The sequence below is a fragment of the Caballeronia sordidicola genome, from assembly GCF_001544455.2.
In the GTDB taxonomy this organism is placed as follows: Bacteria; Pseudomonadota; Gammaproteobacteria; order Burkholderiales; family Burkholderiaceae; genus Caballeronia; species Caballeronia sordidicola.
Genome location: NZ_FCOC02000018.1, coordinates 56022 through 113692, shown reverse-complemented (window position 1 = coordinate 113692; position 57671 = coordinate 56022). Strand labels below are relative to the sequence as shown.

The 57671-nt window shown below is 65.8% G+C and carries 18 protein-coding genes and 1 pseudogene (1 of these 19 only partly in view); 5 read left to right on the top strand and 14 right to left on the bottom strand.

Annotated elements, in window-relative coordinates:
• From fhuB to AWB64_RS23585, 4 genes are all read right to left on the bottom strand, one after another.
• Window positions 1-1741: the 5' portion of a Fe(3+)-hydroxamate ABC transporter permease FhuB gene (fhuB, locus tag AWB64_RS23600; protein ID WP_082850608.1), read on the bottom strand. 287 nt of this gene lie to the left of the window's left edge; the window shows 1741 of its 2028 coding nt (coding positions 1-1741); it begins with the start codon at window positions 1739-1741; its stop codon lies beyond the left edge, outside the window.
• Window positions 1734-2663 (bottom strand): ABC transporter substrate-binding protein, encoded by a 930-nt coding sequence (locus tag AWB64_RS23595; RefSeq protein WP_060857864.1) that lies wholly within the window; start codon window positions 2661-2663, stop codon window positions 1734-1736. Before AWB64_RS23595 ends, fhuB begins: the two co-directional genes overlap by 8 nt.
• Window positions 2664-2674: 11 nt before the next feature.
• On the bottom strand, window positions 2675-3484 hold the full coding sequence (locus AWB64_RS23590; RefSeq protein ID WP_060857878.1) for an ATP-binding cassette domain-containing protein: 810 nt from the start codon (window positions 3482-3484) through the stop codon (window positions 2675-2677).
• A gap of 82 nt (window positions 3485-3566) precedes the next feature.
• Window positions 3567-5786, bottom strand: a complete 2220-nt coding sequence (locus AWB64_RS23585) for a TonB-dependent siderophore receptor (RefSeq protein WP_244164176.1) — start codon at window positions 5784-5786, stop codon at window positions 3567-3569.
• A 319-nt stretch (window positions 5787-6105) separates the two neighbouring features.
• On the opposite strand from AWB64_RS23585, the gene AWB64_RS23580 reads away from it, so the two are divergent.
• On the top strand, window positions 6106-6909 hold the full coding sequence (locus tag AWB64_RS23580; protein ID WP_060857862.1) for an AraC family transcriptional regulator: 804 nt from the start codon (window positions 6106-6108) through the stop codon (window positions 6907-6909).
• 21 nt (window positions 6910-6930) lie between these two features.
• Here AWB64_RS23580 and AWB64_RS23575 read toward each other — a convergent pair whose 3' ends face one another.
• From AWB64_RS23575 to AWB64_RS23540, 8 genes are all read right to left on the bottom strand, one after another.
• Window positions 6931-23613 carry a non-ribosomal peptide synthetase gene (locus tag AWB64_RS23575; RefSeq protein ID WP_167353941.1) on the bottom strand — a complete coding sequence of 5561 codons (16683 nt, stop codon included), beginning with the start codon at window positions 23611-23613 and terminating at the stop codon, window positions 6931-6933.
• 38 nt (window positions 23614-23651) lie between these two features.
• On the bottom strand, window positions 23652-31700 hold the full coding sequence (locus AWB64_RS23570) for a non-ribosomal peptide synthetase (RefSeq protein WP_060857860.1): 8049 nt from the start codon (window positions 31698-31700) through the stop codon (window positions 23652-23654).
• A gap of 36 nt (window positions 31701-31736) precedes the next feature.
• The gene (locus tag AWB64_RS23565; protein ID WP_208603305.1) at window positions 31737-43838 is read right to left on the bottom strand and encodes a non-ribosomal peptide synthetase; all 12102 of its coding nucleotides are present in this window, start codon (window positions 43836-43838) and stop codon (window positions 31737-31739) included.
• Between the two features lie 208 nt (window positions 43839-44046).
• Window positions 44047-45504 (bottom strand): cupin domain-containing protein, encoded by a 1458-nt coding sequence (locus AWB64_RS23560; protein WP_244164175.1) that lies wholly within the window; start codon window positions 45502-45504, stop codon window positions 44047-44049.
• Between the two features lie 91 nt (window positions 45505-45595).
• Window positions 45596-46591 carry a TauD/TfdA family dioxygenase gene (locus AWB64_RS23555; RefSeq protein ID WP_060857858.1) on the bottom strand — a complete coding sequence of 332 codons (996 nt, stop codon included), beginning with the start codon at window positions 46589-46591 and terminating at the stop codon, window positions 45596-45598.
• A complete protein-coding gene (locus AWB64_RS23550) occupies window positions 46588-47379 on the bottom strand; it encodes a thioesterase II family protein (RefSeq protein WP_060857857.1) in 792 nt (263 codons plus the stop codon). Before AWB64_RS23550 ends, AWB64_RS23555 begins: the two co-directional genes overlap by 4 nt.
• 4 nt (window positions 47380-47383) lie before the next feature.
• Window positions 47384-47617: an MbtH family protein gene (locus tag AWB64_RS23545; RefSeq protein ID WP_060857856.1), complete on the bottom strand. Its 234-nt coding sequence runs from the start codon at window positions 47615-47617 to the stop codon at window positions 47384-47386.
• Between the two features lie 579 nt (window positions 47618-48196).
• On the bottom strand, window positions 48197-50584 hold the full coding sequence (locus AWB64_RS23540) for a penicillin acylase family protein (RefSeq protein WP_244164174.1): 2388 nt from the start codon (window positions 50582-50584) through the stop codon (window positions 48197-48199).
• A gap of 530 nt (window positions 50585-51114) precedes the next feature.
• Between AWB64_RS23540 and AWB64_RS32355 the strand changes: the two genes are divergently transcribed.
• The 4 genes and pseudogenes from AWB64_RS32355 (at window position 51115) to AWB64_RS23525 (ending at window position 55790) form a co-directional block, all read left to right on the top strand.
• Window positions 51115-51507, top strand: coding sequence for an Asp23/Gls24 family envelope stress response protein (locus AWB64_RS32355; protein ID WP_244164182.1), 393 nt, complete (start codon window positions 51115-51117; stop codon window positions 51505-51507).
• Complete coding sequence (locus AWB64_RS23535) at window positions 51411-52391, top strand: efflux RND transporter periplasmic adaptor subunit (protein ID WP_244164181.1); 981 nt, start codon at window positions 51411-51413, stop codon at window positions 52389-52391. The genes AWB64_RS32355 and AWB64_RS23535 overlap by 97 nt, the downstream gene beginning before the upstream one ends.
• Window positions 52385-54397, top strand: coding sequence for a MacB family efflux pump subunit (locus AWB64_RS23530; protein WP_099050593.1), 2013 nt, complete (start codon window positions 52385-52387; stop codon window positions 54395-54397). Before AWB64_RS23535 ends, AWB64_RS23530 begins: the two co-directional genes overlap by 7 nt.
• A gap of 4 nt (window positions 54398-54401) precedes the next feature.
• Window positions 54402-55790: pseudogene (locus AWB64_RS23525) on the top strand (efflux transporter outer membrane subunit).
• Between the two features lie 19 nt (window positions 55791-55809).
• Here the strand turns inward: AWB64_RS23525 and AWB64_RS23520 are convergent.
• The gene (locus AWB64_RS23520; RefSeq protein ID WP_060857854.1) at window positions 55810-56259 is read right to left on the bottom strand and encodes a Fur family transcriptional regulator; all 450 of its coding nucleotides are present in this window, start codon (window positions 56257-56259) and stop codon (window positions 55810-55812) included.
• A 299-nt stretch (window positions 56260-56558) separates the two neighbouring features.
• Window positions 56559-57422 carry an MOSC domain-containing protein gene (locus tag AWB64_RS23515; RefSeq protein ID WP_060857853.1) on the bottom strand — a complete coding sequence of 288 codons (864 nt, stop codon included), beginning with the start codon at window positions 57420-57422 and terminating at the stop codon, window positions 56559-56561.
• Between the last annotated feature and the right edge of the window lie 249 nt (window positions 57423-57671).

The window sequence follows — 57671 nt, the reverse complement described above, 5'->3', positions numbered from 1 at the left end:
GCACCGGCACGCCCAGCATTGCCGCAACCGGCGCGCCGAGCGGAAAGATGTCGAGCCAGCGCATGCACAGCAGCGCCAGCACCAGCAGCATGACGGTTACGGCCAGCGCGAGCGTGGCAAGCGGCGCGTCGATCATGTAGGTCGATCCCATCAGCAGATTGCGCAGCATCGGCGCATACGGCCCGCTGCCCGCGATCACCAGACCGAACACTGCCTGCGACAACGCACCGACCGCGATACCCGCGAGCAGCAGTTGTTCCGTCGCGAAGCCACTGCGGCGCGCGAGCGCGAGCATCGCCAGGAGAGTCGCGAACGCTCCCGCGCCGCAGGCCACGAACATCAGCGGTGCACTGGGCGTCTGCACCGCGAACAGCAGCACGATCATGCCGAGCATGCCGCCGCCACTGATACCAAGCACTTCGGGGCTCGCCATCGGATTGCCGGAAAGCCGCTGCAGCAGCGTGCCCGCCAGCGCGAGCAACGCACCGACCGCGAGCGCGCTTTCGATGCGCGGCGCACGCCAGTGCCACAGACCGCGCCACTCATCGGTGCTCGCCCAGTGCCAGCCCGCGATGCCGCGCCCGAAACCCGCAGCCACAACCACCGCCACCAGTAACGCGAGCGCGCCGCCAATCAACACGCGCCGCACGGCCAGCGGCGAACGCGGCGTCTGTGCACGGCCCAGATCGGCATGTGGCGGTGCGGCGCGCGCCTTCAGACGCGGCACGAGCCATAGCAGCAACGGCCCGCCGAACAGCGCCGTGGCCGCTCCCGTCGGTAGCAATTCGCCCGCGAGACCACCGAGTTGCTGAATCGCCTGATCGGTGACCCAGAGCAGTAGCGCGCCAATCACCGGAGCCCACACCAGCTGATCGCGCAAACGCCGGGTGCCACACGCACGCGCAATCGCAGGCGCAGCGAGGCCGATGAAGCCTATCACGCCGACCGCTGCGACCACGAACGCCGTCAGCGCGACTGCCGCAGCCAGTGCCAGGAAACGCGTGCGCGTGAGGGACAAGCCGAGACTGCGCGCACCGGCATCGTCGAGACCGGCGAGCGTAAGCGGACGCACCAGCGCGCCGCACACGAGCGCGCACACGAACACTCGCGGCAGTAGCCAGAGCGTCGTGTGCCAATCCTGCTGCGCTAGCGCGCCGCCGCCCCAGATAAACATCGCCGTGAGAGAGCGCTCGTAGATGATCGACAGCGCAAGGCTAATCGCGCCGCAATACAGGTTGACGATCATGCCGCCCAGCACTAGCGTCACTGGCGCGAATGCGCGCCGCCACGCCAGCGCGAACACGAATAGCATCGCCAGCGCGCCGCCCGCGAGCGCGACACCCTCGCGCCAGGCCGCAAGCCACGCGGGCGCCCACAGCGTCGCAAGCAGCAGCGCGAGATACGAGCCTGCCGAGACGCCCACCGTCATCGGTTCGGCAAGTGGATTGCGCAACACCTGCTGGAACACCACACCCGCCAGCGCGAGCGCTGCGCCGCACAGCAACGAAATTGCCAGACGCGGTAGCCAGCTGTAATGCACCAACATTTCGCGGATATTGTCAACATCGGGCGCAAACAACGCGCGCGTCCAATTGGCGGCTGGAAGATGCGCAGCGAGCCCTCGCAGCGTAAACGCCAGTGCGACGATCAGCAAAGCGAACAGCCCGAGCAGCGGACCGCGCGACTGCCAATCGTGGCCTCTGTCTTTTCCGTTACCCCGCGTCATCGAAAGATCACGCATGACGGGCCTCCTGCGACAGCACCACATTGGCGAGTTGTTGCGCGAAACGCGCACCGCTGTAGAGCGCGCCGCCTTGCGAAACTTTCGGCATGCTCGCCACGCGGCCCGCGCGCACGAACGGCAAGCTGTGCCAGAGCACCCCGTCGGCGAACGTGTCGCGCGCGGCGTCGGGCAGCGGATCGATGTACACGAGACAGGCGTTGGCGGCGTCGCTTGCCTCGGCGAGCCGGGTGAAATCGGTCACGGCGTAGCCACGCGCGTTGCTCGCTCCGCTCCACGCGTTGCGCAGTCCGAGCCGCATCATGACATCGCCGAAAAGGCTACCCGCGCCGTACGCGAGCAGATGGCGGTCATCGACGAATTCCACCACGAACAGCGGACCGGCGTTCGCACCCGCAAGACGTGCGCGCGCGGCCGCCAGTTTCGCATCGGCGTCGGCGATGGCGGCTTCGGCCTGCGGCGCGCGATCGAGCACGCGCGCGAGACGGCGCGTTTCCTGCGCAATCTGCTGCCACGGTTCGACACCGGGCGCGGACAGCGCGAGCGTGATGGTCGGCGCGATGCGTTCGAGTTGCGCGCGCATCGGCGCGTGTGCAGGCGTGAGCGCAAGCAGATCGGGCCGCAACTGTTCAAGCAGCTCGAAATTCGGCTGATAAAGCAGGCCGATATCTATCACGCCCTCGGGCAGCGGCGGCGCGACATTGGTGCGGCGATACCAGTCGGGCACTGACGTTGCAAGCGGCGTCACGCCCAGCGTGAGCAGAACTTCGGTCAACCCGAAGTCCATTACGACGATGCGTCGCGGCACCACGGACGCCGAAGGTGCCGCGGCGTGTGCCAACGACGCAAGCGGTGCCAGCGACAAAAACGGCGTGCATGCGACTCCCGCGGCGGCGAGCCGGAGCAAATGGCGACGTTGCATGGCTCGCTCCTTCAGCGCGGATAGCAGACCGGCACGCCGCCCTGCGGATGAGCGAGCGTATCCATCGGCACGCCGTAGATTGATTCGAGCACGTCCGGACGGCAGATTTCAGTGGGCGTACCTCGCACCAGCAGACGGCCGCTGTGCAGCGCCACCAGTTCATCGCAAAAGCGCGCCGCCATGTTGATGTCGTGCAGCACGACAATCACGCCGAGTCCGCGCTTCGCGCTCAGATGCTGCACGAGGCCGAGTACATCGAGCTGATGTGAGACGTCGAGCGCCGAAATCGGCTCATCGAGCAGCAGACAATGGCTGTCCTGCGCGACCAGCATCGCGAGCCAAACGCGCTGACGCTCGCCGCCCGAAAGCTGATCGACGTAACGATCGGCGAAACGCTCGACGTCGGTGAGCGCCATCGCATCGGCGACTTTCTGCGCGTCGTTCGCGGTAAAGCGGCCGAGCGCACCGTGCCACGGATAGCGGCCGAGCGCGACGAGTTCGCGCACCGTCATTCCATCAGCGGGCGGCGGCGTCTGCGGCAGATACGCGACTTGGCGAGCAAATGCGCGGGCGTCCCAGTTTTCGAGTGCCTCGCCCTCGAAGCGCACCGTGCCGTGCGTGGCAGCGTGCTGGCGCGCGAGCACGCGCAGCAGCGTGGTCTTGCCCGAACCGTTGTGACCGATCAGCCCGCAGACGCGTCCGGGCGCGAGACTCAGACTGACATGGGTGAGCAAGGCGCGCGCGCCGACCTGCACGCACAGATCATCGACCGCGTAGAGCGGCACCTCATCGCGCGGTGCAGTCGCCCGCGCGGCTTTCATCACTGACGTTGCCAAATAGGTGTACTCCTGACCGTAAAACGCCGCGCGTGGCTCAATGACCGTCCGTGCGCTCATCCTTCGACTACCACTGATACTTCGCCGTCCCCAGCACACCGATCTTCGAGCCGTAGTAGCATGCACCGCCCGAGCAGTACGCGACGTAAGTACGGTTCGTCAGGTTGGTCGCGTTGACCTGGAACCGCCAGTTGCGGATGTCGTAATGCACAGCCGCGTCGAGCAGCACCACACTGCCGACATCGAAAGTATTCGCCGTATCACCCGCCGACATGCCGATGTAACGCACGCCAGCGCCGAAGCCCAGACCGCGCGCCGGACCGCCGTGCAACGTGTAATCGGCCCAGAGGTTCGCCATATTGCGCGGCGCCATCGTCGGACGCTTGCCGACCTGCGACGCCGTGTTCGACTCCAGCACAACCTGATTCAGGTAAGTGTACGAAGCAAGCACCGAAAGATCGTCGGTGAGTTGCACGTGGCCTTCGAGTTCGAGACCGCGCGAGCGCACTTCGCCTGTCTGCACGGAAAAGCCCGGATGGTTCAGGTCGGTCGTCGCCACGTTGTGCTGCGTAAGATCGAAGATCGCTGCGGAATAGAACGCGTTATAGCTCTTCGGCTGATACTTCACGCCTACCTCGTACTCCTGCCCCGTGGTCGGCGCCAGCGCCTGGCCCGCGAAATTCACGCCCGTGGTCGGCTGGAACGACTTCGCATACGAGAAGTACGGCGCGATGCCACTATCGAACAGATACGAGAGACCGCCGCGCCACGTGAATGCGTGCGGCGTCTGGTTTTGCAGGCCAGTGCTCGAACCGCTCGTCTGGATGTTGGTCGAGGTCCAGTCGTTACGGATGCCGAGTGTGAGCAGCCAGCGGCGGTATTCGATCTGATCCTGCAAATACGCGCCGAGCTGATCGGTGGCGGTATCCACGCGCTTGGTGGTCGTATCGATCTGGCCGACCGTCGAAAAGTCGGGATCGAACGGATTGAGTGTGCCGACCGCGCCCGAGCCCGAATTCGTGCCACTCAAGAGACGCTGGTAATCAACGCCGAACAGCACCGTCTGCTTGACATCGCCCGTCGAGAATTTCGCCTGGAGCTGATTGTCCATCGCGAACTGGCTCAGGTGCTCGCGATCGAGAAACGCACTCATGGTGAGCACCGACTGATTCGTGCCCGCCTGCCAGGTGCCGAAGTACGACTGGCGATAATCCACATCGTCATGCATGTAGCGCGCGTTCGAGCGGAACGTGAAAACGTCGTTGATCTTCTGCTCGAACTTGTAGCCGAACGCGTACTGCGTACGATGAAAATAGTCGGTGTCGGTATTACCGATGTAGGTGCCGGGGCTGATCCGGCCGTTCGGGTTGTAGGAGGCCGTTCCCTGCACCGGCAGCGAGTCGAACAGGCCGCCCGCCGGATCGCGCTGATATTGCGCGTAGAGCGTGAGCCGCGTGTCGGCGTTCGGCTTGATCGTCACGCTCGGTGCCAAGGCGATGCGCTGATCCTTGACGCCGTCCACCTGGGTGTCGGCGTCGCGCCCGAGTCCGACGATCCGCCACAGCACCGTGCCATCTTTGTCGACCTTGCCGCCGACGTCGAAGGCAGCCTCGTAACGATTGTCATTGCCGAACTGCAGTTGGACCTCGTTCACCTGGTCCTCGGTCGCGAACTTCGAAACCATGTTGACGATACCGGCAGGACTGCCCGCGCCGTAGAGCACCGACGCCGGGCCGCGCAGCACATCGATACGCTCCAGCAGATACGGATCAATACGCGGATTGGCGTAGTACTGGCTCAGCTGTAGCGCGAGGCCATCCAGATACTCCGAGTAGTCGAAACCGCGTCCGCGCAGCTGGTCGAAGCGGAAATCGGTGGAATCCTGCGAATAGACGCCCGGCGTATAGCGCAGCGCCTGATCGACGGTAGTGACGCCCTGCCGGTCCATCTGATCACGTGTCACGACCGATACCGACTGCGGCACGCGCAGCAGCGGCGTGTCGGTCTTGGTGCCCGTCACGGTGCGCTTGGCGACGATGCCTGCGGTCGGCCCAGTCGGCGACTCGCGTTGCGACTCCACGTTCACGGCGGGCAGCGTGCTGTTGGCCGGCGTGGCTTGCGTCGAACGCGTGGTCTGCCCGTTGTGCGCGCCGGTAGTGCTGTCCGTGCTACTCGACTGCGCATGCGCGACCGCCGAAACGGCCAGTGGCATGCCCAGCAAGGCCAGCCGCACAGGAGAAAGCTTAAGTATGAGTCCGCGCCGCCCCGTCATATTGGTTTTTTTCATACGTTCCTTCATCGTTCTCTACCAGTTGAATGTTAATAATAATGAGTCTCATTAATTGTACAAAAGCTAAAAATGCCCTGCGCCGATGAATGGTGCAAGCATGCTGCGATTGTGCAGATAAGGGGGAACGCGGTGTTATGGTGCGCAAGCGGCCTGGGGCAAGAACAGAGTTCGAGCACGTGCTTGGCGACTTCAAATGATATAAGCTATTCCATCGTAGGAGCTGCCGATCTTATTTGCAAAACGGACATTTTTTGTCATATTCAAACGTTAAATATAAATTTAAATCCGAAACTGCCATCGGTGAAATATTGCCATAGTGAAGCTCTCTGCCGCCGTCCCCACTCCACCGAAAAGCAAACTGCCGCCCGTCTTTGGTCAGGCAATCGAATATGAATCGGGCGCGCGCGAAGTTGCGCATACGCATCCGCGCGCACAACTGCTCTACGCCACCAGCGGCCTGATCCGCGTACGCACGCCCGCCGCCAGTTGGGTCGTCACACCCAATTGCGCGATGCTCGTGCCGCCGCGCGTCGAACATGAGCTGGAGATGGTCGGCAAAGTCGGCTTTCGCACGCTCTACGTCGATCCTTGCCCGATGTGCGGCAACGAAGGCCGCCTGCTGCCCGTGAACGGCCTGCTGCGCGAAGCCATTCTGGCGATGGTTCGCGAACCCGCGCGCACGCGCGAACCGGGCAGCCTCGCCGAAGTCCTCACACATCTCATCATCAACCTGCTGACCGCGGCCGCGCCCGCCGACGAAATGCCGGGCCGCCTGCCGATACCTCAGCATCCGCGTCTGCAGCGCATCTGCCAGGAGCTGATTGACGCGCCCGCCAACAGCGATTCGCTCGACCATTGGGCCAATCGCTTCGGCGCCAGTTCGCGCACGCTCGCGCGGCACTTCCAGCGCGAAACCGGCATGCCGTTCGCGAAATGGCGCGAGCAGATGCGCGTGTCCGAAGCCATGTGCCTGCTCTCGACCAATACGCCGATCGACAAAGTCGCCGCTTACCTCGGGTACGCCGATACCAACTCCTTCGCCGTGATGTTCAAGCGCGTGCTGCATATGACTCCGCTGAAATACCAGTCGATGATGTGCGCCGCCATGCTCGTGGCATAGTGGCGCGGCTTTAAAGCGACTTCAGGGCGAGGCGCTATCGGCCAGCAGTTGCGCGCGCACCTCGGCAAGCACCTGCGGATGCCACGCGATCGCATCGTGCACCACCGGCACCTCGCGTGACTCGCGCAGCTGCGCCCCTACATCACGCCAGCGTGCCGCATCGTCGGCCGCCGGACGCGCCGTGTCGTGTGCAGCCCACCAACACGACAGTGGCACGCGGGGAGCACGCGGCCAGTGCGCGCGCAACGCCAGCGCCGCATTGGCCTGCGCAAGCGCCGCCGTTTCGAGCAGCGCGGTCGAATGCGCCGTCGCGGCTTCTGTACCCTGTCCGCGCTCCACCTCGTCGCCGGTTTGCGCGAGCCAGTCGGGCACGCGCGCGGCCAGCGTGGCGAGCTCTTCCGGATCGGCCGCGTCGCGCCAGCGCGTCGGCGCGTCCAACGACAAAGCAGATGCCTCGGCGTGAATCGAACTGTCGAGCAGCCCGACGAACGCGACCGTCTCGCCGTCTTCTTCCAGCAGGCACGCCGTTTCCACCGCAAGCATGCCGCCAAACGACCAGCCCAGCAGCGCATACGGCCCGGCGGGCTGCACAGCGCGGATCGCATCGTGATAATCGCGAGCAAGCGCGCCCAGACCGCCGAAATGCCATGCGGCATCGACATAAGCGGGATACTCGATGCCGATCACCTCGGCTTCGCCGTCCAGAGTCTTTGCGAGTGCTCGATAGCCCGCCACCAGCCCGTAACCCGGATGGATCGCGAACAGCGTGTGCGACGCGCCGCCCGAATTCAGGCGCACGAAGTTTCGCGGGAGCATCAGTTCTGCGGATTGTGTCGATCGCGTTGCATGCGGCTGCGCATCGAGCGCCGCCGCCAGATCCTCCAACACCGGATGCGCGAACAGCGCACCGATCGCCACGCCCTCGAAGCCCGCCGTGCGTGCCAGCTCTGCCACACGAAGCGTCGACAGCGAATCGCCGCCGAGTTCGAAAAAGTGCGAGCGCAAGCCAATCGACTCGACGCCCAGCACGCGTTGCCAGATCGCCACGAGTCGCTGCTGCGTCGACGTGTGTGGCGCGATAGGCGTCTGCTCGCTGGCCACGCCTTCCTGCTGCACATCGGCGGCGCACAACAGCGCCGCGCGGTCGAGCTTGCCGTTCGACGTCAGAGGCAAAGCCGCGACGCGCGTGAAACTAGCGGGCACCATGTACGCAGGCAACGCCGCGCCCAAATGGGTGCGCAACGTCGCGCGCCAGTCGCCTTGAACTTCAGCCTGAACTGCAGCAGGAGCGTCAAACACGACCCACGCCACCAGCCGTTGCGAGCCATCCGGGCCTTCTACCGCGAGCACCGCAGCATCGCGCACATCAACATGATCGAGCAAACATGTGCGAATCTCGCCAGTCTCGATCCGATGGCCGCGAATCTTCACCTGGAAGTCGTTGCGGCCGACATAGTCAATCTCGCCGTCCGCGTCATGAATCGCCAGGTCGCCCGAGCGATACAGACGTCCGCCCGGCGCGCCGAACGGATCCGGCACGAAGCACTCTGCGGTGAGTGCGGGACGACCCAGATAGCCGCGCGCAAGACCCGCGCCGCTCACGCACAATTCGCCCGCCGCGCCTTCCGGCACTGCATACAGATCCGAATCCAGCACGTGCAACTCCAGGTCGTCGAGCGGCACGCCGATCACGCTGCGCGACGTATTGCCGTGAACCGCAGCCAGATCCGCATCCTCGAGCACACGCAACGTTACGTGGACGGTCGTTTCGGTGATGCCATACATGTTGACGAGCGCAGGCCGCTCGCCGTGCACCGAACGCGCCCGCCGCGCTGCCGCCCAGCCCGCCAGCGCGCGCGGCTCCAGTTTTTCGCCGCCGAAAATCACCACTCGCAGGCGAGCAAAACCGTCTGCGCGCGCCTCATCGACGCGCATCAGCGGCGCGAATGCCGACGGCGTCTGGTTCAGCACGCTCACGCCCTGCGCGTCAAGCCAGCCGTGCAGCGCCTCGATATCGCGCGTGAGCGCCGCCGGCGCGACTGCCAAGCGCGCACCGTGCGTCAGCGCGCCGAAGATTTCCCACACCGAAAAATCGAACGCGTAGGAATGGCACATCGACCAGACGTCGTCGGGGCTGAACGCGAAGGTGTCGCCGCACGCATCGAACAGGCGCGCCGCGCTGCGCTGCGAGATGCCGACGCCCTTCGGCTGTCCCGTCGATCCCGAGGTGTAAATCACGTACGCGAGCTGATCGGGCAAGACGCGCGACATGCGCGAGCGCCACGACGCGCCGGCGGGTGGCAACGAGTCCATCGCGCCAGCGTCGTGCAGCACAAAAGCCCTCGCCGTCTGCAGAGGCGCGAGCGCCGCAGCGCCCGCCGCATCGACGAGCACACAGGCAATGCCCGCATCGTCGAGCAGATACGCGAGGCGCTCGCGCGGATACGCCGGATCGAGCGGCACGTAGGCTGCACCGGCCTTCAACACGCCGACAAGCGCCGCGATCAGCGCTGCCGAACGCTCGAACGCCACGCCGATGCGCACCTCTCGCGTCACGCCCCGCGCGAGCAGATGCGCGGCCACACGATCCGACCAGACGTCGAGCTGCGCATAGGTGAGCGCAGCATCGTCGGCTACCACGGCGAGCGCGTCGGGGCGCTGCGCCGCTTGCGCCGAGAAACGCTCGACCAGCGAGCGGAACCCGTGCTCGCGCGGTGTGGCCTGAAGATGTGCATCGTCATCACGCACGGTGCGCTCGACACGCAGATCGCCGACACGCTGCGTGGCCGGATCAGCCAGTTGCGCGAGCAATCTCGCATACTGCGAGGCTAGCCGCTCGAGCGTCGCAGTATCGAGTTGCGCCGCGTCAGCGCTCCAGTTGATCGACAGCACATCACCCGGCGACACTGCGAGTGTCAGCGCGTAATGCGTGCGCTCCAGCGTCTCGGACGCGCTCACTTCGAGGCCTGTGTCGCCTTCGCGCAGACCCGCATCGATCGGATAGTTTTCGAACACCACGAGCGTATCGAACAGCGCGGCTGCCTCCTGGCCGCGCTCCGCCGCCGCCCAGCGCTGCAAGTCGCGCAGAGGTGTGTGCTCGTGCTGGCGCAACTCGGCATTGTGCTGTTGCAGGCGCACGAGCCACGCGTCGAGCGATTCGCCCGCGCGTAATTCGACCCACACCGGCAAACTGTTGATGAACAGCCCGAGCATGCCGGCGATGCCCGCCAGTTCTGGCGGCCGTCCCGAAACCGTCACGCCGAACGCCACGCGCGAACGGTTCGCGTGACGCGAGATCAGTGCGGCCCATGCAGCCTGCATCAAGGTGTTGAGCGTCACGCGATGCCGCGCCGCCGCTGCGCGCAACGCCTCGCTCAAACTTGCGCTTAAGGGCTGCTCAAGCCGATGCACGCCCATCGCTACGCACGTACCCGTGCGCAGCGACGGCATCAGTAGCGCGACCTCGTCGAGACCGTCGAGCTGTGGACGCCACCACGCATCGGCGACGGGCTGGCTCGCGCGCCAGCGCACGTAATCGCGATACGGCGTCGCGGCAGGCAGCGCCGCCACCGTCTCGCCGATCTCGCGGCGATAACCGTGAATCACCTCGCCCATCAGCTGTGCGGCGCTCCAACCGTCGAGCAGTGCGTGATGGTCGGTCCAGACCAGGTCGTGCGTGCCATCGGCTCGCGCGAACAGGTTCAGGCGCATCAGCGGCGCGCGGCGAAGATCAAACGGCGTCGCCAGATCGTTGGCGCGCCATTGCACGAGCGCCTGCTCATACGCGTCGTGATCGAGCGCGCGCCAGTCATGCAGCGCGATGGGCATGTCCGCACGCTGATGCACGACCTGTAGCGCCTCGCCGCCATGACGCCATTCGAAGTGCGTACGCAGAATCGCGTGACGCTCGAGCACGGCGCGCCACGCAGCGGCCAGCGCGTCGCGGTTGAGATCGCCGCGCAACGAAAGACGCTTCTGGTTCATGTAGACGCCGCCCGCCTGCAACAGGCTGTGGAAAAGCAAACCCTGTTGCAGCGGCGTGGCCGGATAAATGTCCTCGATCTCGCCAAGCGCCAGCGCCAGCGCGTCGAGCTGTGCCGCATCGAGGCCAGCGAGCGGGAAATCCTCAGCGGTCGCGCTGGACGGCGCGCGCTCGCAATGCGCGACGAGCGTGCGCAAGGCGTCTTCGAAGGCTTGCGCGAGCGTCGCGACGGTCTCGGCACCAATCAGATCGGGGCTGTAACGCCAGCCGATTTCGAGCGCGCCGTCTTCCACCGCGCCGTTCAGATCGAGCACATACTTGAGACGCGAAGTCGCGGCCATCGGTGCACCGGTCGATTCGCCCGCAAAGCCGAAGCGGCTTGCGCGTTCCAACACCTGATCGGTCTGACCGAGATAGTTGAAGCCGATACGCGGCACCGGCAACGCAGCCAGCACCTCGCGCACGCTTGCATCGTCACTGCCGTGCGCGAGCATGCCCCAGTGCAGTCCTTTGTGCTCAATGGCGCGCAGACGCGATTTCGCGGCGCGCAGCGCGCGTTCACTCAGTGCCTCGTCATCCATATCATCTATGTGCGGCGCGTCGATCCACACCGGGAAGCGCGTCGTGAACCAGCCGATCGTGCGGCTCAGATCGAGTTGCGCATCGATTTCCTCGCGGCCGTGACCTTCGAGCGCGATCAGCGCGCCTGCCGCGCCGCTCCACTGTGCAATCGTCCGTGCCAGCGCCGCGAGCAGCACGTCGTCCACGCCTAGGCGATACGCGCGCGCCGGTTCGCGCAGCAACGACTGCGTAAGCGCGCGGTCAAGGCGCAGCGTGTGCAAGCGGCTCGCGGCCAGCGTGGTGTCCCCATGCGCGGCGTCGCGCGCGACCGGCAGCGACGCGCTCGCACCTGCCAGCGCCGCCTGCCATTTCGCGGCTTCGGCCTGCACGGGCAAATCGCGCGCATACCGCGCCGCGCGCTCGACCCACACGCTCCACGGCAGCGGCGCCGCCAGCGCCGCGTCGGCCACCTTGCCGTCGCCATGTGTGGCGGAGGCGTACAGCGACTCGAATTCGTCGAGCAGCACGCGCCACGACACGCCGTCCACCACTGCGTGGTGAATCACCACGAAGAAACGGCCCTCACGCTCGCCAGTGCGCAACCACGCCGCACGCATCAGTGGCCCGGCTCGCAGATCAAGGCTGCGATGCAGGCGCTCGCCCTCGCGTTCGAGCGCCGCGCGCCAGTCGGCTTCGCCGCGCAGATCGAGGCATTCGACGAAGGCGGTATCGGCAGAAGCGAAAACCTCGCCAACAGGCAACACGCGCTGACGCCACGCGCCGTCGGCATCGACGAAAAAGCGCACACGCAACGCGTCGTGACGCGCGATCAGGACGCGAACGGCGGCGTCGAGCGCGGCGGCGTCGAGCGTGCCTTCGACACTCAGCAGCGCGCCCTGATTCCAGTGCGATTCGCCATGCGGATAGCGCGCGAAGAAGTCAGCCTGGATCGGCGTGAGCGGCAGCGGCCCATGACGCTCGGCGAGATGCTGCACGCCTTCCGCACCTTCGCTGACCGCCACGGCCAGCGCCGCGAGACGCGCGACCGTCGGCTGCTCGAACAATTGGCGCGGCGTGATGCGCCAGCCCGCCTGCGCGGCGCGCGCGACGATCTGCAGACTCAGGATCGAATCGCCGCCAATTTCGAAGAAATTGTCGTGCACCCCGATCGCCTCGCGGCCCAGCACGCGTTGCCAGATCGCCAGCAGGGCGGACTCGCGCTCGTTGGTGGGCGCCGCAATCGCGTGATCGCCGGGCGCGGCATGAGCGGCGGCGTCGGGATCGGGTAGTGCGCGGCGGTCGACCTTACCATTCTGCATGAGCGGCAGCGCGTCGAGCATGACGAACGCGCCCGGCACCATATGCTCAGGAAGGCGCGCGGCCAGTGCGGCGCGCAGTGCGGGCACCGTGACGATGGCCGCATCGCCGCTGAAATAGCAGACGAGCCGCTTGTGCGCGCCCTCGCCCCGCAGTTCGACCACGGCATCGCGCACACCCACCTGCTCGCGCGCGGCGGCTTCAATTTCGCCCGGTTCGATGCGGAAGCCGCGCAGCTTGACCTGCTGGTCGAGTCGGCCGAGGAAGTCGATGCGGCCGTCGGCGCGCGCTCGGCACAGATCACCAGAGCGGTACATACGCGCGCCCGGCGCGCCTTGAGGATCAGGCACAAAGCGCTCGGCGGTCAGGCCCGGACGGCCCAGATAACCGCGCGCCATCGTCAGGCCGCCGATGCACAGCTCGCCCAGACCAAGCGCCGGCACGTCGTTGCCCGCATCGTCGATCACGCGTGCGGTGCGCGACGGATACGGCTCGCCGATCGACACCACGGCGGCATGCACATCGGCGTCGGTCGTGCGGCGATGCAGGCAGGCGACCGTCGTTTCGGTCGGCCCGTAGAGATTGTCGAGTGCGACATCGGCGAGCGGCCCGTCGCGCCATTGCGCAAGCGCATCGCCCGGTAGCGCCTCGCCGCCGACCGTGATCTGCCGCAGACGCGCGAGGTCCGCGCGCGCGGGCGGCGTGCGCAGCCATTGCTGCCAGTACGCGGTGGGAATGCGCGCGAAGCTGACCTGCTCACCGACCAGCGCGCGGCTCATGCCCGCGAGATCCCACATGTCCGGGCCTCGCATCACCACGCGGCCGCCTTGCATCAGCGACGGCAGCAGTTCGTGCAGAGCGACATCGAAATTGATGGTCGACGATTGCAGTTGCGTGTCGCTCGATGCAATACCGTATGCCTCGATGAAATCGGCCAGATGCTCGGCGAGCGCCGCGTGAGAAATGGCGACACCCTTGGGCTTGCCCGTCGAACCCGAGGTGTAGATCGCGTAGGCCAGTTGCTCGGGCAGCAGTTGCGCGGGCACTTCGAACCGCGTTTCGCTTGTATCGGCAGCATCCACGTCAGCGATGGCTGCGCCCATTGCATCGAGCAGAACCTGTTCGCAATCGTGCAGTACGTCGCGCAGTTGCGCGGCGCTGGCCGGATCGGCGACCACGCGGCGCACGCCGGCATCGCCAAGCATGTAAGCGAGGCGGTCCGCGGGATAGGTGGGATCGAGCGGCACGAAAGCCGCGCCCGACTTCATGATGCCGATCAGACCGACGGCCAGCGCCGGTGAGCGCGCAACGCACAGGCCCACGCGCTCCTCGCGCAGATCGCCATGCGTAGCCGTGGCGCACAGCAGCGCCGCCACGCGATCCGAGCGCGTGCGCAAATCGCCATAACGCAAATTCGCACCTTCGCAGGTAATCGCGACGGTGTCGGGCTGCGTCAGCGCCTGTTCGTCGATAGCGACAAACGGCGGCGTGAAATGGCGCGCGCGCGGCTCGACCCGCGCGAGCGTGGCGCGCGCAAGCGCAATATCGCCGATCCGCAGGCGTTCGTCGGCGAGCACCTGGTCGAGCAGCTCGACGTAATGCGCCGCGAGCCGCGCGACGGTCGCCTCGTCGAACACGTCGGTCGCGTAGTTGAACGAGAGCGCGAGCGCGTCGGGCGCATCGCTGGCGTTGAGCGTGAGGTCGAAACGCGCCGTCGATTCGGCGGCGTCCACATTGGCGAGCGCGAGGCCCGGCAAGGTCGGTGCGCCGCGCTCGCGCTTCGCGTAGTTGAACATCGCCTGGAACAGCGGCGTGTGGCGCAGACTGCGTTGCGGATGCAGCGCATCGACCACCTGCGCGAACGGCACGTCTTGGTGCGCCTGCGCGTCGATCACGCTGGCGCGCACGGCATCGATCACTTCGGCGAAACGCTCGCAGCCGCGCAATTGCGCGCGGATCACCAGCGTGTTGACGAAACAACCGACCAGCGCATGCGTGTCGCCGTGTTCGCGCCCGGCCACCGGCACGCCCACACGGATGTCGTGCTGGCCGCTATAGCGTTGCAGCAACACGTGCCACGCGGCGAGCAGCACCATGAACGGCGTCGCGCCGTGACGTCCGGCGAGCGCCGCAACACGCGCGTTGAGCGCAGCATCGGCTTCAATGCGCCAGACCGCTCCCGCTCCGCCGCGCGCCTCGTTGCGCGGACGATCGAACGGCAGTTCGAGCACCGGATGATCGTCGCCGAGTGCGGCGCGCCAGTAATCAAGCTGATGCGCGAGCACGGCGGTATCGGTGTGCTGAGCGTGCCAGTGGGCGTAATCGCCGAAAGCGAGCGCGAGCGGTGCGAGGGTCTGACCTTGCGCACCTGGCTTCTGCGCATGAGTCTCCGCATAAAGCACCGAAAAATCCGCAAGTACGATGTCCTGCGACCAGCGATCCGACACGATGTGATGCATCGAGAAATGCAGCACATGGCGCTGCACGCCGAGGCGCAGCACAGTCACGCGCAGCACCGGGCCGCGCAACAAATCGAACGGCTGCGAGCCCAATACCGCAAGAGTTTCGAAGCAAGCGGCATCGCTCGCGCCTTCGAGGTCGACGACTTGCCATGTGTGCGCCGCGTCGAAGCTTTGCAGCGCGACCCCATCCACTTCCTCGATATGCATGCGCAGGCTTTCGTGGCGCGCCACCAGTGAGTCAAGCGCGCGGCGCGCCGCGTCGAGATCGAACACCCCCTCCAGCTTCACTGCACCGTTGATGGTGTACGCGGCACTAGCCGGATCGAGCTTCCACAGGAACCACAGGCGCTGCTGCGCGGGCGTCAGCGGCACGCGTGCAAGACCGGCGGGACGGCGCGCGATAGCCGTGGTTTCGCGGCGGTCATGCGCTTCGGCCAGCGCCGGTGCCGCGGACGTGACGGCACTGTTCGCCATAATCGCTGCCACGAAATCCTTCAGCACTGGCTGCGTGAACAGCGTCGGCAACGCCACCGCACGGCCGAGCACTTCGCGCGCACGAGCCACCACGCGCATCGCCAGCAGCGAATGGCCACCAAGCAGGAAGAAGTGATCGTCGCGGCCCACACGCGGGACGTCGAGCACGTCCTGCCAGATCTGCGCGATGGCGCGCTCGTCGCCGCCGAGCGGTTCGACATGCGCCGCCGATACACCTTGCCATTGCGGCTGCGGCAGCGCACGGCGGTCGAGTTTGCCATTCGAGGTTAGCGGCAGCGCGTCGAGTGCGATAAAGGTCGACGGCACCATATGTGGCGGCAGACGCGTGTCGAGCCAGCGCTTGAGTTCCCCGGCGAGCACGGTGTCGTGATCGGCTTGATCAGCGGGATCGGCGTCATTGGCGCCGTCGGCGGCCGCGCGCGCCACCACATACGCGACCAGACTCATCGTGCCGCTGGCGTCGGGTCGCGCCAGCACGGCGGCCTCGCGCACGCCCGGTGCGCCCAGCAGCGCCGCCTCGATTTCGCCCAGCTCGATGCGGTAGCCGCGCACCTTGACCTGAAAGTCGTTGCGGCCGATGTATTCCGGCTCGCCGCCTGGCAGACGCCGCGCGAGATCGCCCGATTTGTACATGCGGCGGCCCGGCAGCCCGAACGGATCGGGCACGAAGCGTGCCGCCGTTAAACCCGGCGCGTGCAGATAGCCGCGCGCGAGACCAGCACCGCCGACATGCAGCTCGCCTGCCGCGCCTTCGACGACCGGGCGCAGATCGTCATCGAGAATCGGCAGTGAAAGATCGGGAATCGGCACGCCAATCACGCTGCGCGGCGACTCGCCGCTCGTGTCGGCGAGCGTGAGCGGGCGGTAGCTCGCGTGCACCGTGGTCTCGGTGATGCCGTACATGTTGACGACGCGCGGCGCGGCGGCGCCCGCGCGCGCGAGCCAGGCGTGCAGGCTCGCGGGTTCTAGTTTTTCGCCAGCGAAGATGACCGTGCGCAGCGTGCGCAGCGGCGCGTCGCTATCGAGATCGACGTGCATCAAAGGCATGAACGCCGAAGGCGTCTGGTTCAGCACCGTCACGCCTGCTGCGGCCAACAGCCGGTGGCACGCCGCTGGATCGCGCGCAGTCCAGTACGGCACGATCACGAGCCGCCCGCCGTGGCCGAGGCAACCGAACAGCTCCCACACCGACACGTCGAACGCGTAGGCGTGGAACAGCGGCCAGACATCCTGCGCGCCGAAGCCGTACCACGCATCGGTGGCCGCAAACAGGCGCGCGGCGTTGGCGTGCGTGATCGCCACGCCCTTGGGACGCCCCGTCGAGCCCGACGTATAGATCACGTAAGCGAGTTGCTCCGGATGCAGCGCGAGCGTCGGCGCAACGTCGTTCGCCGACGCACTCGCGTTTTCCAGCTCGTCCGCCAGCGACTGCTCGCAATCGCCGAGCAAATCGGCCCATTGCTGCGCGCTCGCGGCATCGGCGACAACGCGGCGCACGCGCGAATGTTCGAGCATGTAAGCGAGACGCTCGCGCGGATAGGTCGGGTCGAGCGGCACATAGGCCGCGCCGGCCTTGAGAATACCGAGCACGCCCGCGACCAGCGCCGCCGAGCGTTCGATGCACAGGCCCACGCACTCGTCTGCGCGGACGCCCATAGCCAGCAAGCGATGCGCGATGCGGTTCGACCACCGTTCGAGCGCCGCATAGCTATAGGTCTTGTCGCCGTCGCTGACGGCAATGGCATCGGGATACGCCTGCGCCTGCGCGGCGATGCGCGAGATCACGGATTCGAACATGAACTGGCGTTCGGGCATCGCACCGAAGGCTTGCGTGGACGGCAGCGCGAGATCGCGCAGCAGGCAATCGCCGTACGCACAGAGTTGCGTGAGCAGTTCGTCGAAGTGCGCGTGCAGGCGTTCCAGGGTGGCGCGTTCGAAGCGGGCGGAATCGGCGGACCAGCGTACGCCGATACGCGCGTCAGGCAGGATTGCGAGCGTAAGCGGCACATGCGTGCGCTCGAACGCCGCCGTCTGTTCGATGGCGATGCCGTGAGCGCCGTGGCGCAAGGCGGCATCGGCGGGATAGTTCTCGAACACAAGCAGCGAGTCGAACAGACCATCGCCGCTGCGGGCCGTCCATTGCTGGATGCGCGACAACGGCGTGTGCTCGTACTGACGCAGCGCACCATTGTGCTGCTGCAGCGCTTCGAGCCACGCCGACAGACGCGCGTCACCCGGCACATCGATCCACACCGGCAGGCTGTTGATGAACAGGCCGAGCATGTTTTCGACCTGCGCCAGATGCGCCGGTCGCCCCGAAACCGTCACGCCGAACGCCGCCTGCGACCGGTTACCGTAACGCGCAAGCAGCAGCGCCCACGCGCCTTGCAGCACCGTGTTCAGCGTCACGCGATGACGGCGCGCAGTATCGCGCAGCGCTTCGCTTAGCTCGGCGTCGAGCCGGAATTCGAGTGGCGCATCATCGGCATGCGCTGTTTCAAGCGCACGGCCCGTGTTCAGACCAAGCGCTTCGAGCAGCGTTGCCGGTTCATCGATACGCTCACCCTGCTCGCGCCACCACGCTTCGCCTTCGTCCTGCTGCAGACGCCATTGCACGTAATCCCGATACGGCGGTGCGACGCTCTGCGGTTCGCGCCGCGCGCGCAAGGCCTCGTACGCATCGGCAACTTCGCGCATCAACTGCGCGCTGCTCCAGCCGTCGAGCAGAACGTGGTGATCGGTCCACACCAGATCGTGTACGCCGTCCGCACGCGCAAATAGCGCAATGCGCAGCAGCGGCGCGCGTTCAACATCGAAGCCGCGTTGCAGGTCCTCGCGCATCCACTGCTGCAACTGCGCTTCGTATACCTGCGATTCAAGCGCCGTCCAGTCAAGTTCCACAAAAGGCAGATCGACGTCGCGCAGCACGATCTGCAGCGCATCGCCACCATGGCGCGTCTCGAACTGTGTGCGCAAAATCGCGTGCGTTGCAACGACATGCGCCCACGCGCCGCGCAACGAAGCGCGATCCAGATCACCGCGCAAGGTCAGCCGGCGCTGGTTCACATACAGCCCGCTGCCGCTTTCCAGCGCGCTATGGAACAGCAGACCCTGCTGCACCGGCGTGGCCGGATAAATATCTTCCAGATTCGCCAGATCGAGATCCAGCGCTTCAAACGCGCCCTGCTGCAAGCCGCTCAGCGGGAAATCCGCTGCCGTCAGCTCGGGTTGCGCCTGCGACGCATGCTCGATCAACTGCGCCAGGCTGCGCTCGAAATCCTCGCACAACGTCTGCGCGCGCGCGTCGCCCACGATCTCCGGCACATAGCGCAAGTTCACGTCGAGCACGCCGTTGGCGACGCGCGCCACCACAGAAAGCGCTTCGTCCACCGTAGCATCCGCCGCGATCGATTCCCCCGCCGATTCCGTCGCGAAGCCAAACGGCCCGCGCCCGTCGAGTCCCGCATCGAACTGGCCGAGATAGTTGAAGCCGATGCGCGGCTGTGGCAACGCACCGAGCGCGCGCTGCGTGGCGTCGTCACCATAGGCATTGAGCAAGCCCCAGTTCAGGCCGTTGCGCGGCACGGCGCGGCGGCGCGTTTTCGCGTCGATCAACGCGGCGCGCGCCTCATCGTACGCCTCGATCCACAGCGGCCAGCGCGTCGTGAACCAGCCTACCGTGCGACTCAGATCGACGGCATCGTCAGCCTGATCACCCAGCACTTCGCGGCCGTGTCCTTCGAGCGCGAGCAGCACGCCGCCCGTCGCGCACGCGGAGTGCATCGCCCGTGCGAAGGCCGCGAGCAAGACTTCTTCGGTATTAGTGCGCCAAGCCTTCGGCGCGTCGAACAGCAGCGCACGCGTGCGATGGACGTCGAGTGCGAAGTGCAGCGTACGCGTTTCTGCATGGCGCGTGTGCGTCACATTCGAAAAATCGAATATTCTCGATGTCGAATCCTTCACCTTTCCTGCTTCGCCGATCGCGTCGATCCACCACGCCGCTTCAGCTTGAACCGCCGCACCGCGCGCATACACTTGAACGCTCGGCACCCATGCACTCCACGGCGTGCTGGCGGCGAGCGCGATCGTGCGGCCTTCGCCGGCTTGCGCGTACGCCGTCTGCAAATCGTCGAGCAACACGCGCCAAGACACGCCATCCACAGCGAGGTGATGAATCGCAACGAGCAAACGCCCTTCGCCGCGCAAACAAAAATAACCGGCCCGCACGAGCGGCCCGTTCGTGATGTCGAGTGAAGTCTGTAATTGCGTGCCTGCGCGTTCAAGCTTTGCGCGCCACGCGTCGTCATCGGCGGAATACTCGCGCCAGTCGAATATCTCAAGTGCACATGTCTGAGCGTCGCTCACCTGCTGATACCAGACACCGTCGCGCTGCGCAAAACGCAGCCGCAACGCATCGTGCGCGCCAACAATCGCGTCGAGCGCCGCGCGTAGTGCGGCTTCATCAAGTTCGCCTTCCACACGCAGCAAGGCCACCTGATTCCAGTGGTTTTCGCCTTGCGGAAACTGTGCGAAGAACGTCCGCTGGATCGGCGTAAGGTCGAGTGGATCATGCGTGACGGCGAGCTCCGCCTGCGCCGCGGTGGCCTGCGCCACACGCGCGAGCCGCGCCACGGTCGGATGCTCGAACACCTGACGTGCGCTGATCAGCAGCCCCGCCTGACGCGCGCGCGCGACGATCTGCAGGCTCAGGATCGAGTCGCCGCCCGCTTCGAAGAAATGATCGGTCACGCCGATATCGTCGCGGCCCAGCACCGCGCGCCAGATCGCGAGCAGACGCCGTTCGACGTCGTTGGTCGCTTCGACGCGCGCGAGCGTAAGCGTGGGTTCGGGCAGCGCAGCGCGATCGACCTTGCCATTGGCCATAAGCGGCAGCGCGTCGAGCTGCACGATCGCCTGCGGCACCATGTAATCAGGCAGCGCCGCTTCGAGCCAGGCGCGCAGCGCGACTTCGTCGACGCGTCCCGTCACATAACCGACGAGCCGCTTGCCTCCGCCCTCGCCGCGCAACGTCACGAGTGCCTCGCGCACCCCAGGATGCGCGCGCAGCACTGCTTCGATTTCGGCGGGTTCAATGCGGAAGCCGCGCAGCTTCAACTGCTGGTCGGCGCGGCCCGCGAAATCGACGCGGCCGTCGCGCCGCATGCGCACGAGGTCGCCGGTGCGATAGAGCCGAGAACCCGGTGCGCCGTATTGATCGGGCACGAAGCTCGTTGCCGTCGCCGTCGCCGCGCCGAGATAGCCGCGCGCCAGCACCTCGCCGCCGATACACAGCTCACCGAGCGCGCCCAGCGGTACGGCGTTGCCGTCTTCGTCAAGCACCGCGATGCGGCGACCCGCGTAGGCGTGGCCAAGCGTGACGACGCTTTCGCGCGCGTCGTCGGCATGGGTCGTGCGATGAAGCGACGAAATCACCGCTTCGGTCGGCCCGTACTGATTATCGAAACGCACTGTGCCGAACGCGCTCGCTTTCCAGCGGCGCAGACCGTCTCCCGGTAGCGCCTCACCGCCCGTCGAAATCCAGTTCAGCGAGGGTAGCGGTTGTGTTGGCAACTGGTTTAGCCATTGCAGCCAGTATGCGGTCGGCAGATCCGCACCCGTTATGCGTTCGCGTTCGAGCACGGCGTTAAGCGTATCGATGTCCCACATCACGTCACCGCGCATCACGACCGTCGCGCCCACAACCAGCGGCGCGAGCAGTTGTTCCGTCGCGACATCGAAACTCAGCGTCGAAAACTGCAGGATGCGCGCGTCGGCATCCAGCGCATAGGCGGCACAAAACGCGCGCAGATGCGCGGCCAGCGCGCCGTGCGGCACACCTACCTGCTTCGGCTCACCAGTCGAACCCGACGTAAAGATCGCATATGCGAGCTGTTGTGGATCGAGCGGTTTGCGCGACGCGAACGCTTGTGGCATGGCGCTTTCGTCCGTGATTTCATCTGCGCTTTCGAGCGCGTCAACCAGCACCGTAGGTAGCACGACCGGCAACGCGCCGAAGCGCTCGCCGAAACGCGCGAGACATGCATCGTCGGTGACGATGGCGGTGGCACCCGCACGCGCGAGCATTGCCGCGATGCGCTCTTCCGGATAATCGGGATCGACCGGCACATACGCGCCGCCAGCCTTCAGAATGCCGAGCAGCCCCGCCACCAGCGCGGGCGAGCGGCGCGCGCACAGCACCACGCGGCGGTCCGTGAGATCGCCGTGACGCGCGAGCGCGTCAGCCACGCGCGACGACCACGCGTCGAGTTGAGCGTAGCTCAGTGTCTGCCCCTCGCAGACCAGCGCTGCATGCGCGCCACGCGCTGCGGCTTGTCCCACAAACAGATCGACGACGTTAGCGCCTGCATCGACAGCACGATCAGCGTCGTGGTCAGTATGAATGGAAACGTACGCGCGCAACGCCAGATCGCGCAGCCGCGTCGGCGCCTGCACACTTTCGAGCAGCGCAACGTAGTCGTCGAGCAGCACGTCGATGGTCGGCGCATCGAACAGCTCGGCGGCGTAATCGATCTGCGCTTCGAGCGCCTCGTGCGTATCGACCACATGCAGCATGAGGTCGAACTTGGCCTCGCCGGTGTCGGCGTCGAGCGCCGCGAGCGTGAGTCCCGGCAGTTTCAGCGCGCCCGCCTGCGTTTCCAGCGCGTAGCTGAACATCGACTGAAACAGCGGCGTGTGCGCGAGACTGCGCGGCGGCTGCAAAGCATCGACGATGCGCGCGAACGGCACGTCCTGATGCGCCTGCGCGTCGATCACGCGCTGCGCGACCTGCTGCACCAATGCGCCGAAGCTGTCACCGCCCGAGAGCGTCGCACGAATCACCAGCGTGTTGACGAAAAAGCCGACCACGCCTTCGGTCTCGAGCCTATCGCGCCCCGCCGTCGGTGTGCCGATGCGAATATCGCGCTGCCCCGTATAGCGGTACAGCAGCGCATCCCAGGCGGCCAGCAACGTCGCGTGCAACGTCACGCCGAGCTCGCGCGAAAGCGCCGCCACGCGCGCACGCGTTTGCGCGCTAAGCAGGTGGCTCACGCGCGCGCCCGGCGTCGTGTCGAATCCGCGGCGCACGCGGTCCACCGGCAGTTCGAGCAGCGGATGCGTATCGCTGAGCGTCTCACGCCACCAGTCGAGCTGCGCGTCGAGCGCCGCACCATCGAGCCATTCGCGCTGCCACAGCGCATAGTCGGTGTAATCGATGCTGAGCGCATCGAGCGTCGCCGATGCACCATAAGCATCGGCTTGCCCCACGCGATATAGTATGCCAAGTTCGCGCTGCAGGATTGCCTGTGACCAGCCATCGGAAACGATGTGATGAAGCGCGAGGTGCAACACGTGTTCGTGCGCACTCACGCGTAACAGCGTCACATTGAAAAGCGGCCCGCGTTCGAGATCGAACGGTGCACGCGACAGCGCCTGCAAGGTGGCTTCGACCGCTACGGTCTGAGCGCTTGCGACTTCGGCTTCGGCCTGGGCTTCGTGCCAGCCGTAAGCGGGTTCGTCTGGCGTGCTCGCGCGCTGCCACGCCACGCCGTCGGTTTCGCCGAAACGCGTGCGCAGGCTCGCATGGCGCGCCACCAGTGCGTCGACCGCAGCGCGCAGCCGCGCGACATCGAGTTCGCCACTTAGGCGCAGCGCGCCCACCATGTTGTAGGCTGCACCGTGCGGGTCAAGCTTCCACAGAAACCACAGACGCTCCTGCGCATGCGAGAGCGGTTGTCGCTCGCCGCGCTCGCGTAGCGGCACGATCGGCAGATCGGACCGGTCATGGCCGCCTTCGGTGAAGCGCTGACGGAACGCAGCGCGCCGCTCCGCCGTAAGTTCTGCGTAGCGGCGAGAAACGGCGAGCATGTCCTGGGCAATATCGTTCATCTTCTGGATCCGGTGGCTGATACGACGGGTCGCGCCCATCAGTCGAGTGTTTCGAAAAGGTCGTTGAGCGCGTCCACACGCGCGGTGCGGCGGGCCTGCGCCGAAGCGGTGTTTGCGCTGGCGTCTGCATCGACGGCAGGCGCGTCGAGCGCGGCAGCGACACGTTCGATCGTGCGATGGCGCAGCACATCGGCGAGCGCGACCTTGCGGCCGAGCCGCGCCGTGAGCCGCGTGGCGATGCGCACCGCGAGCAGCGAATGGCCGCCCAGTTCGAGGAAATCATCGCGCACGCCGAACGGCGCGAGTGGATTTTCGCCCGCATCGGCTTCGAGCACTTCGCGCCAGACGTCGAGCACGAGCGCTTCCGTCGGCGTGCGCGGCGCGAGCGGCGCGGCGCGGTGCGCCGTCGCGCCGGCTGTCGCGGCCAGGCGCACGAGAGCGACGCGGTCGAGCTTGCCGTTGCGCGTGAGCGGCAACGCCGTGACGCGCACGAACGCGGCTGGCACCAAATGCGCGCTCACGCGCGCCGACAGCCACTCGCGCAGCACCGGCCAGGGCGTTTCGGGGACATCCGCGATATCTGCGTGCAGCACCGCGCAGACGACGAGGCGCGCGTCGGCGTCCGCGCCTGAGTGCTCGACCACCACGGCGGCGTCGGCGATCCACGGATGCGCGAGCAGTTGCGCCCGTACTTCGGCCGGCTCGACGCGGAAGCCACGAATCTTGACCTGATCGTCAATTCGGCCCGCGAAGGCGAACACGCCGCTTGCGTCGCGGCGCATGCGGTCGCCACTGCGATAGGCACGTGCACCCGGCGCGCCGTGCGGATCGGGCACGAAGCGTTCAGCGGTCTGCCCGGGACGGCCCAGATAACCGAGCGCCAGCGCCGGGCCGCCAATCAGCAATTCGCCCGCGCAACCTTCGGGCGTCGGCTCGCCGAAGCGGTCCACGAGCTGCACGCGCGCATGGGCCAGCGGCGCGCCCAGCGGCAGATCATCGTGCACTGCTACGTTTAACGCACTCGACACGTTCGATGCCTCGTGCGCGAGCACGCCGACGGTCGTTTCGGTCGGGCCATAGTGATTGAGGAGCGTGAAGCCGTCGTGGGTGCGCGTGAGCACGCGCAGTTGCGCCACCAGCGCGCGCTGCGCCGCCTCGCCGCCGAGTACGAGGCAGCGGCGCGGCAACACGTCAGTGGCCGCGCCACGCATCAGCGCACTGAGGTGACTCGGCACGATCTTGAGCACGTCGATGCGGTGCTGCGTCATATAGGCGGCGAACGCGTCGGGATCGGTCGCGCGCGCGTCGTCGATCATGTGTAGCGTCCACCCGGCCCACAGTGCGCCCAGCAGTGTGGTGTGGCCGAGATCGGCCGCGGGCGTCGAGACATACGCCGCGCTCGCAACCGACTGCGGCATACGCGCGAGAATCGCCTCGACATACGCCGTCATCGCGCCGTGGCCGACCACGACGCCCTTCGGCACGCCGGTCGAACCCGATGTGTAGATCACGTAGGCCGGACGCGCCCGATGCGGCTGTGCGGCATCGGCAGGGAAACTGCGCGGCACGTCGTCGTCGGGCGTCGAGGCGTCGAGACGGATCACATCGGACGTACGCGGCACATCAGCCTCGCCTTGCGGCGGCGTGGCGGTGATCAGATGCCGTGCTCCGCTGTCGTCGAGCTGGGCGCGCAACCGCGCGGACGGCGCAGCCACGTCGAGTGGCAGATAGACGCCTCCCGCACGCCACACGGCGACGAGCGCAACAGCAAGATCGAGCGAACGCGGCAGCGCGACAGCAACCGGCGCATCAGCGCGCAGGCCTGCATCGATGAGCCGGTGCGCAAGCGTGCCCGCGCGATTCCACAGAGCGCGCCAGCTGAGCGCATGGCCTTCGCAGACGATCGCGGTGGCGTCGCCGCGAGTCCGCGCATGCTCGCCGATACGGGCAAGCAGCACGCCTTCGCCTGCGCGCGCTTCGCCGCTTGCTGTCGGCGCGACATCGAGCGTAAGCGTGCGCAGCAGCGGATCGCCTTGTTGCTGCGTCAGACGGCCGAGCAGTCCTGCGAAATGTTCATGCAGACGGTCGACGCGTGCGGCGTCGATACGCGTCGCGTCGTACTTCCAGATTAGCGTGGTTTCGCGCTCGGGTAGCACGACGAGCGTGAGCGGATAATGCGCGCGCCCCGCCGACTCGATCGCGTCGAGCGTGAGGCCGGTGCCTTGCAAGGCGGCATCGACGGGATAGTTCTCGAACACAAGCAGCGAGTCGAACAGACCATCGCCGCTGCGGGCCGTCCATTGCTGGATGCGCGACAACGGCGTGTGCTCGTACTGACGCAGCGCACCATTGTGCTGCTGCAGCGCTTCGAGCCACGCCGACAGACGCGCGTCACCCGGCACATCGATCCACACCGGCAGGCTGTTGATGAACAGGCCGAGCATGTTTTCGACCTGCGCCAGATGCGCCGGTCGCCCCGAAACCGTCACGCCGAACGCCGCCTGCGACCGGTTACCGTAACGCGCAAGCAGCAGCGCCCACGCGCCTTGCAGCACCGTGTTCAGCGTCACGCGATGACGGCGCGCAGTATCGCGCAGCGCTTCGCTTAGCTCGGCGTCGAGCCGGAATTCGAGTGGCGCATCATCGGCATGCGCTGTTTCAAGCGCACGGCCCGTGTTCAGACCAAGCGCTTCGAGCAGCGTTGCCGGTTCATCGATACGCTCACCCTGCTCGCGCCACCACGCTTCGCCTTCGTCCTGCTGCAGACGCCATTGCACGTAATCCCGATACGGCGGTGCGACGCTCTGCGGTTCGCGCCGCGCGCGCAAGGCCTCGTACGCATCGGCAACTTCGCGCATCAACTGCGCGCTGCTCCAGCCGTCGAGCAGAACGTGGTGATCGTTCCACACCAGATCGAGGACGCCGTCCGCACGCGCAAATATCTCAATGCGCAGCAGCGGCGCGCGTTCAACATCGAAGCCGCGTTGCAGGTCCTCGCGCATCCACTGCTGCAACTGCGCTTCGTATACCTGCGATTCAAGCGCCGTCCAGTCAAGTTCCACAAAAGGCAGATCGACGTCGCGCAGCACGATCTGCAGCGCATCGCCACCATGGCGCGTCTCGAACTGTGTGCGCAAAATCGCGTGCGTTGCAACGACATGCGCCCACGCGCCGCGCAACGAAGCGCGATCCAGATCACCGCGCAAGGTCAGCCGGCGCTGGTTCACATACAGCCCGCTGCCGCTTTCCAGCGCGCTATGGAACAGCAGACCCTGCTGCACCGGCGTGGCCGGATAAATATCTTCCAGATTCGCCAGATCGAGATCCAGCGCTTCAAACGCGCCCTGCTGCAAGCCGCTCAGCGGGAAATCCGCTGCCGTCAGCTCGGGTTGCGCCTGCGACGCATGCTCGATCAACTGCGCCAGGCTGCGCTCGAAACGCGCCTTGAGCGCCTGTGTCGCAGCTTCGGCTTGAGGTTCGCAACGCCAGGTCACGCTCAGCTTCCCGCCGACAACGCGCGCATTGACGTCGAGCGCAAACGCCAGCCGCGCCGCATGATCGGTCAGTTCGCCCGCACTTTCGGTCGCAAGCGCGAAGCCGTCGCCCGCGCCGTTCGGTGCACCGATTCGCTCATCGAAGCGTCCCAGATAGTTAAAGCTCACGCACGGCGCAGGCAGATCCATGAGCGCGGCACGCACGGCCTCGTCGCTGCTGTGTTCGAGCAGACCCCAATGGGTACCCTGGTGCGGCACCGCGCGGCGACGCGCCTTCACGTCGATAAGCGCGCGGCGCAAGTCCGGCTGCGCATCGAGCCAGAACGGAAAACGCGCCGTGAACCAGCCGACCGCGCGGCTCAGATCGACGCTGCCCTCGCCCGCCGTCTCGCGGCCGTGACTTTCGAGCGAGAGCAGCACGCCGCGCTCGTCGATGGCATGCGCGAGCGCTGCCAGCAAGGTTTCCTCGACGTTGTTGCGGTACGCCGCGCCCGCGCGTTCGAGCAGCGTGCGTGTGAGATCCGCATCGAACGCCGATTCCAGCACGCGCGCCGAACCGACCGTTGCTGCGTTGGCACCGATCGCATCGATGCCGTGCAGCGAAGCGCACGCACCGGTTAGCGAAGCGCGCCACCAGGCGGCCTCGCGCTTCACGTCGTCGCGTTGCGCGCGCTGCGTCAGGCTGTGTGCCCAAGCGCTCCACGCCATGCCCGCGGCGAGGGATATCGCCGCGCCACTGCGCACCTGGGCATAAGCGTGCTGAAAATCGTCGAGCAGCACGCGCCACGACACGCCGTCCACCGCGAGGTGATGAATCGCCAGCAGCAACCGGTCGCCTTGCGGACGACGGAACCACGCGGCGCGCAGCAACGGACCGCGTTCGATATCGAGCGAGCGCTGCACGCGCGTCGCGGCCTGTTCGAGTGCGGCATCGGCGTCGGAGGACGGCGCGCCGGTGCGCCAGTCGAACACGTCGAGCGGGCACGCTTCGCAAGCGCCCACCTGCTGACGCCAGCCGTCGGCATGACACGCGAATCGCAGACGCAGCGCCTCATGCGCTCCCACCATCGCGTCGAGCGCGGCGCGCAGGGCGGTTTCGTCGAGCGTCGGTGGTACGGTCAACAAAACCGCTTGATTCCAGTGATGCTGCGCTTGCGGGAACCGCGCGAAGAAACTGCGCTGGATCGGCGTGAGGTCGAATGGCACGTGCGCGGATGACGCAGCCGCCAGCTGCTGTGCCGACGCCGAAGCCGAAGCCGTCGCAGCCAGCGCGGCGAGGCGCTCGATCACCGGATGATCGAACATCTGCTTGGGCGTGAAGCGCAGTCCGGCGCGGCGCGCCTGGGCGATCACCTGCAGACTCAGGATCGAATCGCCGCCGATCTCCAAGAAATGATCGGTGACGCCGATATCGTCGCGACGCAGCACGCGCTGCCAGACCGCCAGCAAGGTCGCTTCGGCATCGTTGCGCGGCGCGACCGTGGTGCGCGTAGCGACGACGTTCGCCTCGGCAACTCCAGACGAGCACCCATCGGCGTTAGGCTGCGCCAGCGCGAGCAGCGCGGCGCGGTCAAGCTTGCCGTTCGGCGTGACGGGCAGCCGTGCGAGCACGGTCACGCTCGCAGGCACCATATGCGCGGGCAATTGCGCGGCCAATGCGGCCTGTAGCGCGCGCGCGTCGAGCGCCGCGCCGTCGTTCAACGCACATGCGAACGCACGCAGTTGCAGCGCGCCCTGCGAATCGGCCTGCGTAAGCACAACGGCTTCCGCCACGCCCACGAGCGCGCGCAGGCACGCGGCAATTTCGGCGGGTTCGACGCGATAGCCGCGCACCTTCACCTGCTGGTCGAGACGGCCTTCGAACACCAGTGCGCCATCCGCGCGGCGATGCGCACGGTCGCCGGTGCGATAGAGCCGCGCACCCGGTGCGCCATGTGGATCGGGCACGAAGCGCTCGGCGCTCGCGCCTGGTTGGCCACGGTAGCCGCGTGCGAGCGTCGCGCCACCCACGCAAAGTTCGCCGCTGGCACCGGGCATGGCGGCGTTGCCATCGGCGTCGAGCAGATAGACGCGCGCGCCGTCCAGCGCATGGCCGAGCGGCGGGGTCCCGGATGTGTCGTCGCTCAGGCGGTACGTCAGCACGCCGACTGTGGTTTCGGTTGGGCCATAGTGGTTGAGCACGGCACATGCGGGCGCGAGTTCGGCCACGCGCGCGAGCAGCGCCGAGCCCGCGCTTTCACCGCCCAGCACAAGCGCGCGGCGCGGCAAAGTGCGCGCGGCGTCGGTAGCATGCAGCAGACCGGCGAGATGGCCCGGCACGATCTTGAGCGCGTCGATGTCATGACGCGCCATTGCGGCGGCGAAGCGGTCGGGATCGCGCACATCGGAATCGTCGAACAGATGCAGACGCCAGCCCGCTGCCAGCGCACCGAACAGCATCGTGTGCCCGAGATCGGCCGCCGGCGTCGAGACATAGGCCGCGCTCGCGATGCCGTCGGGCAGGCGGCGCAGCACGGCGTTAGCGTAGGTCGAGAGCGCGCCGTGCGAGACCGTGACACCCTTCGGCTCGCCCGTCGATCCCGAAGTGTAGATCGTGTAGGCGGCCTGATCGGGCAGCGGCGCGTCGTCGGCCAATCCTTCGCGATGTGCGGCGTCGGAATCCGCATCGGCACATGCGTCGAACACAACGATTTCACAGTTCGCCTGCGCGGCAAGCGGCGCAAGCCGTTGCGCTTCGCTGGCGTCGCAGATCAGGCAGCGCGCGCCGCTATGGCGCAGTTGCCAGGCGAGGCGCGCGTCGGGCGTAGCCAGATCGAGCGGCACATAGACTGCGCCCGCGCGCCAGCAGCCGAGCACGCTCGCAACCAGTGTGACGCAGCGCGGCAAGGCGACCGCGACCGGCGTTTCCGCGCGTATGCTGTACATGCGCAGACGTTGCGCAAGCGCACCCGCACTGGTCCAGAGCTGCCCCCAGGTGAGCGCGCATGAACCACCGTCGTCGCCCTCTTCGCCTGCCTCGACACACGCGATCGCGCCACACTGTGCGGCATCGGCTGCGCGTGCCGCGACGACGGCAAGCAGCGACTCGAAAGCCTCCGCGCTTGACGATTCGCAGGTAACGGACGCATCAACCTCGGCGAGCGAAAAATCACCCAGACGTACCTGCGGCCGCGCCGCGAACACTTTCAGCACGGCGAACAGCGTTTCGCCTAGTCGCTTCACGTCGCGATGCGCGAAGTGCGCGCGCCGATACGCCAGCACGAGGCGCAGCGTCTCGCCGGGCACGGCAATCAGGCTCAGCGGATAGTGATTGCGTCCGCTGCCCAGCACGGCGCCGCAGGCTTGCGCTTCCGCGTCGATTTCTGTTTCGACTTCCGAATCGGCATCGGGCGGCTCGTTTTCATCAGCGAGACGGCGAATCGCCAGGCCGTCGGCGCGCGCCAGCGTATCCAGTTGCTGAGGAAAGTTCTCGAACACGACGATGCTGTCGAACAGCGTGGCGTCGGCGTTGATGCCAGCGCGGCCGCGCAGCGTCGCGAGCGGCACGTGTTCGAACGGCCGCAGATCGAGATTGGCCTGCTGCACCTGCTCGAGCCACTCGCCGATCGATGCTTGCGGCGGCACGCGCAGCGCGAGCGGCAGTGTGTTCACGAACATGCCAGCCATGCGCGAAACACCGGGCAGATCGGCAGGCCTCCCTGACACCGTCACGCCGAAGCACACCTCGCGTGTAAGCGCATGACGCGACAGCAACCACGCCCACGCGGCCTGCAACAGCGTGTTCAGCGTGACGCGGCGCTCGCGCGCGAAGCGTTCAAGCGCCGCGCTGTGGCCTGCATCGAGCACGATGGTCTGTTCGGCGCATTCGGCACGCGCGGAGCCTTGCTCCGATGCGCGATCAGGCGAGCGTGCCTGTGAACGTGCGGGCAACGGCGTCGGCCAGGCGTCGTGCGCAAGCAGCGGCGCGAAGGCCGTGCGGAACGCCGCATCGTCGAGCGACTGCTTCTGCAACCATTCGACATAACGATAAAACGGCGGCTCGGGGGCTTGCACAGCATGTGCTGCGTCGCCTCCACGATGCTGGTCGTACGCCTCGATGCAAGCGGCCAGCACCGTGGCGAGGCTCCAACCGTCAAGCTGGACGTGATGTAACCGCCACACCAGCCAGTGACGCGCCTCGCCAACACGAATCAGCCGCAGGTCGAGATTCGCCGCGCGCTCGAAATTGAAGCCGCGCGCATGCGCCGCGCGCCATTCATCGGCAAGACGGCGGCGTTGCGACGCAGTGTCGAGTTCGCGCCAATCCTCGGCGACAAACGCAGCAGCCTCGTCATCGGCGGCGTTGCGATACACCACCTGCACCGGCGACTTCAGTCCGTTCCAGCGGAAATCGGTGCGCAGGATCGCGTGCTTCGCCACCACATCGCACCACGCGCGCCGCAGCGCGGCGACGTCGAGCGGACCCTCGAATTCCAGCGCTTTCTGCGTGTGATACGGATCGGTGCCCCCGCGCAGTGCGTGCGCGAGCATGCCCGCCTGGATATCGGTGAGCGCAACGATTTTTTCGATATTGTCTTTTCGGCGAAACGTCATGACGCGAACTCCGCAGCGGTACGGCAAAGGTTGAACTCACGCATCGAAGCTCTCCAACAGGTTGTCGAGATCGTCCTGATCGATCGCGCTGCCGAAGTCCGACGGTGTGTACTGCGGCCCGGCTGCATCGCACTGCGCGACGAGCGCGTCGAGCTGGGCGGCAAAGGCATCGGCGAGCGCCTGCACGCGCGCCGGCGACAGCTGCGCGGGCGCAAAACGCCAGCTGATCGCCATCACGCCGCGCAGCACTTTCGCGTTGAGGTCGAGCATCCAAGGGAACGGTGCGTCAGAGGCGACAGGCCAGCCCGCATGCTCGTGGGCATGACGCCAGCGGCTCGCGGCGTCGAGACGCGCATCGAGCTGACCGAGATAGTTGAAGCTGATGCGCGGCGCGGGCAGCGCAGCCAGCGCGACACGCGAGGCGGCATTGCCGTGCGTAGCGAGCAGGCCCCAATGCAGGCCGTTGTGCGGCACCGCGCGGCGGCGCTCCTTCGCGCCGATCAGCGCGCGATGCGCGTCGCCGTGCGCGTTCAGCCAGAGCGGATAGCGCGTCGTGAACCAACCCACGGTGCGACTCAGATCGACAGCGTCATCGCCAAGCGCTTCGCGGCCGTGGCCCTCGAGCGACACCAGCGCACCGCGTGCGCCGCTCCAGTCGCGCAGCGCTTCGCCGAGCGCCGCCAGCAGGACTTCTTCGACGCTCGCGCGATAGGCCTTCGGCGCGGCGTCGAGCAGACGGCGCGTACGCGCCTCGTCGAGTTCGAGCGTGACGGCCTGCGTGTCGGCCATGCTGGGCACGCGAGTGTCACCAGCCCCGTTTTCGCTCAGCTTCGCGGACGGCAAACCGGCTTCGGCGTGGGCGAGCGCGTCGCGCCACCATTGCTCCTCGGCGCGTACTTCGACCTGTGCGGCATGCGCCTGGGCACGCTGCACCCACGCGCTCCAAGGCACGTTCGGCGGCAGCGTCGGCGTGCGGCCTGCAAGCGCCTGCTCATACGCCGACTGCAGCTCGTCGAGCATGACTCGCCACGACACACCGTCCACCGCGAGGTGATGAATCGTGATCAGCAAACGTCCTTCACCACGCAGCCGCACATAAGCGGCGCGCACGAGCGGCCCCACGCCGATATCGAGCGATGCCTGCACACGCTGGCCCATCTGCGCGAGCGCGTCACGCCAGTTGTCGAGCGCACGCCAGTCGTGCACTTCGAGCGCACACGGCGCGATCTCGCCGACCTGCTGACACCACATGCCGTCACGCTGGAAGAAACGCAGCCGCAGCGCGTCGTGCACGGCGACCAGCGCGTCGAGCGCAACGCGCAACGCCGTCTCGTCGAGTTCACCGCGCACCGCCAGCAGCGTCGACTGATTCCAGTGATGCTCGCCGTGCGGGAACTGCTCAAAGAACGCGTGCTGGATCGGCGTAAGACCGAGCACCTCGTGCGAAACCGCCAGCGCGATCTGTGGCGCAGCGGCCTCGGCGTGTGCCGCAAGTGCGGCTACCGTCGGATGGTCGAACACCTGGCGCGTGGCGATACGCAGCCCCACCTGGCGCGCGCGCGCCACGATCTGCAGGCTGAGGATCGAATCGCCGCCCGCCTCAAAAAAGTTGTCCGTCACGCCAAGCGTGTCGCGGCCAAGCACCGTGCGCCAGATCGCGAGCAACGTCGCTTCGACGTCGCCGCGCGCTTCCACGCGTGCGCCATCGAATTGCGGCGCGGGCAGCGCGGCGCGGTCGAGCTTCCCATTGGACGTCAACGGCAGCGCGTCGAGCGGCACCAGCGCGTGCGGAATCATGTGGGCAGGCAGACGCGCAGCGAGACGCTCGCGCAGCGCTGCGCCGTCGAACGTCGCACCCGGTACGGAGACGATCCACGCCACCAGTTGCGCGCGCTCGCCCTTGCCGCTCACCAGCGCGACGGCATCGCTGACGGTGGCATCGGCGAGCAGCGCGTGTCGGATTTCGCCCGGCTCGATGCGGAAACCGCGCAGCTTGACCTGCGCGTCGTCACGGCCCAGGTAGTCGAACGCGCCGTGCGCCGTCAGACGCGCGCGGTCACCCGAGCGATACAGACGCGCTCCCGGCGCACCGTGCGGATCGGGTACGAAGCGCGTCGCCGTAAGCGACGGGCGGCCGATGTAGCCGCGCGTCACGCCCGCACCGCCCACGCACAGCTCGCCCACCGCCGCGATCTCGCCACTGGCGTTGCGCAGCGCGAGACCGAGATCGTCGATCGGCGCGCCGATCGGGCTGTGGCCACGGAGATCCATGAGATCGGCGGCGTCGAGCCCATAGCGCGTCACGTGCACCGTGGTTTCGGTGATACCGTACATGTTCACGAGTTGCAGCCCCCGTGGCGCACGCAGCCGCTGCCAGCGCGCGAGCGCGGCAGGCTCCAGCTTTTCGCCGCCGAAGATCACGCAACGCAGGGTATCGAGCGGCGCGGTGTGCTGCTCGTCGGCAAGATCGTGCTGCATCAGCGCGCCGAACGCCGACGGCGTCTGGTTGAGCACACTCACGCGCTCGGTGCGCAGCAGCGTGTGGAACGCCGCCGCGTCGCGCGCAATCCAGTGCGGCACCACCACGAGGCGCGCGCCCGTGCACAACGCTCCGAATAGCTCCCATACCGAAAAGTCGAAGGCCGCCGAGTGGAACAAGGTCCAGACGTCATCTGTACGGAAAACGTTGGCTTCAGTCTCCTTCGACATCGCCGCATCGAGCAGCCGCGCGACGTTGGCGTGCGTCACGCCCACACCCTTCGGCTGGCCCGTCGAACCCGAGGTGTAGATGATGTAGGCAAGTTGCTCCGGATGAACCGGCGCGGATTTTGGTGCGGCTTGCGGCACGTTTTCCGCTGACGGGTTCGCCGTGCCAAGCGGCAACACCGTAACATCGAGTAGCAGCGGCGCATGACGCGCGGCGCTGTCGTCGTCGGCGAGGACGGTGGCGATGTTCGCATCGGCGAGCAGATAACGCAGGCGCTCACGCGGATAGTCGGGATCGAGCGGTACGTAGGCCGCACCCGCCTTCAGCACGCCTAGCACACCCGCCACCAGCGCCGCCGAACGGCGCGCGCACAGACCGACGCGCGTTTCCGCACCCACGCCTTGCGCGCGCAGACGCGCGGCCAGCGCGTCTGACCAGACATCGAGTTGCGCGTAAGTGAGGTGTTCGGTGACGGCGTCCGGGTCATCGGCGGATTGCGCCGCGCAGGTCAGCGCGCGGGCGTCCGGCGTGTTGTGCACGTGCGCGGCAAAGCGCTCGAGCACGCTCGTGAACGCGTGTGCGGCGCGCGGCGCGGCCCACGCGCTGGCGGCTTCGGGCACCGGCAGCGCGAAGCCGCGTAGCGGCCCCGCGCCGGACGACGCAACGATCTGCGCGAGCAGCGCCGCATAGCCATCGGCGAGCGCGTCGAGCATGGTGGCATCGATGCGCGCGGCGTCGGCGGTCCAGCCGAGTTCGAGCGTCTCGCCCGCGAGCGCCGTCAGCGTCAGCGGATAGTGACTGCGTTCGCTCGCCTGCACGGCGTCGATGCGCAAGGGCGCGTCGGCGGCGCGCAGCGAGTCGCTGACCGGGTAATTTTCGAACACGAGCACGCTGTCGAACAGCGCGTCGCCGCTGCGGCCCCACCATTGCTGCACGCGCGCCAGGGGCGTCGTTTCGTGCTCGCGCAACGCAGCGTTAGATGCCTGCAGGGCGCGCGCCCAGTCACCGAAATCTGTGTGCGGCGGCAGTTCGACGTCGAGCGGCAGCGTGTTGATGAATAGACCGACCGTGCGGCCGCTGCCTTCCGGCGCGGCCCCGCGTCCCGACACAGTGACACCGAACGCGGCGCGTACGCGGTCGGCCCGGCGCGCGAGCAGCAGCGCCCACGCAGCCTGCAGCAGTGTGTTAATAGTGACGCGCGCAGCGCGCGCGGTCTGTGCCAGTTGCGCCGTGAACGCGGCGTCGAGTACGCGTTGTTGGCGCAACGGCGCGTGCGCCGGTTGCAACGGCGGCGCGAGCGTTTCGAGCAGCAGCGCGCTTTCGCCCACATCGTCGGCGGGACGTTGCGCGCGCCACCAGGCTTCGTCGTCGGCGTGCTGCTGGAGCCACGCGACGTAATCGCGCCACGTCGGTGCCGCGCCCGACTGTGGGGGCCGTGCAAGGCCCGCGCGCATCGCCGCGTAATCGGCAAATACTTCCTCAAGAAGTTGCGCCGCACTCCAGCCGTCGGTCAGCAGGTGATGCGTGGTCCAGACCAGATCGTGTGCGCCGTCTGGACGCGCGAACAGCACGAGTCGCCACAGCGGCGCATGCGCGAGATCGAACGGCCGCGCTCGATCGGCGGCAAGCCAGGCGTCGAGGCGAGCGTCGTACGCTGCATTCGAACCGGACTCGCGCCAGTCGAACCGTTGCCAGTCGAGCGCGAGCGTGCGATGCACGACTTGCAGCGGCACGCCGCCGTGCGTCCACTCGAATGCCACGCGCAACGCGTCGTGACGCGCGAGCGCGGCGGCCCACGCGTCGCGCAACGCGCCGGTGTCCAGCGCGCCCGCGAGCGTGAGGCGCTTCTGGTTCACGTAGACGCCACTCGCCACGCCGTCGAGTGCGTGGAACAGCAGCCCTTGCTGCACGGGCGTAGCCGGATAGAGATCGGCGACATTCTGGAACGGCAGCGCTAGGCGCGCGAGCGTCGCGGCGTCCAGACCGGCACTCGCGGCCAGCGGGAAATCTTCGGGCGTGGCGCCCGGCGCGGCTTCGACACAGTGTGCGACGAGCGCGCGCAACTGTGTTTCGAAACGCGCCGCGAGCGCCTGCGCAGTATCGTCGTCGAGCAGGCCGCTCGCGTAGCGCCACTGCACCCGCAGCTCGCCCGCCACGACCATCGCGTTGAAATCGAGCGCGTAGTGCAGCGCGCAGTCGGGGTCGATGCAATCGTCGGCAAGTTCCGGGCGCAGCGCGAAGCCGCCCTCGCCCGCCGTATCGTCGAACTGACCGAGGTAGTTAAAGCTCACCTGCGGCGCCGCCAGCTCGCGCAGCGCGGCGTTGGATGCCTGCTGCACGCGCGCCCAGCCAGCGGCGTGCGCAAGCGCGGCGCGGGCGGCGCTTTTCACGGCGCGCAGCGTTGCGTCAGCCGCTCCATGCGTCTGCGATTCCGAGGCTTGCGCGTCAAGCCAGAGCGGATAACGCGTGGTGAACCAGCCAACCGTCTGCGCCACGTCAAGATCGTCGCGACGCACCTCGCGGCCGTGACTCTCCATCGACACAAGCACGCCGCCCCACCCGGAACAGGCGCGCGCGAGCGCCGCCAGCAGCACTTCGTCGACGCTTGTGCGTAATGCGTGCGCTGTGCGTTGCAGCAGTGCACGGGTACTGTCAGTGTCGAGCGTCGTGGTCAGCGTGCGAGCGTCGTGAGTACGCTGGCCATGCAGGGCTTCGGCGGGCCACAGCGCGCGTGCGTCGCGCAAGGCGCCATGCCAGAACGCCGCGTCTTCCTCGGCCGAAGCCGACGACGTCGGTGTGCGCGACGCTTCCACCCACGCGCTCCACGGCATCGACGGCGCGGCAGCCGCGAACGGTACTTCGCCGCGCACGAGCCGCGTGCAGGCCGCGCCGAGTTCGGCGATCAGCACGCGCCACGACACCGCATCGACGACCAGGTGATGCGCCGCCAACAGCAAGCGATCCGATCCGCTCACACCATCGCCGCGCAGCAGCACCGCGCCAAACAGCGGGCCGTGTGCCAAATCGAAGCTGCGTTGCAGGCGCGCAGCGGCTTCGCCGAAGTCGTGTTCGACGCATTCGAAACATGCCTTGCCAGTGCTTTGCACCTGTTGATGCCAGGCGTGCGCCTCATCGCTCGTAAAGATCAGACGCAGCGCATCGTGGCGCGCAACCAGCGCGTCGAGTGCGACGCGCAGCACATCAGCGTCGAGCGTCCTCGGCACGTCGAGCCACACCGCCTGATTCCAGTGCGCAGGCACGTGCGGGTGGCGCTCGAAGAAGCCGCGCTGCGCGCCCGTCAGCGCGAGCGGCGCACGGCGCTCGCTCCACTGGCGCGCCGCGCCCGCCTGCTCGCGCATCAGCGCGGCCAGGCGCGCAACGCTCGGCGCATCGAATACCTCGCGCGGCGTCACCGCATAACCGGCCTCGCGCAGGTGCGCGACGATCTGCAGCGTGAGAATCGAATCGCCGCCCGCTTCGAAAAAATCGTCGGTGACACCGAGATCGTCGCGCTGAAGTACCTTGCGCCATATGTCGAGCACAATGCGTTCACGCGCGTCGCGCGGCGCAACGCCGGCGCTCTGTGGCACGGGCGCGGCGGGCAGCGCGGCACGGTCGAGCTTGCCGTTGGGCATCAGCGGCAAAGCCGCAAGCCGGACGAACGCGGACGGCACCATATGCGCGGGCAGACGCCCGGCCAGCGCGGTGCGCAGCAATTCTTCCGCGTGCGTGTCGGCTTGCGCTGCGTCAGCGGGCACCCAGTACGCCACCAGCCGCTTTGCTCCCTGATCCTCGCGCGCGACCACCAGCGCATCACGCACGCCATCGCACGCGCGCAGCGCGGCCTCGATTTCGCCCGGCTCGATGCGGAAACCGCGCAGCTTGATCTGCTCGTCGAGACGGCCGAGGAAATACGCTTCGCCCTGCGCGCCCAGACGTCCGAGGTCACCGCTGCGATACAGGCGACTGCCCGGCACGCCGTGTGGATCGGGTACGAAGCGTTCAGCAGTCAGCGCGGGGCGGCCCAGATAGCCGCGCGCAAGCGTCGCACCACCGATGCACAGTTCGCCCTGACCGCCGTGCGGCAGCGATGCGCCATCGGCGTCGATCACGGCCAGCGTGCGGGAGGCGAACGGCGTGCCGATCGGCGCGACGGCGTGGGCCGCGTCGGCGGCTTCGGTCGTGCGGCGCAGGCAGGCCACCGTGGTTTCGGTCGGACCGTAGAGATTGTCGATGCGAATCGACGCCAGCGGCGAGCGTTGCCACGCCGCGAGCGCGTCGCCTGGCAGCGCCTCGCCGCCAACTGTGATCTGACGCAGCGCAGCGAAGCTGTGCGGCTGCGGCTCGCGCAACCATTGCTGCCAGAACGCCGTGGGAATGCGCGCGAAGCTCACGTGCTCGTCTTCCAGCGCCGCGTTGAGCGCGGCCAGATCCCATTGCGCCGGGCCGCGCATCAAGACGCGTGCGCCCTGCATCAGCGCGGGCAACATTTCGTGCAGTGCGACGTCGAAGTTGATGGTCGAAATCTGTAGCTGCGTGTCCTTGTCGTCGATCGAATAGGCCTGCGCGAAATCACGCAGATGGCGCGCGAGCGCCGCGTGCGAGACCGCCACACCCTTCGGCCGCCCGGTCGACCCCGAGGTGTAGATCACGTACGCAAGCTGTTCCGGATGCACGGCAGGCGCGAATGGCGCGGCGTCGTCGACGCAGGTATCCTCGATACGCAGCACGCGGCGGCCTTCGAGCAGCGCGCTCATCTGCGCGGCGCTCGTGGCATCGGCGAGAACGATTTCGATGCCTGCGTCGTCGAGCATAGTAGTCAGACGCGCCTGCGGATAGTCGGGATCGAGCGGCACGAACGCCGCGCCCGCCTTCAGGATGCCAAGCAGCGCGCACGGCAGCGCCACCGAACGCGACACCGCAAGGCCCACGCGCACGTCGGCGAGCGGTGCGCCGTGTTCGCGTAGCAGGCGGCGCGCGATCTGATTCGAGCGGCGCTCGAGCGCCGCGTAGTCGAGCGCCGCGCCTTCGCACTTGACAGCGACGGCGGTTGGGCGCGTCTGCGCCTGCGCAGCGATCGCTTTCCAGATCGGCTCGAAGCATGCGGCTTCGTGCGCGTCGAACGTCGCCGTCGCGCCTTCAGGCAAGTCTTGCAGCGCGCGCGACAGACGTAGGTTGGCGAGCGGCGTCGCGCCCGCATCGGCGAACTGTTCAAGCACTTCGAGGTAATGCGCGGCCAGACGCTCGATAGTCGCTTCGTCGAAAACATCGCACGCGTAGTCGAGATCGAGTTGCAGCGCGCCGCCGCTTTCGGTCACGTTGAGCGCGAGGTCGAATTGCGCGCCGCGCGTCAGGTTGTCGATTTCGCGCACATGCAGATGGCGCGAGCGTGCGAGGCGCGCGCGATCGATGCCTTCGTAGTTGAAGAGCGTCTGGAACAGCGCGGTATGCGAGCCGTCGCGCGCGCCGCCGTGGGCTGCCGCGAGACGCGCGAGCGGCACGTCCTGGCGCGCCAGCGCATCGAGCACGTTGGTGCGCGCGGCGTCGAGCCATTGCGCGCACGTGAGGCGGCCGGACAGCGCCACGCGCATCGGCAGCGTGTTGACGAAATAGCCGAGTGCGCCCCGGCTGGCTGGGTTCTCACGCCCGGCCACCGGCACGCCGATGCGGAACACGCGTTGACCGCTGTAGCGATGCAGCAATGCCGTCCACGCTGCGTAGAGAACCATGAACGGTGTTGCGCGCGCTGCGCCCGCGAGCGCGTAGAGACGCGTACGCAGGCCCGCCGGCACGCCGACCCTGATGCGTTCGCCTGTGGCCGCGCCGGCTGTGCGCAGCGCACCGCGCGGACGGTCGAACGGCAACGCAAGTTCGGCGGCGGGCGCGGCGAGTTGCGCGCGCCACCAGTTAAGATGGGCGTCGAGCGCGGCAGCGCGAGCTGGATCGCGTTCGGCGCATGCGTGCTGCGCATATTGCAGCGGCGGCGTGTCGAATGTAGCGCAAGACATGGAGCGACCGTCGATACGCGCATCGTAAGCCGCGCACCATTCGTCGAGCAGAATGGCGAGCGCATGCGCATCGGCGACGATGTGATGGACGTGCAGATGCACGACATGCTCTTCGTCGGCAACACGGCACAGCGTCACGCGCAGCAGCGTGTCGTGCGCAAGGTCGAACGGCTGTTCGGCCAGCTCGCCGAGGAAAGTGTAGAGGCGCGCGTCACGCATGCCTCCGTCGAAATGTGCAAAGTCCTCGCTGCGCCATTGAGCGCAACGCGTGGCGTCGACAATCTGGCGCGGCACGCCCTGCGCTTCCACGAATCGCGTGCGGAGGATCGCGTGACGGCGCACCACGTCGTCGAGCGCCGCCTCGAATGCCGTAGCGTCGAGCTTGCCCGCCATGCGCACGCTCGCCGAAATAGCGTTCGTCGTGTCGCGCGGCTCGAGCTTCCAGAGCAGATAGAGACTTTCCTGACCGAGACTGAGCGGCGCTTCGGCTTCGGCGTTCGCTTCAGACTGTGGTTCTGCTGACATTCGCGTGACACGCGGAATCGTGACGATATCGGCGAGTGCGGCAGTCTGGGCGGCAATCGTTGAATGCTCGAAGACGAAACGCAGCGGCAAGTCCATGCCAAAGCGCGCGTTCAATGCGGCCACGAGCTGGCCCGCAACGAGCGACTGGCCTCCGATCAGAAAGAAGTCGTCGTCGCGCGCGGCGCGCTCGAGCGCCGGCAGCGCGTGCCAGATCGCCGCGACCTGTGCTTCAAGCGAGTCGTCCGTGGCGCTCGGTTCCGCCTCTTCGACAACGTACGCTGCGCTTTGCACATAACGCTCAACCACCGCAAGCGTGCCATCCACGAAACCTTGTGCGCATGCGGCACGGCGCAGCTTGCCGCTCGACGTGCGCGGTAGCGCGCCCGCTTCCAGCAGCAGCACCGCGCCCACCGACTCGCCGAGAGTCGCAGCCACCGTCGCACGGATCGCGTCGATCACGGCTTGCGCCGCGCCGTCGCGCTGCGCCGAGCGCGCTAGTTCGGCGGCTACACCTACGGCTTCGTCGCCTTGCTCGTCACGCACGGCGAAGGCGGCGATGCGGCCATTGCGCAGGCCGTCCACTCCCGCCAGCACGCGTTCGATGTCCTGCGGATAGACGTTGCGCCCGCGCAGGATGATGAGGTCCTTCACGCGGCCCGTCACATGGAGCCGCCCTTTGGCGACAAAACCGAGATCGCCCGTGCGCAGCCAGCGCGTGCCATCGGCGTCCCGCACGAAAGTCGCAGCGCTTGCTTCGGGCTTGTTCCAGTAGCCTTGCGCGAGACTCGGTCCGGCGAGCCAGATTTCACCGATGTGGCCATCGGCAAGCGGCGTCCCATCGGACACGGTGTCGAGCGCCGCTGCCACGATGCGCCATTGGTGCTGCGGCGCGCTGCGGCCGCAATCGACGATGGTCGTTGCCGCCGCACTCTCGCACGCCAGTTCGCCTTCGCCACGCGCGAGCGCGGCCGTGTCGAAGCCCGGCGCGCGCGCTCCCTCGCCTGCGACCGCGCCGCTTGCCAGCAAGGTCGTTTCGGCGAGGCCATAGCACGGATACAGCGCGTTCGCGTCGAATCCCGCATGGGCAGTGCGCTGCGCGAAGGCGTCGAGCGTCGCCGCGCGGATCGGCTCAGCGCCGCAGAAGGCCACCCGCCAGCACGACAGATCCAGCTCGACGAGCGCCCTCAACTGCGACTCGCGCACACGTTCGGCGCAGAGTTGATACGCGAAGTTCGGTCCGCCGCTCACGGTCGCGCGATAACGCGAAATCGCTCGCAGCCAGCGCGCCGGATGCTCGAGGAAGTGCTGTGGATCGAGCAGCACGAGTTCGAAACCGAAATACAACGGCAGCATCATGCCGCCGATCAGCCCCATGTCGTGATACAGCGGCAACCAGCTCAACATCACGTCGCGCGCGGCGTCGATCGACATCGCCGCGTGAATCGCATGCTCGTTGGCGATGATATTCGCGTGGCTCACCATCACGCCCTTCGGTTCCGAGGTCGAACCCGAGGTGTATTGCAGGAAGGCCAGCGATTCGGGATCGGGTGCAGCGAGCGCGAGTGGCGCGGCGCGTTGCAGCGTCTCGGGCGCGAGCACCACACAATCGACGGCACCAACTCCATTAGTCGCGTTTTCAACCAGTTCCCGCCACGCGTCGTGTTGAGCCGCTGCTACCACCGCCACGCGCGGCGTGCAATCGGCATACATCGCGCGCAGACGGTCGAGATGCTGCGCGTTCTGCGTGTACGGCGCATAGGCGGGTACGGCCACCAGGCCGGCATAGAGACACGCGAAAAAACTCACGACGTAGTCGATGCCGCTCGGCAGCAGCAGCATGACACGTTCGCCGCGCTGCGCGTGTTCACTCAAGGCAGCGGCGGCACGCTGCACATGTTCGAGCAGTTGCGCGTAGCTCAGCGCGTGTTCCTGGCTGGCACCATCGACGAGAAAACGCACGGCGATCGCATGCGGGCGCGCACGCGCGTGGTCGACAAGACGCGAAACGATGTCGGCAGGCGCGGCGTCGACGCCCTGCGCGGCCTGCGCTTTGCGCGCGAGACGCGATTTGCGGCTCAGGAACGGACATACGTCGCCCGCGCGCGCATTGTTATCGCCGAGAAAATACTGCTTCCATTCGAGGTTGCCGGGATCGCCGTAGAAACCCAGATCGGGATGCGGCTCGACGTCGTCCCATTTGAGCAGGCGCTGACGCACCTGGTTGCGCGCTTCGCGACCGATCACCTTGTTCGTAATGGTGTCGACAAACACTGCACGCGGCTGGAACAGCAGGATCATGCCAGGGCCAAGGTTCCGGCTGTGGCGCGTCGCGAACGACGGCAGCGCGCACACCACGAACATTTCGATACCCGCAAACGAGAACTCCCATGCTTCGTCCGAGGGATCGGGATAGCCGTCGGCGGCAGAATTCGGATCGGCGTCGTGCAACTGTTGCAGGATGCGCCAGAAGTGGCGCTGATACTCCTCGTGACGCAGCGGCGTTTCGTCCGGCTCGAAGAATACTGCGATATTGTTCTTGCGATATTCGGGCAGCGCGGCCAGGCGCGCAAAGGTTTCCATCGACGCGACCATGTCGCCCAGCCCTTTACCCTCCACGAACGTATAGAACATTTCACCACGCCGCTCGGCGACGGTGCCGAAGAAGCACGGATAGGCCGGGTCCATCACCTGCGAGTGCAACGTCTGATACGACGCGTCGAGCCACGCGGGCAGCGCGATTTGCGTGCCGATGCGATCACCCTGAATCACGCGGCTGGTCCAGTCGGCGGCATTGCAGGCGCTCGCGCGCGCAGCGAGTTCGGCTTGAGCCGCGCGTTGTGCATCATCCTGCGCGCCGCTTTCGTGCGATGCGCCCTGCGTCTGATTCGATTCCATCATGTTCCCTTGCATTCGTCGATGAGGTGCGTCGGCGGACGCACCCGCCATGCGCACCGTTCGCGGCCGCGCGTTCATGCGGATTTCGTGGGGAGAATCGTCGCGCTTCGGATGAGCGTCTTGTCTGGACTGCCGGTACCCGCCGTGTGCAGCGGGCTGACCAGTTACTGCGTGATGCTTGATGTCTTGCTACACGTGCGCCGAAAAACCGTTACCCCGCGACAGACCTGTCCAGTTCGGCCATCAGCTCTTCGACCCACGGATCGGGAATGATCGGCTGGTGATAGGTGCATTCGCCCGACACGACAGTCGAGCCGTGCAGACGGCCGTCGGGAATCAACACCATGTCGCCTTCGTTCATTTTCAGTTGCATGCCAACATTGCCCCAAAACAACATCTCGCCCACTTCGATCGTCACGAGCCGATGATCGTTGTGGACGTGCGTCGTCGAACACATTTCGTGCGGCTCAACAAAGGTTTCGCGGTCGATGTCGGGATACTCGGCGTAGATACGCGTGCTGATACGGCGAGCGAATTCGCAGAAGCGCTCGATGTCGGAAAGCCAGCGCAACTGCTCACCGAGATCCCAGCGCGCGCGTTCGCACAGGCGTTCCGCGGCGGCGAAGCCTTGCATGCACTGCTCGCGCGCAGCCACACCGTAACGCGCTTCGATTTCGCGCAACGCGTCCGCGAAGCGGCGCGCCAGTTCACGTTGATGGTCCGCGCCCACATCGGGCACCACGCCGCCGCGCGTGAGATGCACGCACGCACGCGTAAGCGCCGCCAGGAACGCAAGCTGTTCGGCTTCCGCCGCGAAGGCCGCGCCGATCAAGCCGAACGCCCGATCAGGACGACGCGCAAGCGCGTACAGCAGATTGCATTTGGCGAGGCTCGTCGGCAGATAGAACTGCCAGTACGAGTGCTGCTCGCGTGTGATTTTCGCCGCTTCTGCGACGCATTCGAGCAGGTCTTCGCTCGCATGATCGAGTACGAGCGTCGGGTGCAGCGTAGTGGGCAGCACGTCGAAGTAGCCGCTCGCAGCGGCGCGAGCGAGCGCGTGACGTTTCGACGGCAGCAGCGCCCAGCGTTGCACAGCGATGAAGCGCAGGCCATCGGCGAGATAGTCATTACGAACCAGACGAGCGAAACTGTGTTCCCAGAACGCCAGTTCGTCGCCGATCAGTTGCGTCACACGTGCCGCGGCAGCATCGCCGTGCGTAGCGCTGTCCGCATCGCGACTCAGGTAGTCGAACGCGTAGCCTTCGAGAAACGGCGCGATTTGCGCGCCGAGCATACGCACTTCGTCCGCGTGATAGGTGTCAAAGTGACGGCGGCGGTCGTCCGAGTGCACATCGTCCGTCTGCAGCGGCGGACGCGCAATATCCAGCTCGTAAATCGACAGCAGCGTGCGGTTCGACGCGAGCGACGGCAGCCGGCTCACGTTGTGCGTACGTACCGGCTTGCGGAACTTTAGGAATTCGAAGTCCTCGGGACGCAGCGGCCGGCGATGGAACTGGCCATCGAGCACCAGTTCATCAACGACAGCACTGCGAAATGGCAACGCGGCAGCAAAGCGTTTGATAAGTGCAACATGCTCGTCGCTTTGGCCTTCGAACGGCGTGAAGTCGAAAAGCGTCGCGCTGGGCGTAGGAGTTGGTTGCGACATCATCGTGAATCCTTCTGAGGGCAAGGAGAATAACGGCTGAGGCTGCAAAGCCAGGATAGATCGATTCGGCTAACCGCCGGCGAAAAAGCGTGCGTCAAGCTGGTGGTCCGCTCATAGCGACCAGCACGCGGCGCGGACCCGTGAACGGCGCGCGTCCGTGCGACATCAGCAGGTTGTCGAGCATCAGCAGATCGGCGACGCGCCATTCGAATGCAAGCAGCGTCTCGCGATACACCGCGCGGATCTCGTCGAGCATCGCGTCAGGAATCGGACTGCCGTCACCGAACAGCGTCTGGCGTGGCAAGCGATCTTCATCGACGACATCGAGCAGCGCCTCGCGTACCGCCGCAGGCAGATTGGTGACGTGAAATAGGTGTGCCTGGTTGAACCAGATGGTTTCACCGGTCACTGGATGACGCAGTTCGGACTGACAGATTTGGCGCGTGCGCAGCGCTTCGCCGCCGTCGAGCCATTCCCAGCCGATGCCGTGCACCTCACAATAACGCTCGACTTCGGCACGATCGTCGGTGCCGAACACTTGCTGCCACGACAGATCGAGGCCGTTGCCATAGTTGCGCACGTACATCACGCCTTGTTCGGCGAACCGACGGCGCAGCGCTGGATCGAGCCGCGCATAGACGACGCGGCTGTCGGCGACCGGCGTCGCGCCACCCTGCTGTGCGGCGATATCGCAGTAAAACCAGATCGTCGAAGGCCAGTGCGTCGTGTACGACTGTTCATTATGCTGGTCGATCCATTGATCGGCCGGATATTCGGTCGAAGAATAGACGCGCTTTTCGATGCGAGTTCGCGGCGTCGATCCGAACTCATAGTCGAGCAACGGTTCGCCCAGACGCGCAGCAACTTGGCCGAAGCCATCCACGCCCGGCGCATCGAAGCCGCGCAGCAGCACGCCGCCCTGCACGTGACGCGCGCGGGCAAGCAACGCAGCGACTTCGGGCCAATGCGCATCGAGACTCGTATCCGCGGTGGCGGGCGGGCTCACACACATCACGCGTGTGCCGTTGTGCTCGATGATCTCCTGCGCGAGCGTGATCGATGCGGCGTTGCCGATGATAGCTGCGTTCATGTGACGAGACCTTGAGCAAGTGGATGGGACGCACACGACGCCAGCGCCGCACCGATGTGACGCAGCAGTGGCGTCACGTGCATATCGAGATAGAAGTGGCCGCCATCGAAAGCGTGCTGCGCGAACGGGCCGCGCGTGTAGTCCCGCCAGGCGGCAACGTCGGCGGTGCACGCGGTCGCGGCATCGCCGCGGCCTGTGAACACATCCAGAGGGCAGGCGAGCGGCACGCGCGGTGACCCTGCACGCAGATGCGCTATATAGACGCCACAAAGGTGGAAGTCGGCGCGCAGCACCGGCAGAACAAGATCGAGAAAGTCAGCGTCGTCGAGCAGTGCGGCGGGCGTACCGCCCAGTGCCGCGAGCTTCGCCGCCATCGTCTCGCGCGGACAGCCCAGCCAGTGCGACTCGACCGTGCGGCGCTCCGGCGCGACCGACGCCGAAGCGCCGAACCATAACGGCTCGCGACCGTCCCGAGCGCGTAGGGCGTGACATAGCTCAAAACCCGCCAGCGCACCCATGCTGTGGCCGAACACGGCAAAGGGCGCGTTGCGGTCAAGGCGAGCGGCAACTTCGTCGACCAGATCCTCGATCAGCGGTGTCCACGCGCGATGCGGCGGCTGCGTGCGGCGCAGACCGTGACCCGCGTAATCCGGCGCGAACACGCGTACGCCGCGCGGCAACGCAGCCTGCCACTGCCGGTACGACGCCGCAGCGCCGCCCGCATGAGCCAGGCAGATGAGTTCGACAGGCGGCGTCACGCTATCGACCGCGATGGCTTTCAACGACATCGCGTCAGGCCGCGTTGCCGCCCTGCGCGGACTCGACCTGCTCCATCGCCCGACGCAAGCTCAGCGGGCGCATATCGGTCCATACTTCGTCAATCCACGCGAGACAATCTGCTTTGTTGCCCGACCTGCCCGCTTCGCGCCAGCCGGCGGGAATCGCCTTGTAGTCCGGCCAGATCGAGTACTGCTCTTCGTGATTCACCACGACGTGGAAGTTCGTGTTTTCATCGCCCCAGCTCATGATAGCTCTCCTGTTGTGCGATTACGGATGGTTCGGGTGATATCGCAGACACTTGTGAAATAACGACGATTCGCGCGATGTGGGGTGATTCGATGAGACGACTTCGAATCGACGCCGAACACTCTCGGGAAACGCCAATAGAATGATAACGTAAACAATACTCATTCGTATTACTATTAAATCTAGTATTTGCTCGAAGTCGTGTCAACCTGTCAAGGCCAACTTTCGACATGACGCAAGCCTTCCGATCAGCGGAATGCCTTTTCCGACAACGGATTGAGCAAGTTGTAAAAAAAAATTATTCAAAGCGCTATAAGCGAATTTGAAACTACGACTCATAGGGAATTACTGGCTAGCGTCATGAATTTCGATTAGTACCCTCAGCGGCGCTATAAACGCGAAGACCATGCGATGCGCAATGCATCATTCGACGCACGCGTGACTTGTGACACCGCATTGGCGGTTCTTTTCGCACCAGATCGCGCGCACCACTAGCGATTTGATGCGAATCGGCTGGAAGCCACTCAAGCCGTCCTGACGATCGCCCCCTCCCCGCGCAGCCGTTTTTCATTCACCCGCTCAACGCTCGCTGTTCAGTTCAGTCACGCTCAAGGCCGGATCGGCGTCGATCTGCTCTCTCGTGTACGGTATCCTCACCCACGACTTCGTCGCGTAACGCTGCGTGTAATCTCCCGCATGTGGCGACGCGGGATCGTCCGAAAGCGATGTCGTAAGGAAGGTCCACGCCTGCGGCCCGTCAGCATCGAAACTAACCACCTGCATATAGCTGTTGCCGTTCGGATCGCCGTCGAGCGCAAGTCCATCGGGCGAATCCACATGCTCCTGCGAGCACGCCGCTGTGAAATAGCCCTGTGAGGTACAGCCGCCGAACATTGGTACGCGCACGCCCGCGCGCGTCGCGTAAAGCGCGGCTCCCCGTGGGCTGTCCGGCGCGAGATGTGCTCGATGCAGATCGTCCACGGCGGCGATCAGCGTCTCACGCGCGAAGGCGGCGTCCAACGTAAGGCCGCGCGGCGTGTTGAGCGGATCGGAGACGCTTGCCGGGACCGTATACGACCAGCCCGTTTTCGCGACCTGCAGATGCGACCAGAACGCGTCCCAGAGATTCGCGCCGCGAGCGTCGGCGTTGCCGGTGTCGTTCCAGTTACGCAATGCGTCACAGGCTGCGTCGAGCGTGGGCGTCTGCTGTGCGCGCTCGTCCGTGCAGGCGGCCTTCAGCACATCAGCCTTGAAGCGCTCCGCCGAAAGCGCGCGGCTGTCGAGCGTCATTGCACGCACGCTCGCGCTGTCCGCACCTTTGCCCACAAAGCCGTCACGACCCTCGATGCGCGCACGGATCATCTGCAAGCCGAGTTGCGCACGCAACGACAAGCCGTTCTGGCTGTCAAAGATCGCGTCGTAGCCAGCGAGCGGTGCAACGGGATTGGCCAGCTCGTAGCTGTTGTTCATATTGGCGACATAATCGCGGCGCACGAGGTTCGGCATGCGCACGCTCGGCAATGCACCCTGCTGCCTTGCTGCGGGCTCATCAGCCCAGTTGCAGGCGGCGCGCGAGCCGTCCAGCACCGGCACGCCGCGCGCTTTCGCCGCAAGCGCACGGGCGATTGGCTCTATCGTGCAATGTGCCGCGAGCGCGGCAGGCACGTCCGGGATCGCACCGATATCAGCGTACCAAGCGCGCGCATCGTTGCGCCCGACCGCGAGCGTGTTGACCCACGGCATCGACGCATCATCGCGCGTTATCCGCATGAAGCTCTCGAGCGAATCTGCGCGATCCCACCGCAGAAAGGTGTCGAAAGTGCGCGCGTTGTCCGCGTTGACGTCGCGGATCGCAAAAGCCGTCTGCGCATTCGCCGCCAACGCCGGTGAAAGGCCCGACAGATCGACCAGTGGCCCAAAACGCGTGCGGTACAGCGTGCGAGTGATCGTGCCGGTACTGCCGTCGGCGTTACGCGTTTCGACGCTGATGCGCTCGCCGCGCATCGGTTCGGGCTTGCCGTCAATCAGATACGTATCAGTGTGGCCTGGCGCGAGCGCGAGCCGGAACAGCCCGAAGCGCCGGGCCGACGACACCGTGAGACTCCACGCTACGTCGCGATTGAAGCCGATCATGACGACCGGCGCGCCCAGAAACGCCGCACCGCTCACATCGAGCTTGCCGGGAATCGTAAGCTGCACTTGGTAGAAGCGATCGGGACCGCGCCAGAACCAGTGAGGATTACCTAATAAAAGACCACTCGACGTGCCTGTGGCAGCGCTGCCAAATGCAATGGCATTGCTGCCGATTCCCGCCGCACCGCCTGCCTGTAGATACGGCACTTTGGCCTCAGACAGCGCGACGGATTCCTGCCGAGCAGACATTTGCGCCACCGTGGACGACGGCGGCTGCGCATTCGCGACCGCGTGCACGAAGCGCGCGTAACCGCCCGCATATATCGCCGCGAGCATGCGCCGATAGACGTCACGCGCGTCGATAGGCTTCAGCCACGGCGCGGCGCGGCAGGCCACGTGCGCGCCCGCATGGCCGCCGGCCTTCACTTCCTTCATGTAGCGGTCGTAACCGGCAGCATAGCCATGCGCGAGCGCCTGGATCGCGTGCGATTGCTGCGACTGAAAGCGATCGATCGCCGCATCGTCGATGAGAAAGCGGTGGTAGAAGTCGGCGTCCAGATTGACGGGACGACCGATAGTTGAATACATCGGCATGTGTTCGGCCGCGCCGAAGTAGCGCGAGCGTTCGCCGTGCCAGGTCACGAAGCCGTCTGCAAGCGTGCAGAGATCATCGGTCGCCTGCGCGTAGCCGTAGCCATAGCCAAGTCCGTCCCAATCGGCTGACTCGATATGAGGCACCCCGTAGGCCGTGCGCCGAATCGTGGCGTGTAGCGGCGTCGGCGCGGCTTCGTCAATCTGCGCGGCCTGCGCAACCGGCGCGTTTGTCGGCTTCATTCCGGGTGCACAGCCTGGCAAGGCCAGCGGACCAAGTATTGCCAAGGCGGCGACCGCTGTACGCACGCGATTTCGTTCTTGTTTCGGGTCCTGCACACCCATCCTTATATCTCCTGGATCAATATGCGTCGATCTCAAACGATCGGCCGTACTCGGACTTGGTGCGCAAGCAGTCGATTCCCCGCAACTTCGGTCTGAAATCGGATTGTCCGTAATGAGAATTACTCGTAAATTCATGAGAAAAATATGCCTGCGAGGTTCAATTGTCAAGGCGTTTTTAGAGATTTCCATTCGCATCTCTCCGAACAGTCCTTTCGTGCTCGATACCCTCCGTCTGCCGTATTCATCGGGGCATCACGATAAACAGACCTGCTTCAGCGGCCCTGCATCTCGTCTACGCCGCCAGCCCAGCACCCACTTGGTTGCTGAGGGTACAGTGCATTTGCAAATGAGAATCTCTTATACTCAGACACTATAGTCGGCGGTGCCTATGTATCGATGGTGTACAGCCCTCCAGAGATCATGGAGTCATGGTAGATAAGCCTGGTGACGACTTCGTTACCGAAGCACAGGCACAATCCCACTCGCAACGCTGGTCTTTCCTCAATTACCCAATGAACCGCTTTCCCGGACGGTACCGACGTTTCGTCACATTCGCCCTTGCCCTGCTGGTTATTGCATGGATCGTCTGGATCCTCTTCTTTCACGTCGCCGAACACCTCGATACCGTCACAATCAGCCGGGGCAGCGTCGAATCGAATGTCACCGCACTCGGCACGCTCCAGCCCATAGTTACGTTGACATCGGCGCCCAGGCATCGGGGGAAATCGGGCATATCCGCGTACGGGCCGGAGACCGCGTTCAGCGAGGACAGCTACTGGTCGAGATCGACCCGAGTGTGCAACAGGCCAAGGTTGATGTAGACCAGTCGACGCTTGCGAGCCTGCATGCACAACTGCTCGGTTCGCGGGCCCAGCAACTGCTCGCCCAGCAGCAATATGACCGGCAGTGCCGCATGGCCTCGGAAGGCTCGACGCGCGACGAGGATCTCCAGATCGCCCTGGGCGCCCTGTCCTCTGCCAAGGCAACGACCGAGAACCTGCGTGCGCAGATTGCCGGTGCCCAGTCCAACCTGAAGGGAGACGAGGCCCAACTCGGTTACACCCGCATCTACGCGCCGATGAGCGGAACCGTCGTCACGCTCGACGCCCGCGAAGGTCAGACACTCAATGCCACGTACCAGACACCGAACATCCTGCGCATCGCTGACCTCTCCACGATGACTGTATGGACCCAGGTGTCGGAGGCCGACATCCTGCGCGTCAAGCCCGGCATGCCGGTCTACTTCACGACGCTCGGCTCGAGCGAGCGCCGCTGGAACGCCACCCTCCGCCAGATCCTGCCCGCGCCGCCCAATCCTTCGACCCCGCCCGACAGCAGCAGCCAGCAGTCCACCGCACAGGCGTCCGCACAGAGCACAGGCAAGGTCGTGCTCTATACGGTGCTGTTCGATGTGTCCAACGCAGATGGGCAGCTAATGCCGCAGATGAGCGCTCAGGTCTTCTTTGTCGCCGCCCGCGCAAACAACGTCGTCGTGGCACCCCTGTCGGCCATGGCAGCGGTCCAGGGAAAACCTGACGTCTACCTCGCGCGCGTCCAGCAGGGCAACCACACCGTCACCCGCGAAGTACGCATCGGCGTCCATGACCGGCTCAATGCGGAAATCCTGTCCGGTCTCGAGGCGGGCGACCGGCTGGTCACAGCCGTGACCCGTACCCGACTGTCGGACGGGAGATTTGAGTGGTAAGCCCGTCGTCCGGCGCGCGGGCCTCGAACCCGCCCGCCACCGCCCTGATCGAGCTGCGGGACATCCGCAAGTCCTATGGCGGCCACGTGCGCGGCCCCGACGGCAAACCCGTTCCGGCCGTCGACGTCCTGCGCGGCGTCAGCCTGTCCATCCACCCGGGCGAATTCGTCGCCATCGTCGGCGCATCGGGCTCGGGCAAGTTGACACTGATGAACATCCTCGGCTGCCTCGACCGCCCCACTGCCGGTCAGTACCGCTTCGCCGGACAGAACATCGCCGCATTCAATGCCGACGAGCTCGCCTGGCTGCGCCGGGAAGCATTCGGCTTCGTGTTCCAGGGCTACAACCTGATCGCGACGGAATCCGCGCGAGAGAATGTCAAGGTACCCGCGATCTACTCCGGCATCCCGGCGACCGAACGTCTGGCGCGCGCAACGGCGCTGCTGACGCGACTCGGCCTGGAGCAGCGTCTCGACCACCGGCCGAGTCAGCTATCGGGCGGGCAGCAGCGCGTGTCGATCAGCCGCGCATTGATGAACGGCGGACATATCGTGCTCGCCGACGAACCCACTGGCGCGCTCGACACCAAGAGCGGCGCGGAGGTCATGCATCTGCTCGAAGAACTGGCGGAAACGGGACACACCGTCATTCTCATCACCCACGACCGGGAAGTCGCAGCGCGCGCGCATCGCATCATCGAAATCCGCGACGGCGAAATTATTGCGGACTCGGGAAACAGCAGACCCCCGACTACGCATGCGCCGCTGGACGTCCAGGCGTTCATCGAGACGATGAGGGACAGCGCCGCCCATACGGCCTCGTTCATCGCGGACACCCGCGAAGCGTTGCGCGCCGCCTGGCGTGTCCTCTGGATCAACCGGTTCCGTACCCTGCTGACGCTGCTCGGCATCATCATCGGTGTCGCACCCGTGATCGTCATGCTCGCGATCGGCGCCGGCACGGAGCGCCAGATCATCGAGAAGATGGCCAGTTTCGGCACCAACCGGATGTATGTCATCCCCGGCGGCGACAGTCCGCGCGGGCCCGGCGGCACGCTCTCCGAGACCGATGCCGACATCGTGCGGGACGTCCCCAATATAAGTGCTGCCATGCCCTTCCTGCAGGGCAGTGTCACGGTGCGCTACAGCAACATCGACACGCAGGTCCCGGTCTGGGTCGTCACCGACCAGGCATCGACGATTCTGAACTGGAAGCCGGAGCGCGGGATCTTCTTCACCGCGAAGGACGAGCAGCAACTTGCAACCGTCATCCTGCTCGGCAAGCGTGTGAGAGAAAAACTCTTCGGCGACAGCAATCCGGTTGGACATTACGTACTCGTCAACAACGTCCCGTTCCAGGTCATCGGAGAACTCGAAGAAAAAGGCGCGACGTCCGGCGACGCCGATGACGACAACGTCGTCCTCATGCCCTTCTCGACGGGCAGCCGCCGGATCCTGGGCACCACCAACCTGTCGTGGATCTCGGTGCTCATCGACCGCCTCGATCTCGCCGACCAGACTGCCCGGCAGGTGACCGACACGCTGGAGGCCGCGCATCACGTCCGGGATTTCCAGGTCTACAATCGCGCAGCCTCCGTGAAGGCACAGACCGAAACCCAGAATACGCTGACGCTGATGCTCGGCCTCATTGCTGCCATCTCCCTGCTCGTCGGCGGCATTGGCGTCATGAACATCATGCTCATGACGGTCCGGGAACGGACACGCGAGATTGGTATCCGCATGGCCACCGGTGCCCGGCAGCGCGATATCCTGCGCCAGTTCCTGACCGAAGCCACGGTGGTGTCCGGCATAGGCGGCGTGGTGGGCGTCGCGTGCGGGCTGCTGGTCGGTACGATCCTGATTGTTGCGGGCGTGCCCGCCATCTTTTCCGTTCGCGCCATCATCGGGGCATTCGGGTGTGCCCTGCTGACCGGACTCGTATTCGGATTCATGCCGGCACGGCAAGCCGCACGCCTCGATCCGGTTGTCGCCCTGGCAAGTGAATAAACCCATGAAGAACTGGACCGCGGGATTCGCCCTCCTCGCCCTGACCGGCTGCAGCGTCACCGCTCCCGACAGCCACCCTGTTTCAATACCCTCGACCTGGCAGTACGCCGCCAGCGATCATCACGGAATACCCATCAACAAGGACTGGTGGACCGTGTTCGGCAGCACGGAACTCGATCATCTGATCCGCGACACGAACCACGACAGCTTCGACATTGCAGCAGCAGTCGCGCGAGTCAGACAGGCCCAGGCAACGGCACGCATCGCCGGAACACCGTTGCTGCCCACCGTTTCGGGCTTTGCCGACGCAAGCCGGCAGAGTGGACTGCTGGTCTCGGATACCGAACTCGAAGGCACAAGCTTCGACCTCGGCCTGGCGGCCAGCTATGAACTGGATTTCTGGGGACGAAACCGCGCGATACGCAACGCCGCAATCGACACGCTCCGCGCATCGCGCTTCGACCGGGATACCGTTGCCCTGACTGTCTCGGCCGACGTGACCAATACCTGGCTACAGACCGTTGCCCTACGCGAGAGAAGCGACGTTGCCCGGCAAAATCTGGAAACGGCCGGCGCTATACGCGATACCGTTGAATCCCAGTTCCGCGCAGGCGCTGCTACCCAGCTTGACGTGCACCAGCAGCGCGCCGCGGTCGCCGCCCAGCGCCGTGCAGTCGAATCACTCGCCCAGCAGACGAACGACAGCCTCGCCACGCTTGCCGTGCTGCTTGGCAAACCGGTGTCACAGCTACAGCTCACGACCCAGTCGCTCGCCGGGCTACACATGCCCGATGTTGATGCCGGGGTGCCGTCAGATGTACTGGTACAGCGACCGGACCTCGCCCGCGCCGAAGCACAACTCGCAGCAGCAGATGCCGACATCATCGCGGCCAGAGCCGCCATGCTTCCCAGCCTAACGCTGACCGCGACAGTAGGGTCGGGGGGGGGTGGCCAGATCCATACGCTTCTCGACAATTCGCTCTACAGCGTGGCCGCCGGCCTCACCGCACCCATATTCAATGCCGGGGCACTTGCGGCGGGACGTGACCTTGCCGTCGCACAGAAAGAAGAACTGCTCGCGACCTACCACGCCGCTATCATCACGGCCCTCGGGGATGTCGAACGTTCACTGAATGCGGTCCAGGGGCTGGATTCACAGTTCAAGACGAACGACGAAGAACTGGGGTAAGCCAGGCGCGCACTCCAGCTCGCACAGAGCCGCTACCGCGCCGGCGCAGAAATACTAACCGTTGTACTGCTCGCCCAGCAGACCCTGTTCAACGCCGAAGACACAAATGTCCAGCTACGCGTTGCGCGCCTGCAGGCCACCGTATCCCTTTGCCGCGCCCTCGGCGGGGCCTGGACCCGGCCCACCGATTCGATGCCGGGCTGAGCGCATCCGGCATCGCCGTCTACTTCTTGCCTGCCTTGATGCCCTGGGGCTTGGGTCTGCAGTTTGAACAATATCCGTGAAGCACGAGCTGATGGCCAGTCAGGACATAGTCCAGCGAATCGGCGATTGCCTTCTGGCGACCGTCCATCAGGGGATCGGAAAATTCGTCCACGCGACCGCAACAGAGACAGACGATATGGTCGTGCCGCTTGCCCTCATTCAGTTCATAGACCATCTTGCTCGAATCGAGCATGCTGGTCGTCAGAATTCCGGCATCCACGAGCTGCGCGAGCACACGATAGACCGTTGCAAGCCCGATCTCGACTTTCTGCTCCACCAGGTGCCGGAAGACCTCTTCGGCGCTGCAGTGCCGATAGCCGGTCGTACGGAAAAATTCGAGCACCTTCACGCGCGGTGTGGTGATGCGCAAACCCGCTCCCTGCAATTCTTCAGAAACCTGTGGCGACATGGAATAAGCGGTGTGGATTGCGAATGAAAAAGGACATGCAGGCAGAGCACGCGTGTCGACCTGTCGAAGGAGCAATTGCTGCCCCCTCCAGGACGGGCTGTTGCCTAGGACACGGCAGCAGACCAGACGATGAAGTTAAAGCGATCGATGCTAACGCATTAGCTATTGCTCCCCGATTAGTTATTTCTATTACGTTACATATGCCGGAACGGTAAAGAGAACAGGAACTACTATCATTTATTGCCCCGCAGCGATCCTCAATCAACACCCTGCTCGTGTTTCCGAGATGGGAGGGCGAATCAGGAATCGTTAGCGAAATTCCACTCGCACTGCACGGCCTCCCCGACACGGAGCCACTGTTCTTCACCGCCGAGCACAATTGCATTCTGCCCGAACGTCACGCCCCCACCGACCCGTGGGTCCGAGCGATATGCGGCCAGTGTGTCGAGTGGCTCATTGCCCCAGGCCGGATCGCGCATACCCGTCATCTGGTCAATCGTCGGAATCGGGCAGCGCGCACAGGGCTTGACCAGGCGGAGTATCACGCGGCTTTCCACTGCGCTGACCGTACCGATATAGTCCTCGTCATAGGGTTCGACACCGGAGAGCACGAGGTTCGGACGGAAACGCTCCATGGGGATCGCCGGTGCGCCCTTCGCCTGCATGCGATCATTGAGATCGTCCAGCGATTCCCTGACCGTCACGAGCAGGGGAAAACCGTCCGCAAACTGCGTGACGGACACATCGCCTCCTGTCCAGTCCCGGCTCACCTGCCGCCGCACAGCATCATCGAAACAGACCAGCCTCACGGGCGCGCCCAGGACTGAAGAAAACCAGCTCGCAGCAACGTCCCCTTCATCGAGAGCCGGCACGGTGTCTTTCCAGATCACGACACGGCAGACGCGACTCCCCGCCAGCCCCGGCGCCTGCATAACCAGATCCGGCATGCCAGGCGCAGAGACAGACAATATGTTTACCCTCAATCGAGGTTCGATCCGGGCCATCGACGGATATTCGCGCTGAGAAACAAAATGTCCAGCGCCGTCCACCAGCATCCAGTGCCGGTCCAGCAGCAGGCCCCAGCGTGTAATCTGCGCTCGCTCGAGGCGAATTCCGCGACATGACTTGATGGGGTAGATATGGAGTGCGTCGATAACTGGCATGCGTGACCGGGCGGCGAAATCTTCGCCGATTGTTGCCCGCCAGTTTCAGGATGACAAGCGATCGCGCTTCCCTTCCGTCAGCCTGCCGAATCGCGATAGAAACAGGATCGGGGCAAAAAAATGGCATGGCTCGCTTGACGTGACTTCTGCGCACATGTGCGAAAGGGGGTCTAAATCCTTCGCACATGCGGCACCACGGTGGCTGGCTAGCCCAACACCTCGTCAGAGGTGGTCCCCACAATACCCGTT

Bases quoted from the DNA above. Each gene is read 5' to 3' on its own strand.
- AWB64_RS32355 (WP_244164182.1), top strand. From the start codon at position 51,115: ATGGTAGATAAGCCTGGTGACGACTTCGTTACCGAAGCACAGGCACAA.
- AWB64_RS23520 (WP_060857854.1), bottom strand. From the start codon at position 56,259: ATGTCGCCACAGGTTTCTGAAGAATTGCAGGGAGCGGGTTTGCGCATC.
- AWB64_RS23595 (WP_060857864.1), bottom strand. From the start codon at position 2,663: ATGCAACGTCGCCATTTGCTCCGGCTCGCCGCCGCGGGAGTCGCATGC.
- AWB64_RS23565 (WP_208603305.1), bottom strand. From the start codon at position 43,838: ATGATGGAATCGAATCAGACGCAGGGCGCATCGCACGAAAGCGGCGCG.
- AWB64_RS23545 (WP_060857856.1), bottom strand. From the start codon at position 47,617: ATGAGCTGGGGCGATGAAAACACGAACTTCCACGTCGTGGTGAATCAC.
- AWB64_RS23590 (WP_060857878.1), bottom strand. From the start codon at position 3,484: ATGAAAGCCGCGCGGGCGACTGCACCGCGCGATGAGGTGCCGCTCTAC.
- AWB64_RS23555 (WP_060857858.1), bottom strand. From the start codon at position 46,591: ATGAACGCAGCTATCATCGGCAACGCCGCATCGATCACGCTCGCGCAG.
- AWB64_RS23550 (WP_060857857.1), bottom strand. From the start codon at position 47,379: ATGTCGTTGAAAGCCATCGCGGTCGATAGCGTGACGCCGCCTGTCGAA.
- AWB64_RS23540 (WP_244164174.1), bottom strand. From the start codon at position 50,584: ATGAAGCCGACAAACGCGCCGGTTGCGCAGGCCGCGCAGATTGACGAA.
- AWB64_RS23585 (WP_244164176.1), bottom strand. From the start codon at position 5,786: ATGAAAAAAACCAATATGACGGGGCGGCGCGGACTCATACTTAAGCTT.
- AWB64_RS23560 (WP_244164175.1), bottom strand. From the start codon at position 45,504: ATGATGTCGCAACCAACTCCTACGCCCAGCGCGACGCTTTTCGACTTC.
- AWB64_RS23570 (WP_060857860.1), bottom strand. From the start codon at position 31,700: ATGACGTTTCGCCGAAAAGACAATATCGAAAAAATCGTTGCGCTCACC.
- AWB64_RS23515 (WP_060857853.1), bottom strand. From the start codon at position 57,422: ATGCCAGTTATCGACGCACTCCATATCTACCCCATCAAGTCATGTCGC.
- AWB64_RS23575 (WP_167353941.1), bottom strand. From the start codon at position 23,613: ATGAACGATATTGCCCAGGACATGCTCGCCGTTTCTCGCCGCTACGCA.